Annotated in this window: 54 protein-coding genes and 1 pseudogene (1 of these 55 cut by a window edge); 22 read left to right on the forward strand and 33 right to left on the reverse strand. The window is 66.8% G+C overall.

Features of this window, described 5'->3' with window-relative positions:
* Positions 1–150: 150 nt before the first annotated feature.
* Genes AC50X6_RS13900 through AC50X6_RS13910 form a run of 3 tightly spaced genes read right to left on the reverse strand, consistent with a single transcriptional unit; the run spans position 151 to position 2,594 of the window.
* Complete coding sequence (locus AC50X6_RS13900) at positions 151–1,287, reverse strand: alpha/beta hydrolase (protein ID WP_494966795.1); 1,137 nt, start codon at positions 1,285–1,287, stop codon at positions 151–153.
* Positions 1,284–2,381, reverse strand: coding sequence for an alpha/beta hydrolase (locus AC50X6_RS13905; protein WP_494966796.1), 1,098 nt, complete (start codon positions 2,379–2,381; stop codon positions 1,284–1,286). The genes AC50X6_RS13900 and AC50X6_RS13905 overlap by 4 nt, the downstream gene beginning before the upstream one ends.
* A gap of 9 nt (positions 2,382–2,390) precedes the next feature.
* The gene (locus AC50X6_RS13910; protein ID WP_494966797.1) at positions 2,391–2,594 is read right to left on the reverse strand and encodes a hypothetical protein; all 204 of its coding nucleotides are present in this window, start codon (positions 2,592–2,594) and stop codon (positions 2,391–2,393) included.
* 67 nt (positions 2,595–2,661) lie between these two features.
* Here AC50X6_RS13910 and AC50X6_RS13915 point away from each other — a divergent pair, with 67 nt between their 5' ends.
* Complete coding sequence (locus AC50X6_RS13915; RefSeq protein ID WP_494966798.1) at positions 2,662–3,735, forward strand: quinone-dependent dihydroorotate dehydrogenase; 1,074 nt, start codon at positions 2,662–2,664, stop codon at positions 3,733–3,735.
* Positions 3,736–3,857: 122 nt separating this feature from the next.
* On the opposite strand, the gene AC50X6_RS13920 is transcribed toward AC50X6_RS13915, so the two are convergent.
* Positions 3,858–4,457 (reverse strand): DUF3043 domain-containing protein, encoded by a 600-nt coding sequence (locus AC50X6_RS13920; protein ID WP_494966799.1) that lies wholly within the window; start codon positions 4,455–4,457, stop codon positions 3,858–3,860.
* 106 nt (positions 4,458–4,563) lie between these two features.
* Here AC50X6_RS13920 and AC50X6_RS13925 point away from each other — a divergent pair, with 106 nt between their 5' ends.
* The 6 genes from AC50X6_RS13925 to AC50X6_RS13950 all read left to right on the forward strand — a co-directional run bounded on the left by AC50X6_RS13925 (position 4,564) and on the right by AC50X6_RS13950 (position 10,745).
* Positions 4,564–5,994, forward strand: a complete 1,431-nt coding sequence (locus tag AC50X6_RS13925) for a dipeptidase (protein WP_494966800.1) — start codon at positions 4,564–4,566, stop codon at positions 5,992–5,994.
* Between the two features lie 174 nt (positions 5,995–6,168).
* Positions 6,169–6,558: a HesB/IscA family protein gene (locus AC50X6_RS13930; RefSeq protein WP_326967696.1), complete on the forward strand. Its 390-nt coding sequence runs from the start codon at positions 6,169–6,171 to the stop codon at positions 6,556–6,558.
* 198 nt (positions 6,559–6,756) lie between these two features.
* Positions 6,757–7,629 (forward strand): aa3-type cytochrome oxidase subunit II, encoded by an 873-nt coding sequence (gene ctaC, locus AC50X6_RS13935; RefSeq protein WP_494966801.1) that lies wholly within the window; start codon positions 6,757–6,759, stop codon positions 7,627–7,629.
* 10 nt (positions 7,630–7,639) lie between these two features.
* The gene (ctaD, locus tag AC50X6_RS13940) at positions 7,640–9,364 is read left to right on the forward strand and encodes an aa3-type cytochrome oxidase subunit I (protein ID WP_326967694.1); all 1,725 of its coding nucleotides are present in this window, start codon (positions 7,640–7,642) and stop codon (positions 9,362–9,364) included.
* The gene (locus AC50X6_RS13945; RefSeq protein WP_326967693.1) at positions 9,361–9,762 is read left to right on the forward strand and encodes a cytochrome c oxidase subunit 4; all 402 of its coding nucleotides are present in this window, start codon (positions 9,361–9,363) and stop codon (positions 9,760–9,762) included. Before ctaD ends, AC50X6_RS13945 begins: the two co-directional genes overlap by 4 nt.
* A 194-nt stretch (positions 9,763–9,956) precedes the next feature.
* Positions 9,957–10,745, forward strand: coding sequence for a GntR family transcriptional regulator (locus AC50X6_RS13950; protein ID WP_494966802.1), 789 nt, complete (start codon positions 9,957–9,959; stop codon positions 10,743–10,745).
* A gap of 148 nt (positions 10,746–10,893) precedes the next feature.
* On the opposite strand, the gene qcrB is transcribed toward AC50X6_RS13950, so the two are convergent.
* The 4 genes from qcrB to ctaE all read right to left on the reverse strand — a co-directional run bounded on the left by qcrB (position 10,894) and on the right by ctaE (position 15,239).
* On the reverse strand, positions 10,894–12,573 hold the full coding sequence (gene qcrB, locus AC50X6_RS13955; RefSeq protein ID WP_494966803.1) for a cytochrome bc1 complex cytochrome b subunit: 1,680 nt from the start codon (positions 12,571–12,573) through the stop codon (positions 10,894–10,896).
* Positions 12,551–13,621, reverse strand: a complete 1,071-nt coding sequence (gene qcrA, locus AC50X6_RS13960) for a cytochrome bc1 complex Rieske iron-sulfur subunit (protein ID WP_326967690.1) — start codon at positions 13,619–13,621, stop codon at positions 12,551–12,553. The genes qcrB and qcrA overlap by 23 nt, the downstream gene beginning before the upstream one ends.
* 103 nt (positions 13,622–13,724) lie before the next feature.
* Complete coding sequence (gene qcrC, locus AC50X6_RS13965; RefSeq protein WP_326967689.1) at positions 13,725–14,513, reverse strand: cytochrome bc1 complex diheme cytochrome c subunit; 789 nt, start codon at positions 14,511–14,513, stop codon at positions 13,725–13,727.
* Between the two features lie 87 nt (positions 14,514–14,600).
* On the reverse strand, positions 14,601–15,239 hold the full coding sequence (gene ctaE / locus AC50X6_RS13970; protein WP_494966804.1) for an aa3-type cytochrome oxidase subunit III: 639 nt from the start codon (positions 15,237–15,239) through the stop codon (positions 14,601–14,603).
* 148 nt (positions 15,240–15,387) lie between these two features.
* On the opposite strand from ctaE, the gene trpD reads away from it, so the two are divergent.
* Positions 15,388–16,443 (forward strand): anthranilate phosphoribosyltransferase, encoded by a 1,056-nt coding sequence (trpD, locus tag AC50X6_RS13975; protein ID WP_494966805.1) that lies wholly within the window; start codon positions 15,388–15,390, stop codon positions 16,441–16,443.
* 51 nt (positions 16,444–16,494) lie between these two features.
* On the opposite strand, the gene AC50X6_RS13980 is transcribed toward trpD, so the two are convergent.
* A complete protein-coding gene (locus AC50X6_RS13980; protein ID WP_326967686.1) occupies positions 16,495–16,776 on the reverse strand; it encodes an Lrp/AsnC family transcriptional regulator in 282 nt (93 codons plus the stop codon).
* Positions 16,777–16,891: 115 nt separating this feature from the next.
* Positions 16,892–17,341, reverse strand: coding sequence for a DUF3054 domain-containing protein (locus tag AC50X6_RS13985; protein WP_494966806.1), 450 nt, complete (start codon positions 17,339–17,341; stop codon positions 16,892–16,894).
* Positions 17,342–17,582: 241 nt separating this feature from the next.
* Here AC50X6_RS13985 and AC50X6_RS13990 point away from each other — a divergent pair, with 241 nt between their 5' ends.
* Complete coding sequence (locus AC50X6_RS13990; protein ID WP_494966807.1) at positions 17,583–18,059, forward strand: VOC family protein; 477 nt, start codon at positions 17,583–17,585, stop codon at positions 18,057–18,059.
* A gap of 100 nt (positions 18,060–18,159) precedes the next feature.
* Positions 18,160–18,357 carry a hypothetical protein gene (locus tag AC50X6_RS13995; protein ID WP_494966808.1) on the forward strand — a complete coding sequence of 66 codons (198 nt, stop codon included), beginning with the start codon at positions 18,160–18,162 and terminating at the stop codon, positions 18,355–18,357.
* Positions 18,358–18,493: 136 nt separating this feature from the next.
* Here the strand turns inward: AC50X6_RS13995 and AC50X6_RS14000 are convergent, their stop codons facing one another.
* Positions 18,494–18,715: a hypothetical protein gene (locus AC50X6_RS14000; protein ID WP_494966809.1), complete on the reverse strand. Its 222-nt coding sequence runs from the start codon at positions 18,713–18,715 to the stop codon at positions 18,494–18,496.
* A gap of 375 nt (positions 18,716–19,090) precedes the next feature.
* Here AC50X6_RS14000 and AC50X6_RS14005 point away from each other — a divergent pair, with 375 nt between their 5' ends.
* From AC50X6_RS14005 to AC50X6_RS14020, 4 genes are all read left to right on the forward strand, one after another.
* Positions 19,091–19,303 (forward strand): hypothetical protein, encoded by a 213-nt coding sequence (locus AC50X6_RS14005; RefSeq protein WP_494966810.1) that lies wholly within the window; start codon positions 19,091–19,093, stop codon positions 19,301–19,303.
* A 322-nt stretch (positions 19,304–19,625) separates the two neighbouring features.
* Complete coding sequence (locus AC50X6_RS14010; protein WP_494966811.1) at positions 19,626–20,867, forward strand: type III polyketide synthase; 1,242 nt, start codon at positions 19,626–19,628, stop codon at positions 20,865–20,867.
* A gap of 18 nt (positions 20,868–20,885) precedes the next feature.
* On the forward strand, positions 20,886–21,599 hold the full coding sequence (locus AC50X6_RS14015) for a class I SAM-dependent methyltransferase (RefSeq protein ID WP_494966812.1): 714 nt from the start codon (positions 20,886–20,888) through the stop codon (positions 21,597–21,599).
* Positions 21,592–22,764 (forward strand): FAD-dependent oxidoreductase, encoded by a 1,173-nt coding sequence (locus tag AC50X6_RS14020; RefSeq protein WP_494966813.1) that lies wholly within the window; start codon positions 21,592–21,594, stop codon positions 22,762–22,764. Before AC50X6_RS14015 ends, AC50X6_RS14020 begins: the two co-directional genes overlap by 8 nt.
* A gap of 18 nt (positions 22,765–22,782) precedes the next feature.
* Here AC50X6_RS14020 and AC50X6_RS14025 read toward each other — a convergent pair whose 3' ends face one another.
* Positions 22,783–23,187, reverse strand: a complete 405-nt coding sequence (locus tag AC50X6_RS14025) for a nuclear transport factor 2 family protein (RefSeq protein WP_494966814.1) — start codon at positions 23,185–23,187, stop codon at positions 22,783–22,785.
* Positions 23,188–23,253: 66 nt separating this feature from the next.
* Between AC50X6_RS14025 and AC50X6_RS14030 the strand changes: the two genes are divergently transcribed.
* Entirely contained in the window at positions 23,254–24,237 is a 984-nt protein-coding gene (locus AC50X6_RS14030) for a hypothetical protein (protein WP_494966815.1), read from the forward strand.
* A gap of 9 nt (positions 24,238–24,246) precedes the next feature.
* Positions 24,247–24,918, forward strand: coding sequence for a peptide deformylase (locus AC50X6_RS14035; protein ID WP_494966816.1), 672 nt, complete (start codon positions 24,247–24,249; stop codon positions 24,916–24,918).
* Between the two features lie 19 nt (positions 24,919–24,937).
* On the opposite strand, the pseudogene AC50X6_RS14040 reads toward AC50X6_RS14035, so the two are convergent.
* A pseudogene (locus AC50X6_RS14040) lies at positions 24,938–27,034 on the reverse strand (S9 family peptidase).
* Between the two features lie 130 nt (positions 27,035–27,164).
* Between AC50X6_RS14040 and AC50X6_RS14045 the strand changes: the two are divergent.
* The 4 genes from AC50X6_RS14045 to AC50X6_RS14060 all read left to right on the forward strand — a co-directional run bounded on the left by AC50X6_RS14045 (position 27,165) and on the right by AC50X6_RS14060 (position 30,422).
* Entirely contained in the window at positions 27,165–28,028 is an 864-nt protein-coding gene (locus AC50X6_RS14045; RefSeq protein WP_494966817.1) for a methyltransferase domain-containing protein, read from the forward strand.
* 144 nt (positions 28,029–28,172) lie between these two features.
* Complete coding sequence (locus tag AC50X6_RS14050) at positions 28,173–28,634, forward strand: NfeD family protein (RefSeq protein WP_494966818.1); 462 nt, start codon at positions 28,173–28,175, stop codon at positions 28,632–28,634.
* 99 nt (positions 28,635–28,733) lie between these two features.
* Positions 28,734–29,750 (forward strand): SPFH domain-containing protein, encoded by a 1,017-nt coding sequence (locus AC50X6_RS14055; RefSeq protein ID WP_494966819.1) that lies wholly within the window; start codon positions 28,734–28,736, stop codon positions 29,748–29,750.
* 324 nt (positions 29,751–30,074) lie between these two features.
* Positions 30,075–30,422 (forward strand): RNA polymerase-binding protein RbpA, encoded by a 348-nt coding sequence (locus tag AC50X6_RS14060; RefSeq protein ID WP_326967673.1) that lies wholly within the window; start codon positions 30,075–30,077, stop codon positions 30,420–30,422.
* Positions 30,423–30,524: 102 nt separating this feature from the next.
* Here the strand turns inward: AC50X6_RS14060 and AC50X6_RS14065 are convergent, their stop codons facing one another.
* From AC50X6_RS14065 to AC50X6_RS14150, 18 genes are all read right to left on the reverse strand, one after another.
* A complete protein-coding gene (locus AC50X6_RS14065) occupies positions 30,525–31,283 on the reverse strand; it encodes a polyprenol monophosphomannose synthase (protein ID WP_494966820.1) in 759 nt (252 codons plus the stop codon).
* A gap of 425 nt (positions 31,284–31,708) precedes the next feature.
* Complete coding sequence (locus AC50X6_RS14070) at positions 31,709–33,352, reverse strand: amidohydrolase (protein ID WP_494966821.1); 1,644 nt, start codon at positions 33,350–33,352, stop codon at positions 31,709–31,711.
* Between the two features lie 155 nt (positions 33,353–33,507).
* Positions 33,508–36,390 carry a DEAD/DEAH box helicase gene (locus tag AC50X6_RS14075; RefSeq protein ID WP_494966822.1) on the reverse strand — a complete coding sequence of 961 codons (2,883 nt, stop codon included), beginning with the start codon at positions 36,388–36,390 and terminating at the stop codon, positions 33,508–33,510.
* Between the two features lie 24 nt (positions 36,391–36,414).
* Positions 36,415–37,209, reverse strand: coding sequence for a twin-arginine translocase subunit TatC (tatC, locus tag AC50X6_RS14080; protein ID WP_494966882.1), 795 nt, complete (start codon positions 37,207–37,209; stop codon positions 36,415–36,417).
* A gap of 48 nt (positions 37,210–37,257) precedes the next feature.
* Entirely contained in the window at positions 37,258–37,527 is a 270-nt protein-coding gene (gene tatA, locus AC50X6_RS14085) for a Sec-independent protein translocase subunit TatA (protein WP_326967669.1), read from the reverse strand.
* Between the two features lie 35 nt (positions 37,528–37,562).
* Positions 37,563–37,958 carry a hypothetical protein gene (locus AC50X6_RS14090; RefSeq protein ID WP_494966823.1) on the reverse strand — a complete coding sequence of 132 codons (396 nt, stop codon included), beginning with the start codon at positions 37,956–37,958 and terminating at the stop codon, positions 37,563–37,565.
* A gap of 26 nt (positions 37,959–37,984) precedes the next feature.
* On the reverse strand, positions 37,985–39,994 hold the full coding sequence (locus AC50X6_RS14095; protein WP_494966824.1) for a helix-turn-helix transcriptional regulator: 2,010 nt from the start codon (positions 39,992–39,994) through the stop codon (positions 37,985–37,987).
* Between the two features lie 129 nt (positions 39,995–40,123).
* A complete protein-coding gene (locus tag AC50X6_RS14100; protein ID WP_494966825.1) occupies positions 40,124–40,519 on the reverse strand; it encodes an FKBP-type peptidyl-prolyl cis-trans isomerase in 396 nt (131 codons plus the stop codon).
* Between the two features lie 60 nt (positions 40,520–40,579).
* Positions 40,580–41,512 (reverse strand): FKBP-type peptidyl-prolyl cis-trans isomerase, encoded by a 933-nt coding sequence (locus AC50X6_RS14105; RefSeq protein ID WP_494966826.1) that lies wholly within the window; start codon positions 41,510–41,512, stop codon positions 40,580–40,582.
* A gap of 109 nt (positions 41,513–41,621) precedes the next feature.
* On the reverse strand, positions 41,622–42,986 hold the full coding sequence (gene pafA / locus AC50X6_RS14110; RefSeq protein WP_494966827.1) for a Pup--protein ligase: 1,365 nt from the start codon (positions 42,984–42,986) through the stop codon (positions 41,622–41,624).
* Between the two features lies 1 nt (position 42,987).
* On the reverse strand, positions 42,988–43,695 hold the full coding sequence (gene prcA / locus AC50X6_RS14115; protein ID WP_494966828.1) for a proteasome subunit alpha: 708 nt from the start codon (positions 43,693–43,695) through the stop codon (positions 42,988–42,990).
* 1 nt (position 43,696) lies between these two features.
* The gene (gene prcB, locus AC50X6_RS14120) at positions 43,697–44,554 is read right to left on the reverse strand and encodes a proteasome subunit beta (protein WP_494966829.1); all 858 of its coding nucleotides are present in this window, start codon (positions 44,552–44,554) and stop codon (positions 43,697–43,699) included.
* Between the two features lie 89 nt (positions 44,555–44,643).
* On the reverse strand, positions 44,644–44,847 hold the full coding sequence (locus AC50X6_RS14125) for a ubiquitin-like protein Pup (protein ID WP_494966830.1): 204 nt from the start codon (positions 44,845–44,847) through the stop codon (positions 44,644–44,646).
* A gap of 90 nt (positions 44,848–44,937) precedes the next feature.
* Positions 44,938–46,548 carry a depupylase/deamidase Dop gene (gene dop / locus AC50X6_RS14130; RefSeq protein WP_494966831.1) on the reverse strand — a complete coding sequence of 537 codons (1,611 nt, stop codon included), beginning with the start codon at positions 46,546–46,548 and terminating at the stop codon, positions 44,938–44,940.
* A 71-nt stretch (positions 46,549–46,619) separates the two neighbouring features.
* Positions 46,620–48,464, reverse strand: a complete 1,845-nt coding sequence (gene arc, locus AC50X6_RS14135) for a proteasome ATPase (protein WP_494966832.1) — start codon at positions 48,462–48,464, stop codon at positions 46,620–46,622.
* A gap of 82 nt (positions 48,465–48,546) precedes the next feature.
* Positions 48,547–49,629 carry a tRNA (adenine-N1)-methyltransferase gene (locus AC50X6_RS14140; RefSeq protein WP_494966833.1) on the reverse strand — a complete coding sequence of 361 codons (1,083 nt, stop codon included), beginning with the start codon at positions 49,627–49,629 and terminating at the stop codon, positions 48,547–48,549.
* Positions 49,630–49,740: 111 nt separating this feature from the next.
* Positions 49,741–50,934 carry a site-2 protease family protein gene (locus AC50X6_RS14145; protein ID WP_494966834.1) on the reverse strand — a complete coding sequence of 398 codons (1,194 nt, stop codon included), beginning with the start codon at positions 50,932–50,934 and terminating at the stop codon, positions 49,741–49,743.
* Positions 50,927–51,712 (reverse strand): HAD family hydrolase, encoded by a 786-nt coding sequence (locus AC50X6_RS14150; RefSeq protein ID WP_494966835.1) that lies wholly within the window; start codon positions 51,710–51,712, stop codon positions 50,927–50,929. Before AC50X6_RS14150 ends, AC50X6_RS14145 begins: the two co-directional genes overlap by 8 nt.
* A 129-nt stretch (positions 51,713–51,841) precedes the next feature.
* Between AC50X6_RS14150 and AC50X6_RS14155 the strand changes: the two genes are divergently transcribed.
* Positions 51,842–52,747, forward strand: coding sequence for a PAC2 family protein (locus tag AC50X6_RS14155; protein ID WP_494966836.1), 906 nt, complete (start codon positions 51,842–51,844; stop codon positions 52,745–52,747).
* Here the strand turns inward: AC50X6_RS14155 and mshC are convergent.
* On the reverse strand, positions 52,744–54,024 hold the full coding sequence (gene mshC, locus AC50X6_RS14160; RefSeq protein WP_494966837.1) for a cysteine--1-D-myo-inosityl 2-amino-2-deoxy-alpha-D-glucopyranoside ligase: 1,281 nt from the start codon (positions 54,022–54,024) through the stop codon (positions 52,744–52,746). The two genes, AC50X6_RS14155 and mshC, sit on opposite strands and share 4 nt — an antisense overlap.
* A gap of 322 nt (positions 54,025–54,346) precedes the next feature.
* On the reverse strand, positions 54,347–55,180 hold the full coding sequence (locus AC50X6_RS14165) for an undecaprenyl-diphosphate phosphatase (RefSeq protein WP_494966883.1): 834 nt from the start codon (positions 55,178–55,180) through the stop codon (positions 54,347–54,349).
* A gap of 52 nt (positions 55,181–55,232) precedes the next feature.
* Here AC50X6_RS14165 and AC50X6_RS14170 point away from each other — a divergent pair, with 52 nt between their 5' ends.
* Positions 55,233–55,993: the 5' portion of an aldo/keto reductase gene (locus AC50X6_RS14170; protein WP_494966838.1), read on the forward strand. 175 nt of this gene lie beyond the right edge of the window; the window shows 761 of its 936 coding nt (coding positions 1–761); it begins with the start codon at positions 55,233–55,235; its stop codon lies beyond the right edge, outside the window.

Raw genomic sequence — 55,993 nt, forward strand, 5'->3', positions numbered from 1 at the left:
ACAACGCCGCCGTCATCTGCCTGGCACGCCGCCGCTGCGACGTCATCCACGCCATGCTACGCAACGACACACTCTACGAGGAAAAAGCTCCCCAAACCGCTTGACAAAAAACATAGGGACACCCCCCTGGGGAATGTCAGCTCCACGGAGTCAGCCGGGGTACAGGCGCAGCCAGAGCACAAGATCGTCGTAGGCCTCCTGGCGCACCGCACGGCGGGACAGGAAGACATCGTGGAGGGCCTGCGGGTAACGGAAGACGGCCGCGCGGCGGCCCAGTCCAAGCGCCCGGCGCGCCGTCTCCTCAACGTCGATTACGGCGTCAACCCCGGTGAGTCCTTCGGACCATTCGGCCTGGATCCGGGTGCGCCCGGACAACATCACCAGCACCGGTGACGTGATGTCGAGCCGCCGCTCCACGGCCGCGTGGCCAGCCATCACCGCCTTCGTCCAGCCTGGCCTGATGGGGAAAGACGTCTTTGGCCGCCACCCCGGATTCACGGCCCATTCACCGTGCGCCGTGTCGCTGACGCACTCCCAGTAGCCCGGCATGCTGGGCAGCAGGAACGGCCGCCGGGGGTCGGCCCGCGCCAGCGGTTCCACCAGATGCATGGCGATGTTCCGGATCAGGCTGCTGCCCTGTAGTTCCAACCAGGGGGCGTTCAGGATCAGGGTGCCCAGCCGGCCGGGGTGGCGGTCAGCCCACAGTGCCGCCACCAGGCCGCCGAGGGAATGCGCCAGCAGATGCACCGTCGGCGGGCGGGAGCGGCCGGTGCGGAGGGCTATGTCAGCACCGATGGCGGCCAGCGCGGCGGCGATTTCCTCGTCGTAGACGGCCAGATCGGTCATGTAGCCGGGGGTCTGCCAGCCGCGGAGGCTGCGCCCGAACTTTCGCAGGTCCAGGGCATAGAAGTGGAAGCCGCAGGCAACCAGATGGTCGGCGAGTTCGGCCTGCAGGAAATAGTCAGCCCAGCCGTGCAGGTACAGGACCACCTTTTCCGGCGCCCCGAGCTCAGATGCCCGCCGGCCGTTGCCCGGTGCCGGCGGGCGCCGGCCCTCCGGGCCGAAGAAGCGGTGCAGGGCCGAGAGGATCCTGTCCCCGGGACTCGCTGCCGCCGTGACCGGCGTCCGTTCCGCTCCCGCGTCCCCGGCTCCGCCCGAGGCGGCATGCCGCACCAGAGTGGCGACCACGGGCCCCTCGTCGTCGGGAATCAGGGGTAGCTCCAAGGACTCGAACCGGCTGCCCAGCACGTCTTCTTGCCACCGGGGAGCGGTCGACGGAACGGTCATGGGGTCCCGCCGTCGGACGGTACATAGGCCCGAAGCCACCGGGCCAGCCGGGCGTAGGCATCCGCGCGGACTCGCGGTGCGGACAGGAACACGTCGTGCAGGGCGCCGTCGATCCGTTCCAGGGTCACCGTGCGGCCCAGGCCCAGGGCCCGCAGCGCAATCGTGTTCACATCCAGGACCGCGTCGGTGCGCCGCATGGAGTCCTTCCAGAACATTCCGTTGGCGCTTGCCCCGGAGATCAGGACGAGGATCGGGACGTCGATATTCAGCCCGCGGGCCACCCTGGCCTGGCCGGTGAGCACGGCACTGAGCCAGCCGGCCCGGACGGGAAAGGCGCGCGGCGGACGGTAGCTGTCGTCGAGGGTCCACTCGCCCTCGGCCGCGCTGCTGATGCTGCGCCAGTAGAACCCGCGTTCCGGGAGGCGGATGACGGATTCAGGCCGGAAGCGGGCGAGGGGTTCCACCATGGTCCGGGCCGCGCGGCGGACGGCCGGGCTGCCGTGCATTTCGAGCCAAGGGCTGTCGAGGACCAGCTGCGACACCATGCCGGGATGCCGGCTGGCCCACAGCGCGGCAATCAATCCGCCGGTGGAATGCCCCATAAGCGTCACCGACGTAGGGACGGCGGCCGGGTGGAGCGAACGGATGATGCCGATCGCGGCGGTGATCTCGGCGTCGTAGTCGGCCAGATCCGCCACATAGCCGCCGTGGGTTCCCGGCCGCAGGCTCCGCCCGTGATCGTGCATGTCCAGGGCGAAGAACTCGAAGCCCTGCCCGGCCCAGAACTCCGCGAGTTCCACGTTAAAGAAGTAGTCGCTCCAGCCGTGCAGGAACAACACGGACCGCACCGGCCCGGGCCTGCCCGGCCCGGTGCCTGTCCCGTTGCCGGGCTGCACCGGTCCGGGCCCGTCCGGCCCGGTGCCTGTCCCGTTGCCGGGCTGCACCGGCCCGGGCCCGGTGCTACTGGCGGTGCTACTGCCGGTGTCCGGGAGACGACGCACCAGGGTGGCGGTCCGCTCAAGGCCGTCGGGGCCCGCCGCCCGGAAGGCGCACGCCTCGAAGTCGTTCCCGAGGATGTCGGGTTCCCATTTCATCGCCGAAACCTAGATCGCCGCCGCCGCGGCACGGCCGGCAGCAAAGAGTCCGGGCATCTGGTCCAGTACCGCGGCGCGCGGGCCGGCAGCATGGGCCCGGGCCGCGGACACCGGATCGGCTAGTCCTGCGCCGGCAGCAGTGGCACCGGCCTCGATCAGGGTGTTACCGGGCCCCCGGGGGGCCGCGTCCGGGGATGAAGCGTCGCTGGTCATGGCTTCATGCTAGCGCCCGGCGGGGCGCGGGTTTGGTCTGGACCGCCGGAACCGCAAAACTGGGACCATGCGCGTATATCCGACTTTCTTCCGGCTGGCCTTCTCATGGATGGACGCCGAACGCGCCCACAAAATCGGGTTCAGGGCCATTCGCCTCGTCCATGGCTGCGGCGCCGGGCGCATGCTGCAAAAATTTGCGGCCCCGGCAGTTTCGCTGCAGACCCAGGCCTTCGGCCTGACCTTCCCCTCGCCGTTCGGGCTGGCCGCAGGGTTTGACAAGGAGGGCCTCGGCATCGAGGCCCTCACCGACCTCGGCTTCGGGCACGTGGAAGTCGGCACCATCACCGGCCAGGCACAACCCGGCAACCCGGGCCCCAGGCTCTTCCGCCTCATGGAAGACCGGGCCGTCATTAACCGGATGGGCTTCAACAACGACGGCGCCGCCGCAGTGGCGCCCCGGCTGAAATCAGCCCGGGCCGCCCTGCAGCGGCACTATCCCGGCGTCCGCCCGGTCATCGGGGTCAACATCGGCAAAAGCAAGGTCGTGGAGCTCGACGACGCAGCGGCGGACTACCTCATCAGCGCCCGGAGCCTGGCCCCCGCCGCCGACTACCTCGTCGTTAATGTCAGCTCCCCCAACACGCCCGGGCTCCGGCTGCTGCAGGATGTTCAGGCGCTGCGCCCGCTGCTTGCGGCGGTAGGGGAGGAGGCGGACAAAGCCGCCGGCCGGCACGTGCCGCTGCTCGTCAAAATCGCGCCGGATCTCAGCGACGAGGACCTCGACGACGTCGCTCGCCTGGCGCTGGACCTGAACCTGGATGGCATCATCGCCACCAACACGACGACCGCCCGCACGGGGCTCGTCTCCAGCCCCGGGAAGGTCGGGGCGTGCGGGGCCGGCGGACTCTCCGGGGCGCCGCTGAAGAAGCGATCACTCGAGGTGCTGGCCCGTCTCAGGGCAGCAACCGACGGCGCACTGACCCTGGTCTCCGTGGGCGGCGTCGAGACGGCGCAGGACGTCCAGCAACGGCTTGAGGCCGGCGCCACCCTGGTTCAGGGCTACACGGCTTTCCTTTACGAGGGACCCTTCTGGGCCGCCCGCATTAACCGCCAACTCGCAAAGCACCCGTCACGGCGCTAGGCGCGTCCACCTTCCCTCGACGCGCAGCTTTCCCTGCGACGCGCGAAATGCCTGACGACACGGGAATTCCCGCGTCGCCAGGCATTATGCGCGTCGCGGGGCGATCTGCGTAGCGCGAGGCGTCAGGCGGGGTACTCGCCGCGCTTGACCTGGGGCTTGGGGAGGCGCAGGCGGCGGAACTGCAGGGAGCGCATGGAGCCGTACCAGACGGTACCCCGCTCGATTTCGCCGAACTTCCCGGCCAGCCGCTTCTTGAGTTTGCGGGACAGGATAAAGACGTCGACGAACACGGCCAGGAACATCACCCAGAATCCGCCCAGCACATAGATCATCTGGTTGCTGGAGGCCGGCACGAGCAGGGAGACCACGACGAAGATCAGCGCACCGAACATGAGGTATTCGCCGAGGCTGAAGCGGGCATCCACGTAGTCGCGGGCGAAGCGCTTCTGCGGGCCCTTGTCCCGCAGCGGCAGGAACTTCTCGTCCCCGGTGTCCATGGCCTTACGCATCTTGACCCGCTGGTCCTGGACGGCGGCGCGCTCGGCAGCCTTGGATGCCTTGCGGTCCTCCGGCACGAGGGGCCGCCTGCGGGCGGCCACCTGGGCGCTGCGCTTGGGCGTGGGCGCGCCCTTGCCAATGGCGGCGGTGCGGGCCGAAGCCTCGGCCGTCTGCTGGTCAACTACATCCTGCGCCGAGGGCGCTGCTTTATTTCGTCCAAACACCCTTACAGAATACCCCGCGGCGGCGGGCGCGGGACCCGGCCCGCAGGCCGCCGGATCCGCTGGCGGGCTGTTTGTGCTGATCCTTCGCCCGGGTAGTGTCGTGGCCATGACTTCATCACCCGCGGGGAACCCGCAGACCTCCACCGGTTACGCCGGAAACTTCGACGCCGAAGCCCTCCGCCGCGCCGTCAGCGAATCGTTCGACACCACGATCACCCAGCTGAAGGAGCTCGTCGCCATCCCGGGCATCGCCTGGCCCAGCTTCGACCCGGCCCCGTTGAACGCCAGCGCCGACGCCGTCGCCGCGCTGGTCCGCGCCGGCGGCTTCGATGACGTCCGGATCCTGCGGTGCGAAAAGGAGGACGGCACGCCCGGCGGCCCTGCGGTCGTAGCCCGACGTCCTGCCGCTAAAGGCAAGCCGACCGTCCTGCTCTACGCCCACCACGATGTGCAGCCAACCGGCGATCTGGCGCTGTGGGAAACAGAGCCGTTCACCGCCGTCGAACGCGACGGCCGGCTCTACGGCCGCGGCGCGGCAGATGACAAGGCCGGCATTCTGGCCCACATCGCCGCCTACGCCGCCGTGACGCGGGTGCTGGGCGACGACCTCGGCCTTGGCGTGACCTTCTTCTTCGAAGGCGAGGAGGAAGCCGGGTCCCCGACCTTCCGCTCCTTCCTGGAAGCCAATCGGGAGCTGCTGCGCGCAGATGTGATCGTCGTCGCCGACTCGTCCAACTGGAAGGTGGGCATCCCGGCCCTCACCACCAGCCTGCGCGGCCTCGTGGACGGCACCATCGAGGTCAGGGTCCTGGACCACGCCGTCCACTCCGGTATGTTCGGCGGGCCGGTATTGGACGCCCCGACGCTGCTGTCCCGCCTGATCGCCACCTTGCACGACGACGACGGCAGCGTCGCGATCGCCGGCCTGGTCAGCGGCGACGACGTCGAGGTGGACCTCACCGAAGAGGAGTACCGTGCCGACGCCTCGGTGCTTGACGGCGTCCGGCTGGCCGGCACCGGCTCCATCGCCTCGCGGATGTGGACCAAGCCGGCGCTGTCCATCATCGGTTTCGATGCGCCGGCCGTGGACGTCGCCTCCAACACCCTGCTCCCGCGGGCGCGCGCCAAATTCAGCCTGCGGCTCGCCCCCGGCCAGGATCCGGCCGAGGCCATGGAGGCCGTGCGCAGACATGTCGAAGCCAACGCCCCCTTCGGTGCCCGGGTGGTCTTCACCCCGGGGGAGAGCGGCAACGCCTTCCGCACGGACACGTCATCGAAGGCCGCCGGCGCCGCAATGTGGGCCCTCGGGGAGGCCTGGGGCGTTCCGGCCGTTGAGATGGGAATAGGCGGCTCGATCCCCTTCATTGCGGACCTGACCGAGCTCTACCCGGACGTGCAGATCCTGGTGACCGGTGTGGAGGATCCGGATTCCCGCGCACACAGCGCGAACGAGTCCCTGCACCTGGGGGACTTCCGGAACGCAATCGTTGCCGAAGCGCTTCTGCTGGCCCGGCTGAACGAGGACGGGCTGGCCTAGGCTGATTCTCCGCCCGGCCGGGTTCCCGGGAACATCCAGCCTGCCGGAAGGGTTACGCCAGAAGTTAGAGCTGCACCCCTGATCGACGTAGCATGTAGCTATAGCCAAAACCGTTTAAGTAGAGGCGCGCACCGTGTGAGCGGTGCAGCCACCACCGTCGTCAGAAGGTAGGCCATGAGCACTACAACCAATGAAAACAGCGCCGACACCACCGCCGCAGCGGGCGGGGAACTAGCCGCCCACGAGGTCAAGCTGACCGACGTCGCTGCCGGCAAGGTCCGTAGCCTGCTCGAGCAGGAGGGCCGCACCGATCTGCGCCTCCGCGTCGCCGTGCAGCCCGGCGGCTGCTCCGGCCTGATCTACCAGCTCTACTTCGACGAGAGGGTCCTCGACGGCGACGCCGTCCGGGACTACGACGGCGTCGAGGTTGTAGTCGACAAGATGAGCGTCCCCTACCTCAGCGGGGCCAGCATCGATTTCGAGGACACCATCTCCAAGCAGGGCTTCACTATCGACAACCCGAACGCCGGCGGCTCCTGCGCCTGCGGCGATTCCTTCCACTAGGGCCGGGAAATCGCCCGGCCCTACGGCCACAGGAACCACAACGAGCGGGCGCCATAAAAAGGTCCCGACGCACGGCGCGGACTTGTGGGCGAAAACTCGCGGGGAGCGGTAAGCTCTACATCGAGTAGTAAAACTTTTCGTGTGTCCTGACCGCCACTTCGCGGCCCGGGCGACAGCAACAAGTAGGAAGGTCCGTCTGTGAGTTCGCAGAACCGAACCGGCAGCCGACGCAAACAGATCACTACGATCACTGGCTTGGCACTCGCCGGCGCGTTGGCTTTGACTGGATGTTCACCAGAGGTACAGAAAGGGTGGCTGCCCACTGAACGTGGCACCACCAGCAACACTGACCGCATCATGGACCTCTGGGTCAACTCATGGATTGCCGCGCTGGTGGTCGGGATCATTACCTGGGGTCTGATGATCTGGTGCATCGTCGCTTACCGGCGGCGTAAGGGCACCGTCGGGTTCCCCCGGCAGAACAGCTTCAACCTGCCCCTCGAGGTCTTCTACCTCACGATCCCGCTGTTTATGGTCCTGGTGTTCTTCTACTTCACCGACCGCGACCAGCAGGCGATCGACAACCGCGCCCAGCCCGCCGACGTCGTCGTGGACGTCCGAGGCAAGCAGTGGGCCTGGGACTTCAACTACAAAAAGGGCGACGTCATCCGCGAGGATGTCTACTCGGCAGGCGTCCAGACAAATCTCACCGGGGAGGCTGTGGACAAGGAAAAGCTGCCCACCCTGTTCCTTCCGGTGAACAAGTCTGTTGACCTTGAGCTGAACGCCCGAGATGTCATCCACTCCTTCTGGGTCCCCGCCTTCCTGCAGAAGCGCGACATGATCCCCGGGAAGACCAACTACATGAGGTTCACCCCCACCAAAGAGGGAACCTACGACGGCAAGTGCGCCGAACTCTGTGGCGAGTACCACTCCGAAATGCTGTTCCGCGTAAAAATCGTCTCCGACGCCGAGTTCCAGGCACATCTGGAGAAGCTGCGCCAGGACGGCAACACCGGCGCGCTCGGCGAAGAGTACGACCGCAACCCGGCCCCGACCGAAACCAAGTAAGGGGAGCGACGTGGCAACCACCTATTCTCAGCCCTCCGGGACCCTTGAGGCTCCCGTAGTACCCAAATCCAAGGGACGCATCGTCGTCAACTGGATCACCTCAACCGACCACAAGACCATCGGGTACATGTACCTGATTGCGTCTTTTGTGTTCTTCTGCTTCGGCGGAGTGATGGCACTGCTGATCCGCGCCGAGCTGTTCGAGCCGGGCATGCAGATACTGCAGACCAAAGAGCAGTACAACCAGCTCTTCACCATGCACGGCACCGTTATGCTGCTGATGTTCGCCACCCCGCTCTTTGCCGGCTTCGCCAACGTCATCATGCCGCTCCAGATCGGTGCCCCGGACGTTGCCTTTCCGCGGCTGAACGCTCTGGCCTTCTGGTTCTTCCTCTTCGGCTCCACGATCGCCGTGTCCGGCTTCGTCACCCCGCAGGGTGCAGCGTCGTTTGGCTGGTTCGCCTACGCGCCGCTGTCCAACACGACGTTCAGCCCGGGCGTGGGTGGTGACCTCTGGGTCTTCGGCCTGGCGCTCACCGGCTTCGGCACCATCCTCGGTGCAGTCAACTTCATCACCACCGTCATCTGCATGCGTGCCCCGGGCATGACCATGTGGCGGATGCCGATCTTCACCTGGAACATCCTCGTCACGTCCATCCTGGTCCTGATGGCTTTCCCGCCGCTGGCCGCGGCCCTCTTCGCCCTCGGCGCTGACCGACGCTTCGGTGCCCACATCTTCGACCCGGAGAACGGCGGCGCCGTCCTCTGGCAGCACCTCTTCTGGTTCTTCGGACACCCCGAGGTCTACATCATCGCGCTACCGTTCTTCGGCATTGTTTCGGAGATTTTCCCGGTCTTCAGCCGCAAGCCGATCTTCGGCTACAAGGGCCTGGTCTACGCAACGATTTCCATCGCGGCCCTCTCCGTGACCGTGTGGGCTCACCACATGTACGTCACCGGCTCGGTCCTGCTGCCGTTCTTCTCCTTTATGACGATGCTGATCGCCGTTCCCACCGGGGTGAAGTTCTTCAACTGGATCGGCACCATGTGGCGGGGATCAATCACCTTCGAAACCCCCATGCTCTGGAGCATCGGCTTCCTGGCGACGTTCCTCTTCGGTGGCCTGACTGGCATCATCCTGGCATCCCCGCCGCTGGACTTCCACGTTTCGGATTCCTACTTCGTCGTCGCCCACTTCCACTACGTGGTGTTCGGCACCGTGGTGTTCGCGATGTTCGCCGGCTTCTACTTCTGGTGGCCCAAGTTCACCGGCAAGATGCTCAACGAACGCCTCGGCAAAATCCACTTCTGGATGCTGTTCCTGGGCTTCCATGGCACCTTCCTTATCCAGCACTGGCTCGGCGTCGAGGGCATGCCCCGCCGCTACGCGGACTACATGCCGCAGGACAACTTCACCTGGATGAACCAGTTCTCCACCTACGCCTCCTTCCTGCTCGGTGCCTCGCTGATCCCGTTCTTCTGGAACGTCTACATCACCTGGCGCAGCAACGAACGGGTCACGGTGGATGACCCCTGGGGCTTCGGCGCCTCCCTCGAATGGGCCACCTCCTGCCCGCCCCCGCGCCACAACTTCACCTCGCTGCCGCGGATCCGCTCGGAGCGTCCTGCACTGGACCTCCACCACCCCGAGCTGTCCCAGTCGTACACCGTAGAATCGCCCGGCCCGGCAGCGGCAGCGCTCGGTAACGCCGATCAGAAGGACACCGCCCAGTGAAGATTGAATCCAGGATTTTTGGCTACGGAGCTTTCTTCTTCGTCCCCGTTGCGGTTATTTACGGATTCCTGACCGACTGGACCGAATGGGTTGGATCCCTTGGCATACTGTTGCTCGGCGGCCTCTCTGGAATGGTCGGCGCCTACCTCGCCTTCACTGGCAAGCGTGTCGGCATGCGGCCCGAGGACCGCAGCGACGCCGAGATCCACGAAGGCGCCGGTGAACAGGGTCACTTCAGCCCCTGGAGCTGGTGGCCGCTGGTCCTCGGACTGGCCTGCGCCGGCGGATTCCTCGGCATGGCCGTTGGATTCTGGATTGTCTACATTGCGGCCGGTCTTGCACTCGTCGGATTGGTCGGCTGGGTCTACGAATACAGCCGCGGAGACCACGCGCACTGACGTCCCGTAGGTATTCTTAACGCACACGACAGCGGGCCCCACCACAATGGTGGGGCCCGCCGTCGTCGGCGCTGGGTGCGGAGTGCGTTTTCTGGGATCGGGGCGGCACTTTCCCGGGCCGGGCCGGCGGTGGTCTAGACCGGCCCCCGGGTTGTTCTACGCTTAGTGCATGAACGTACGCACCAGGCGGGGCCATGGGGTCTAACGCGGCAGCGATGACCGGCGAGATCGACCGGCAGAGCGGCACACCCATCTATGTCCAGCTCCGGGAAATCCTCCGGGCCCATATTGTGAGCGCCTGCCCGCCGGGTTCGGCACTGCCGTCCGAGCGGGATCTGGCCGGGCGGTTCGGTCTCGCCCGGATGACGGTCCGCCAGGCCATCGACGCCCTAGTGGGCGAGGAGGTGATCGAGCGCGTGGTGGGCCTGGGCACTTTCGTCCGCAAACCCAAACTCGACCTTCAGGTCAAGCTGACCTCGTACAGCGAGGAAATGCAGCGCCGCGGCATGGTCCCGGCAGCCAAGGTCCTCAGCTTCGAACAAATTGGCGCCAGTGCCTTCCTGGCCCGCGAGCTGCAGCTGGAGGAGGGGACGCCGCTGGTACGGTTCCGGCGCCTTCTGCTGGCAGACAACGAGCCGATGAGCGTCGACGAAAACTTCATCCCGGCGCACAGAGTGCCGGGACTGCTCGACGGCGAACCGCCCAGCTCGCTCTACAACGTGCTGAGCGAACGCTACGGCCTCGTGATGGAGTGGGGCGAGGATATGATCGAGGCGACGGCCGCCTCGCCGTCCACCGCGCGGCTGCTCAACGTCGAGGTGGGATCCCCGCTGCTGAAAATTCAGCGCCACGCCTTTGTGGCCAGGGCGATGGTCGACTACTCGGTGTCCTACTACCGGGCCGACCGGTACAAGCTGTGGGTGCCGCTGCAGCGGCCCGGTGTCCGCCCGACGCGCAATTACGCCTCGGGCTACCGCCAGTAAGCAACGCGGGGTCACTTAGCGCCCATGATCCGATGCGGCATGGGCGCTAAGTGACCCCGCGTTGTGGTTTGTGGCGGGTACGCCGGAAGGCCCGGTCCTGGTGGGCCGGGCCTTCCTGTTCTGCCGTGGAGTCTGCTCTGCCGTGGAGCTAGCGGCTGAGGGTCTTTTGGGACTCTTCGGCCGCAATCGCCTCGTGTCCGCCGTGGTGGCCATGAGCCGCATCAAGCTCGGCGGGCGTTGCCGGTGCCACGCGGTCTTCGAAGAACAACTGGGAGAGCTTCGCGCGGCGCTTCTCTTTCCTGTCCACGATCCCGTGAGCGTTCGGTTCAGCCGGGAGCGGCGAGGGGGACTCGAAGCCGACCAGCTTGTAGCGCTTGTACTCGTCCAACGGGGCGTGGACCTCGATGAACTCACCGTGCGGCAGGCGTACGATACGGCCCGTTTCGCGGCCGTGGAGCGCAATTTCGCGGTCCTTGCGCTGTAGGGCCAGTGCAACGCGCTTCGTCACGACGAAGGCGATGACCGGGCCGATGAAGAACAGTGCGCGGAGCCAGTAGGTTACGTCGTTCAGCGACACGTGGAAATGCGTGGCGATGAGGTCCGAGCCGGCCGCTGCCCACATGACGCAGTACCACACAAAGCCTGCCATGCCGATGGCGGTCCTGGTGGGGGCATTGCGCGGACGGTCCAGGACGTGGTGTTCGCGGTTGTCCTTGGTGATCCAGCGTTCGATCCACGGGTAGGTGAACAGGACGGTGAAGATGATCCCTGCCGGCACGAGGGCCGGGAGGAGAACATTCAGGGTCAGCACCTGGCCGAAGATCACGTACTCCAGGGGGAAGCTCCCGATGACGCCCGGCATCAGGCGCAGGGCCCCATCAACGAACCCGATGTACCAGTCAGGCTGTGTGCCTGCGGATACGGGGGAGGGGTCGTAAGGGCCGTAGTTCCAGATCGGGTTGATGGTGAAGAAGCCCGCCATGAGGGCCACGACACCGAAGACGATGAAGAAGAAGCCGCCGGCCTTCGCCGCATAAACCGGGCCGAGGGGGTAACCGACGACGTTGCCGTCGTTACGTCCCGGACCGGGGTACTGGGTGTGCTTGTGCACCACCACCATGAACAGGTGCATCACGATCATCAGGAGGATGAGCGCCGGAACGAGCAGGATGTGGAGCATGTACAGCCGGCCGATGATGACCGTGCCGGGGAATTCCCCGCCGAAAAGGAAGAATGAAATGTACGTGCCGACCACAGGGATGGCCTTGATGACGCCGTCAATGATGCGCAGTCCGTTTCCGGAGAGCAGGTCATCGGGGAGGGAGTAACCGGTAAAGCCAGCGGCCATCGAGAGGATGAGCAGGACGCCGCCCACCACCCAGTTCATTTCGCGGGGTTTGCGGAAGGCACCGGTGAAGAACACGCGCAGCATGTGCACGGACACCGAGGCCACGAACAGCAGTGCGGACCAGTGGTGGACCTGGCGCATGAACAGACCGCCGCGGACATCGAAGGAGATGTCCAGCGAGGAGCTGTAGGCCACTGACATCTCGACGTTCTTCAGCGGGGTGTAGGAGCCCGTGTAGTGCGTCTCCGCCATGGACGGATCGAAGAAGAAGGTCAGGAACGTGCCGGAGAGCAACAGGATGACGAAGGAATACAACGCCACTTCACCGAACATAAAGGACCAGTGGTCCGGGAAGACCTTGCGGCCGAATTCGCGGAGGATACCGGATCCGCCGACACGCTCGTCAACATAGTCAGTAATGCGGCCGCCCTTGGTCTTGGCGACGAAGGTGGGGGCATTAGCTGGTGATGTTGCGCTCATGCTCATCACGCTCCCAATAGCTAGGTCCAACAGGTTCTTTGAAGTCGCTGGTAGCGACCAGGTAGCCCTCGGAGTCAACTGCGATCGGCAGCTGCGGGAGTGGCCGGCTGGCCGGGCCAAAGATAACCTTGCATTCCTGGGTCAGGTCGAAGGTTGACTGGTGGCACGGGCACAGCAGGTGGTGGGTCTGCTGCTCGTATAGAGCGACAGGGCAACCAACGTGGGTGCAGATTTTTGAATAGGCGACGATCCCGTTGTAGCTCCAGTCCTCGCGGCCTGCGGAAGGCTTGAGGGACTCGGGGTTCAGCCGGATCAGCAGAACGACGGCCTTGGCCTTCTCATTCAGTTTGCCTTCAACTAACTTGTTGAGGCCGTCCGGAATGACGTGGAAAGCGGAGCCGATGGTGACATCCGAGGCCTTGATGGGGGTCCCATCGGGATCGCGGGTCAGGCGTTTGAACTTGCCCTCCTCCGGAGCCCACATGGTGTGAGCAAGTTTGTCGTCCGGGCGCGGTCCTAGGTCACCGAAGACGGCGAGGGCCGGCAGGGGTGCCAGCGCGACGGCGCCTAAGAGGGTGTTGCGGATGAGCGGCCGGCGCTTGATGCCGGTTTCCTCCACGATGTCGTCAACGATGCGGACCGCGGCCAGGCGGTCTTCCTCGGTGCGGATCGGATGGCGCTCTTCCGAGACTTCATGGTCCGGCATCAGGGCCTTCGCCCAGTGCACGATACCGGTACCGATGCCGAGCATGGCAAAGGCGGTGCCGAGGCCCAAAAGGGCGTTCTGCAGCCGGATGGTGGCGATCGTGGAGTCATCTCCCAGATCGATTGCAAAGTAGGCCACCAGAAATATCAGGGTGCCAACGACCGATGCCCCGAAAAGTAGGGCTACCTGCCGCTCTGCTCGCTTTGCGGCCCTCGGGTCCGTGTCAGCCAGGCGCAAACGGTGCGGGGGAATTCCAGGATCCTGGAACTTCGCCACCTCATTCTGACCAGCCGTAGCTACGGTGCCCGAGTGGTTCGGACTGCCGTCACTATGGTTGCCCATAATTCGCCTCATCCCTCTCTTGTCCCGGCGGTTGCCGAGTTAGCTTTCAGTTCAAACTGCTGACGTGTCAGCAGAAAAATTCATACGGGTGTTGCTGATCCGGTCAGGATGCCCGGGACGTGAGCCAGATAGTGAAGGCGACAATCACGCCGAGACCTGCGATCCAGACAAACAGACCTTCGGATACCGGTCCCAAAGCACCGAGATCGGCGCCGCCGGGGGACCCGCTGGCTTCAATCTGCTTCAGGAAGGTGATGATGTCGCGCTTGCCTTCGGGGGTAACGTTCGCGTCGGAAAAGACCGGCATGTTCTGCGGGCCGGTAACCATGGCTTCGTAGATGTGCTTGCCGGAGACGTCCGCGAGGGCCGGGGCGAATTTGCCCCTGGTCAGCGCGCCGCCGGCGGCGGCAGCGTTATGGCACATGGCGCAATTGACGCGGAACAGCTCACCTCCAGCGGCGGCGTCGCCCTTTCCGTCGAGGAGACCTTCCTCGGGGATGGACGGGCCGGGGCCGAGCGAGGCCACATATGCGGACAGCTGATGGGTTTGCTCGTCATTGAACTGGACGGGCTTCTTTTGGGCCTGCGGGCCGTTCATCTGCATGGGCATACGGCCGGTGCCGACCTGGAAGTCAACCGCAGCGGCGCCGACGCCGACGAGCGACGGTCCCGCCTGCGACCCGCTGGCACCTGTCCCGTGGCAGGTGGCGCAGTTGGCGGCGAAGAGTTTGCCGCCTTCTTCCGCATCATTTGCGGTGAAGCTGGTAGTGGCGGCTTTGGCCTGGTTGACGGTGGTGGCGACGGCGTACAGCCCACCAGTGACCAGGAGGCCCATCAGCAGCAGTGCAATTGCTGCCAGTGGGTGACGTCGCTTCTGCGAGAGTGCCTTCACGTGGTGGTTCCTTTTTTCGATCCTGCGGTGGCTCGGGGAGCCGCTTCTGTAAATTCTACCTCTTGTAGAAAGAGAACCAGTTCCTGGCTACTTGAGGACGTAGATGACCAGGAAGAGGCCGATCCACACAACGTCGACGAAGTGCCAGTAGTACGAGGTGACGATCGCGGAGGTCGCTTCGAAGTGGCCGAACTTCTTAGCGGCGAAGGAGCGGCCGATGATGAGGAGGAAAGCAACCAGGCCGCCGATAACGTGCAGTCCGTGGAAGCCGGTGGTGATGTAGAAAGCTGAACCGTAGGCATTGGAGGAGAGCGAGACGTGCTCGGAAACGAGCAGTGCGTACTCGGTCGCCTGGCCGGCCACGAAGATTGCTCCCATGATGAATGTCAGGGTGAACCATTCGTTCATGCCCCAGCGGGTGAAGCTGAGGGCGCCGCCGCTTCGACGCGGCTGGAGCCGCTCAGCGGCAAAGACACCCATCTGGCAGGTAAACGAACTTGCCACGAGGATGATCGTGTTGACGAGCGCAAAAGGGAAGTTGAGCTTTGCCGTCTCTTCGGCCCACATCTGTCCCGACGTGGAACGGAGTGTGAAGTACATGGCGAAGAGACCGGCGAAGAACATCAACTCGCTGGAGAGCCAGACGACGGTTCCAACAGAAACCATGTTCGGGCGGTTCAGCGTCGGGTGCGCCGGGGTACTGGGGGCTTGGGTCGCAGATGTCACATAGACATTATGTCCGTAAAAGTTCCTCCTGCCCAACGCAAACCGCGTTTTCGGAGGACTTTTTCTACAAAGACGCGAATTCGCGCGGAAAAGTTCCCGGGCCCGTTCATATTGGTCATAGTCAGGGGCACCTCGGTAGCATCAGGAGGTGACTTCTCAGGCATCCCCACAAGCGGCCGGCAACTGGCCGCGGCTCATCAACGCACTCATCGGCGGGACGGACCTAACGGCGGGCAATACGGAGTGGGCGATGAACTCGATCATGTCCGGGGAGGCCACACCCGCGCAGGTGGCCGGTTTTCTGGTGGCGCTGCGCTCCAAGGGGGAGACGGTGGATGAGCTGGCCGGTCTGGTCGAGGCGATGATCACAAACGCCAATCCCATAGCCATCGCCGGCGAGAAGCTGGACATTGTGGGCACCGGCGGAGACCAGCAGAACACCGTCAATATCTCCACGATGGCAGCCCTTATTTGCGCAGGCGCGGGTGCGAAAGTGGTCAAGCACGGCAACCGTGCGTCGTCGTCCACGGCCGGCTCCGCCGACGTCCTCGAAGCCCTCGGCGTCCGGCTGGACCTGCCGATTCCGCGGGTAGCCCTCAACGCCGAGGAAGCCGGCATCACCTTCTGCTTCGCCCAGGTGTTCCACCCCTCCATGCGGCACGCCGCCGTCGCCCGCCGGGAGCTGGGGGTGCCCACTGCCTTCAACTTTCTCGGCCCCATGGTCAACCCGGCGAATGTCCAGGCCTCCGCGGTGGGTGTCGCCAACGAGCGGATGGCCCCGCTGGTGGCCGGGGTGCTGGCCAGGCGCGGCAGCCGGGGGCTGGTGTTCCGCGGCAATGACGGCCTGGATGAGCTGACCACCACCGGCCCTTCCCACGTCTGGGAAATGCGGAGCGGTGCGGTTACGGAAAGTGTGTTCGATCCCCGCGAGCTGGGGATCCGTCAGGCGACGCTGGAGGAGTTGCGCGGCGGAGATGCCGCGGCCAATGCCGCCGTCGTGCGGTCGGTACTCGCCGGCGGGCATGGCCCTGCCCGCGATGCCGCACTGCTCAATGCTGCAGCCGGTCTGGTGGCTTTCGACCTGGCCGCGACGGGCCCGCTGGCGGAGCGGATGGCCGCCGCCATGAAGCGCGCCGAGGACTCCGTCGGATCGGGTGCGGCGGCGGCCGTGCTGGACCGGTGGGTTGCGCTGTCACGCAGCTGAACTGCCGCAAGCGTTGATCCGGCACTAATTTGTTCTCAGTGCTCGGTGTGCCTACTGTTCGAAGCCCAGGGCGAAGGCGGCGTCGAGGTCGTGCTGCGAGTAGGCGCGGAAAGCAATGTGGGTGGTCGTGTGCACAACGGCGGGTACCTTGGAGAGCTTGTCGGCGATAACGTCCGCGAGGTCCTCGTGCTTGGCGACCCTGGCAATGGCGATCAGATCCCATTCACCGGTGACGGAATAGACCTCGCTGATACCGTGGATCGCGGAGATTTCTTCCGCCGTCTCGGGGATGCGGGAGGCGTCTGTCTTTATCAGGACAAATGCGGTGACCACGTATGAACCTTTCCGGATCTGTTGCGCCGTTGCTGTCCAGCTGACCCCCCCCTGGCTGATTGCCGCCGGTTAATAGGTGCAGGTGGGTCGGCCGTTTCCTTGCAAGCCTAGTGCATCAGTCCCTGGGTCGGCGGGCCCTGAACCGCCGAACACCGGCGGCGAGCAGACGGTAGCCGAGCAGGAAAAGACCCACGGCGAGCAGCGCGACGATCACAAACGGCAGGACCACCGTCTGCCCGGTGGCGGCGCGCAGCAGCATGCCGATGGTCACCGTCCCGAGCCAGACGCCGACGCCGGCCGGCCAGGGGGAGAGCGGAGCGCGCCAGACGCGCAGGGCAAGCCAGGAAACGGCAGCGCCGGTGAGGAACGGCCAGGCGGTGGTGAGGACTCCCGCGATGATCTCGCCGCGCTGGTGCGCGTCCCGGCCGATCGCGGCAAAAGTAAGGATCAGCGCTGCGTCGGCTATCGCGGCCAGAACAACTGCCCGCCCTCCGGCTACCGGGCCGGACCCTGCTACGGAGCCATTTGCGGGCGGGCGGGGGAGTGGCGGTGAAGACGAAAGCATACTTCCAAGCGTAGCCGCGCCGGCTGGCTGCGGCGGGTCAGGCGGTCGTCGTCGCCGTCTTGCGCGGTGAAGCCGGTCAGAACGACGGCGGCAACGCGGTCGGCCCCGCGCCCCGGCGCCCATTCCCGGGACTGTGCGCCTAGCCGTTGTGCCGCCAAGCGCGCACGACTAGGCTCGCCTCAATCCCGGATGGCCGCCAGCTGTCGGCTTGCGGGACCGGCCGAACGGAAGACGGTGTGCTGTGAGCGAAAAGATCACCACTTGCCTGTGGTTCGATCATCAGGCGGAGGATGCTGCCGGGTTCTATGTGTCTGTCTTCGACGGCGCCAGGGTGCTCGACGTCGCCCGCTATGGCGAGGGCGGTCCCGGACCAGCCGGCCAGGCCATCACCGTCCGCTTTGAAATTGACGGCAGGACGTTTACGGCGTTGAACGGGGGACCGGCGTTCACATTCAACGAGTCGGTCTCGTTCGTGATCGACTGCTCCTCGCAGGAGGAAGTGGACCGTTACTGGTCGGCACTGAGCGACGGCGGATCAGAAAGCCAATGCGGCTGGCTGAAGGACAGGTACGGCGTGTCCTGGCAGGTCGTTCCGTCCGTGCTGGGCCAACTGATTGGCGGCCCCGATCCTTTGGGTTCCCAGCGCGCCATGCAGGCGATGCTGGGGATGCGGAAGCTGGACATCGCAGCCCTGCAGAACGCCTACGAAGGGCGCTAAGCCGGAAGCGGACCGGATCTGCAACGCTTCCGCTGACGGGAACGCTGTCGGGAACGCTGACGACGTCGGACGGGGCCTCTTTGGAGCCGCCCGGAACGCAGTGACCGAAGGAATCATCGCCGAGAGCGGGGTCGAGGCGCTGATGGACCGCTGCCTGGGCGGCGCGACATCGCGCTCACTGTTCTGGTCAGCGGTCTGCAATCCGCCGTCGCGCAGGGGGCATTCCTCCGGTGCTGCCGGCGTCGGGGGAATTTGCGTCAGTCTGGCCGAACTGCCAGAAGTGATGCCTGTCGCCTGACCGATCGGCTGCCATGCAGCCAGGGTTTCGCCGAGTTGACTGATGCGACAGACAGCAAAGGTCCGGCCGGGTTCAGGGCCGGCCGGACCTTTCCTGCAGCGGGCGTTCCGCCTAAATTCCGCCTAATACGGACCGATCATCCGGCCTTGCCGGCGAGGGCTACCAGCACACCGGCGGTAGCGAAAAACTTGTTGCTCCCAAGGTCACGGAGGGTTTTGATACCCATGCCGGCCAGCAGTTCATCGTGCTTTTCGGTGAGTCCGGCCAGGGCTGAAGGCGGTGCAGCGAGAACTTCCTCCAGGGTCGAGTTCTCGAAGGCTTTGTCAAGTGCTTTGCCCAATTCAACAGATACAGCCATATTCATGTCCTTTCATCGGTCCGCAAAAGTAACACACCCGATTCGGCGCCCACAGGGCTAGGAATGGGTATGGACGGATGCTTCGAATCGCTCCGGGTCCCTGCCGGATCTGCAGTTGCGGGGACTCCAACAATATACATATCCAGAGTGAGATTTGCAGCACTGCATGCCTCGAGCACAAGCTGTCCCGTTCGGCCGTCGAAACTTCGGCCCGTCATTGCGAAGCAAAGAATGGCAGTCCTGCAAGGGGCCGGGGCGGCAGGTGCCGGCACAGCGTCGTGCCGAAGGCCGGCGGTGTCGACGGCGAAGTGATCGGCCAGCATCCGAAGGCCCACGCACCGTACAGGGCACCGACACGTCGCCATTCGATAGCGCATGACCGGGCAGCACACAGGCCGGTTCCTGGGTGCGGCCGCCATCTGGCGGGAGATCTCGTTCTTGGGCACCGACATCATCCGGATCGAGGAAGCAGGGGAGGCGCTCTGTCCGCACAAGGGAAAGTTCTGCGCCGGCGGATGGGCTGAGGTTTCGCCGCTGCCGACGGCGTCACGGAGCACCGCCGTGAAGCTGACCCTATTCCGTTGTTGACGTAGATGACCTGGCCGTTGACCCAATGGGAGGCAATTTAACCGACCACGGCCTGGGCGATATCCTTCGGTGATGCCGCGGCCGCGGAGTCCACGGGCAAGGATCAGGGTCAGTGCCCATACGGCCTTTGTAAGTTCAATGAAACCAAGGCGGGCTTTGTGTCCGAAGTTGTTACTTTACATAATGTCGATTATCGGCGTTTTGGGCAGGCGCGCCGGGAGGGCTGCGAAACCCGGGGTCGCCAGCGCGGTTCACCGCCGTGGCGCAGCTATTGTGCCGGTTGGTCCATTGTCTTATCCGGCAGCCTCACTGAGAATGAACCATGACGGTCTACCTGAGGTCCCTGGAAACTGCTGTTCCGCCAACTGTCCTGATCCAAACCGAAGCCCGTGATGTGTTTGCTGCCCAGCCGGGCCTGACCAGGCTGGGAACGCGCCTCGTTGCCACCTGCTTTGACTCGGCTGCCATCGACACCCGGTACACGGCCGTCGAGGAACTGACCAGAGACAGCCGGGCGGAGAATCCGCGGTTTTTCGATTCCGGCACCGGCCTGCTGCTCAGCCCCAGCACGAAGGTCCGCAACGAAATTTTCGCCACCGAGGCAACAAAGCTCTTCATCGAAGCCGCCCGGAAGGCACTGGACGCCTGCCCCGGCATCGACTTACTTGACATAACTCACCTCGTGACGGTCTCCTGCACCGGATTCTTCAACCCCGGTCCTGACTACAAAATTGTCCGGGCCCTGGGCCTGAACCCCGCCGTCCAGCGCTACCACCTGGGGTTTATGGGCTGCTACGCCGCGTTCCCTGCCTTGCGCGCCGCCAAGTCCTTCTGCGAGGCGGACCCGAACGCCGTCGTCCTTGTGGTCTGCGCGGAGCTCTGCTCCCTCCACGTCAGGACCTCGAACGATCCGGACACCATCATGGGATCGGCCTTGTTCGCCGACGGCGCCGCTGCGGCCGTGATCACGGCGAGGAACGTCCCGAACGAACCGGCGCTCATGCAGCTGGACCATTTCGAGACGGTCCTCACCCCGGTGGGTGAGGAATCCATGGCGTGGAATATCGGCGACGAAGGTTTCGAGATGGTCCTCGGAAACTATGTCCCGCACATCATCGATGACCACATTATCGGCGCCCTGGAACCCCTGCTCGCCCGGGAAGTTTCCCTCCTCGGACTCCCCTATCGCAATATCCGGCACTGGGCCATCCATCCCGGCGGCCGCAGCATCCTCGACAAGGTGCAGTCCAGGCTGGATCTGAGCGACGAGCAATTGGTCCCGGCCCGGGAAACTCTCCGCAACTTCGGGAACATGAGCAGCGCCACCGTCCTGTTCGTGCTCCGGCATATCCTGGATCTGCCGCCCGCGGATGGCGACGACGGCGGGGATGAGCGGATCTGTTCCATGGCCTTCGGGCCAGGACTGACCGTGGAAACGGCCCTGTTTACCAAGATCAGGAGTCCGCGCCGCGCCGACGACGGACAACTCGACGACGGGCAACGGGACGACGGTTCTGTTCCTGCAGCGGAGGCCGCTGCCCAGCCGGAATCCGCGCTGGCCTAGGACGCTGGCCTGAAGACCATGGAACTCCTGCGGGAACGTGCGGCATTCGCCGTCGAGGAAATGGACCGGCCCGGCTGCGACCCGGTTCGGCTGGAGCGCACCTATGCGCAGTTCGCGCTGGTCAACCGGGCAGTGTCCGGCTGGCGGGGCATCTATCTGAGCCAGCTGCGGCCGCGGCTCCGCGACAGCTCCGCCACCACGCTGCTGGACATCGGCTGCGGCGGCGGGGATGTGCCGGTCATGCTGTCCCGCTGGGCCGCGCTGGATGGACTCCGGCTCCAGATCACTGCCATCGACCCGGACCCGCGTGCCAGCCGCTTCGCCGCGGAACGGAACTCCGCCGCAGGCGTGGACTTCCGGCAGGCGACATCGTCCCAGCTCGCCAGCGAAGGCCACAGCTATGACTTTGTTGTGTCAAACCATGTGCTGCACCACCTCGCCGCCGACGCGCTGCCGGCCTTCCTTGCCGAGTCGGCGGCGCTCTGCCACGGCCGCGTCATCCACAACGACCTCCGGCGCAGTCCGGTTGCCTATGCGCTGTTCTTCGCAGCATCATGGCCGTTCACCGGGTCCTACATCAGGCAGGATGGGCTCACCTCGATCCGGCGCAGCTACACCGCGGCCGAGCTGCGGACCGCCGCTCCCCCGGGCTGGCTGGTCGCCCGCACCTCCCCCTACCGGAACCTGCTGATCCTCGACAAGAGTCCCGACACAGGCGCTCCCGGTGGCTGAAGTACTGATCATCGGCGGCGGACCGGTGGGATTGTTCATGGCGGCCCTATTGCTGCAGAGCGGAGTGAGCGTCCGGGTGCTCGAACAGCGCACCGGGAGTGAGCGGCACTCCCGGGCCATAGGCATCCATCCGCCGGCGCTGGAGGCATTGGAGCGGATCGGCGTCGCCCGGGAACTGATCGGCCAGGGCGTCCCGATCCGACGCGGTGTCGCCGTCGGCGGTGGGGACCTGCTCGCCGAAATGACCTTCGACGGCGTGTCGGACAGCTTTCCGTTCGTCCTGTCCCTCCCCCAGACGCGCACCGAGGCGGTCCTCGAACAACGTGTCCGGGAGCTCGATTCCGGGGCCGTGCACCGCGGCGTCCGGTTCACCGGCATGCGTGAGGACAGCGGACGGGTCACGGTGGAAGGCACTTCAACCGCCGGTCCGGTCCGGTATTCGGCCGCGCTGGTGATCGCCGCCGACGGCGTCCGCTCAGCGGTGCGGACGCAGCAGGGTACGGCCGTGCGGGCCAAAGACTATCCGGACCGCTACCTGATGGGCGACTTCGCCGACAGCACCGGCTTCGGTACTGACGCGGCCCTGTTCCTGGCACCCGGCGGCATCGTGGAGTCGTTTCCACTGCCCGGTGGGCTGCGCCGCTGGGTGGTCCGGCTGGACGGTAGCCCTGACGGCGGCCCTGCCGACGTCGGCCACGCGGGCGGCGGATCCGGCATGGACGCGCGGTGGCTGACGGGGTGCGTCCGGGAACGGACGGGAATCGACGTCGAGCCGGGCAGCAACAGCATGCTCAGCGGCTTCGGTGCCCGTTCGCGGCTGGTCCGGCACATGGTCACCGGTCGCACCGTGCTGATCGGGGACGCCGCGCACGAGGTCAGCCCCATCGGCGGCCAGGGCATGAATTTGGGCTGGCTCGACGCCGTCGCTCTGGCGCCGCTCGTCTGCGACTGGCTGCAGGGTGCCGCCGTGGCCGCCGGGTTGCGGGACTTCGAGCGGAGCCGGCAACGCGCGGCCGCCAGGGCGGCAGGGCAGTCCGAGCTAAATATGGCGTTGGGCCGGCCCCTGGCGGGAGGACCGCTGCGGGTGCGGAACCGCGCCATTGCGGCGGCCGCCGCGCTTCCCGCAGTCAACGCCTTCGCGGCCCGCCGGTTCACCATGCACTGACCGGCCCGGCAGGCAGCCTCAAACCGTTGTGTAGTAGCAGTCGTAGCTGTCCTGGCTGATGATCCTGCTGTCCCGCACCTCAAAGACCGACGCGGTCCTGGCCCGGATTTCCTCGCCCGCGTCCCAGTGCGGAAGATCCATCAACAGCGTTGCAGACCACTCCGCCTCCACCACCACGCGGCCGCCGTCACAGCTTGTCCGCCGCACGTCAAAGCGCTGCCCGGAAACGACCTGCCCGCCCGTGTCCGCTCCCGCCAGGGCCTCCGCGCGGTTGCGGGTTGACCCTTGCGGGGCCAGCAGATGGGGAGCCTCGGTCAGGATGAAGTCGGCGGCGAGGAAGGCGCCGATTTTCTCCGCCCCGCCGCCCGTTTCGATGGCCCGCAACAGGCCCAGTACGCAGTCCAGAGGTGTCTGTGGCGTCATGGACTGAGACTAGCCGATGTCCCTTGGAACCGAGTCGGCGGGCTGAAGCAGGAATACACTGGCCGCATGCGCAGCTGCATCCACAATGTCCGACGGCGGATAGCAGGACGCCCGGCTCGCCGTCGCACGACGGTCGGGGCCACGGCACTCAGAACTGCCGCCGCCCTGGGTCTCCTTGCTGTGGCCGCCGCCTGCAGCGCGGGCAACGGTGAAGGTTCCGGAACCGGCAGCGCAGGTGCATCAGCGCCGGCGGCAGTTGCCGCCGTCAGCGCGGAGATCAACCAGCTCCGTGACAACTACGGCAAGCAAATCGTCGCAATCCAGCTCACCAACAACACACCCGGGGCACTGACAGTCCTGGGAGCGGAGCTGGGCAGCGCACTCTTCGCCGCAACCATCGCCTGGCAGCCTCCGGCTGGCGGAATCGACCTCCCGCCCGGCCAGACCAAGATCCTTGCGGCGCAGCTCCCCGCACCGGCGTGCGGAACCCGGACAGCCCAGTCGCCGGGCGGCGCAACGGTGACCCTCCACACGGCGGCGGCCCCGGGAACAGGACCCGCCACCACCCTGCCCGCCGCCGATCCGTACGGTGTGCTCGCCCGGAACAACGCGGAAATGTGCCTCGCACAGGCGGCGGCCGCAGTCGCCGCCATCCGGCTGGAACCGGAACTGGAGGTATCCGCCGATTCCCGCAGCGCCGTCGTACGTCTTGCCATCGCCCCCCGGAGCACCCCGGGCGCCGTAAACCCGGGCGCGGCCGGCACGCTGACGATCGACCGGATTGACGGCACCACCCTGCTCGAAGAAGACCCCGCCGCCCCGTGGCCGCGCTCTGTTTCGGTGGTCCCGGGCGGGAGGAGCCAGGAACTCCGGCTGGGGATCCGGCCCGCGCGCTGCGATCCGCATTCGGTCGCCGAGGACAAAGTAGGGACGCTGTTGCCGCTCCGGGTCCATGCCGGCGGGCGGGACGGCGTCCTGAAGATCGACGCGGGCGCACTGCTACGGGGACGCATTTACGAGTTTGTCAGCATGGCCTGCGGACGCCAGTAGTCTGATGCCATGTCAACAGAGGCCAAGCCCACGGACTTCAGCGCCGCCCGCATCCATGAAACTGTCCAGCAGATTCTCCAGGCCGGCGTGCTTCCGCCGGTTGTCCAGGCCGGCCATCCGGTCCTCCGGCACGTCGCCGTGCCGTTCGGCGGCCAGTTGAGCGACGCGGAACTGGGCCAGCTGATCGATCTGATGCGCAGGGTGATGCACAAGGCGCCGGGCGTCGGACTGGCCGCCCCGCAGCTCGGCATTCCGCTGCAGCTCGCTGTCCTGGAGGACCAGGTTGAGGTCGACGCCGACGTCGCGGCCACGCGGGGCAGGAAACCGCTCGACTTCTTCGCGATGCTGAACCCCGGCTATCAGCCCCTGGGCCTCTCGTCCGCGGCGTTCTACGAGGGATGTCTGTCCCTGAACGGCCTGCAGGCGGCAGTGTCCCGGCCCGAATCCGTCCGGCTTGATTACACCGCCGCCGACGGAACCCGGACGCAGCGCGACTTCACCGGCTGGCAGGCGCGGATCGTCCAGCACGAGACGGATCACCTGCACGGGATCCTCTACCTGGACCGGGCCGAGCTGCGCTCCATCAGCAGCAACGCCGAGTACTCCGCCCGCTGGGCCCAGCCGGATATCGAACTTGCCCGGGAGGGTCTCGGATTCCTGCCCGCCGTTCCGGGCGCGTAGCAGCGCAGAGGCCCGCGCCTCAAGCCTGCGGGGCAGGCGCCGGATTCGCCGCGGTCGGGAGATGGCGGGCCCACCACTGCAGGATGTGGTCGAATCGCTCCCGCCGGTGGTGCGGGGTTCCGGACCGTGAGAGCTCATGGTTTTCGCCCGGGAAGACGAGGAACGCGGCCTCGACACCGAGCTACTTGAGGGCGGTGAAGTAGCGCTGGCCCTGTTCCACCGGGCACCGCAGGTCCTCCTCGCTGTGGATGACCAGGGCCGGGGTGCGGACCTGATCCACCCGCGCCATCGGGCTCTGGGCTGTCATCTGCTCCGCGGTGCGTCCGGTGTACTCACCGCCGAAGAACCAGCCGATATCGGAGGAGCCGGTGAAGCTGACCGGGTCCAGGAAACCGCGCTCCACAATGGCCGCCCGGAAACGGTGGTCGTGGCTGATGGTCCAGGCGGTGAGGTAGCCGCCGTAGGAGCCGCCCATGATGCCCAGGGCGCCGGCGTCGAGCTCCCCGAACTTCCCGAGGGCGCCATCCAGGAAAGACAATGCGTCCTGCATATCCAGCGTACCCATCTGCTCCTTGATGGCCCGCCCGTGCGCCTGGCCGTAGCCGGCCGATCCGCGCGGATTGCACATCAGCACGGCGTAGCCCGCCCCGGCATAGACCTGCGCCTCGTCCAGGAGTGCCCCGGTGAATTGAGCGAAGGGTCCGCCATGGATGTTCAGCAGCACCGGATGCGGTCCCTGGCCGGCCGGCATCACGAGCCAGCCATGGACGGGATACCCGTCTGCGGAGGGGAGAGCCAGCTCCTGTGGTTCGATGATCCCGGCCTCGGAGCGCAGCGCTGCGGAGAAATCCGTCAGCAGGCGCAACCCGCCGCCGTCGAGCACCGCCACGTCCCCGGCGGTGGCAGAGTCACTGAAACTGAGCACCAGCGACCCGCCGCCCGAGGCCGCACCGGCGACCACGCGGTCTCCGTGCACCAGGACCTCATGGGTCCCGGTGGCGGCGAACTGGTGCAGCTCGACGGTCCCTTGCGCCGTGTTCATCAGCAGGGCGCCGTCCGGACCGTGCAGCTCAATGCGGCCGGTTGCGTTCAGGTCCATGGTTTCGATGTCGCTCAGCACCGTGGCATCCCCGCCCGCGGCCGGCATCACATACAGCCCGGTGTTTCGGGCCACGAAGTCCTGGCCGGACTCGCCGAGTTCCTGGGCGAGGAAGAACAGCCACTTCCCGTCCCGGGACTCGCGCGCCGCGGTGACGGTCTGCCGGCCGGCGTTGGCCGGGGAGACCGCCTGTGGTTCCCCTCCCCCGGCATCCTGCCCAACCGGGATGCGGTAGACGCCGCTGGCCAGATCGGAGTCGCTGCCCTCGTGCAGCGCGGCGGTGAAGTAAATGCTCTGCCCGTCCGCGCTGAAGCTGGCGCTGTTGTGGTCCGTTGCGGCGGTTGTCAGCTGAGCCGCGGCCGGCAGCAGATTCCCGCTGTCATCGTCCGCCGCTTCGCCGTGCGCCGCTTCGCCGAACGCTGCTTCGCCGACGGCCGGTGCGCTGCGTGACTTGAGCGCCCGGCCTGTGGGCGCGACCTTCGGTTCCGCGTCGAGGTCCGGGATTTGCACCAGAAAAAGCTGCAGCGGCTTGTCTGCGGTGTAGCCGACGCCGTTCATCCGGTATTGGTAGTCCGTGATCATCCGGGCATTCTCAGCGCCGGCAGAGACGCCGTCGATAGTGCCGTAACGGCCCTGCTCCGGGGTCCGGGCGCTGAACACAATGCTGTGCGATCCGGGTGACCACGCGAACGCTGAAACCCCCAGCCGGGCATGGGTCACCTGCTGCGGCTCGCCGCCGGCTGACTCGACGACGTACAGCTGGGGTTTGCCGCCCGCGGCGGCGCGCAGGAAGGCCAGCACCAGCCCGTCCGGCGAGAAGTCCGGCGCTGTGTCCCGGAATCCCCGCGTCAGGCGGCGCGGTCCGCTGCCCGGGGCCAGCGGGACATTCCATAGCTGGCCCACGTAGGCGTCGGCGTCGAAATCGGGGCGGGTCACGGACACCACGGCCCGGGACCCGTCCGGATGCACGGCGGGAGAAGAGACGGAATTCAGCAACGGCAGAAGTTCAGATTTCACGCTTGCGAGCCTAGCCCCTGATTCGTAGACAGTGAAATAGCTCACGTCGGGGGCCTGTCCCCGGCGGCCGCCCGTCCCTTCCCTCGACCGCCCCGGGAGCCGGCCCCGCGACCGCCCTAGGATGGACCCTATGCTCCCCGCTTCCGCTGCCTCCCTGCTGTGCCCGGTCTGCCGCGGGAGCCTCAGGCTCAGCGACGACGACGGCCGCAGGCTCCTCTGCCGGGCCGGCCACAGCTTCGATGCCGCCAGGCAGGGATACTTTAACTTCCTGGTCGGCAAGGGGACGGTCTTCGAAGCGGACGCGGCCGACATGGTCGCGGCACGCTTCGATTTCCTCTCCGCAGGCCACTACCGTCCCCTCGCCGAAGCCGTGGCGGCGCTAGCGGCGCCGGCCCTGGCCGGGCCCCGTTCGCTGGTGCTCGACGCCGGGACCGGCACCGGCCACTACCTCCGGGCGGTGCTGGACCGGATGGTGGCGGACGGCAGGCCGGCCACGGCCATCGGGCTGGATATTTCGAAATTCGCGCTTCGCCGGGCGGCCAGGTTGAACCCGGAGGCGGTGAATCTGGCCGCCGACGTCTGGCAGCCGCTGCCGGTAGCCGACGACGCCGTGGACGTGGCCATGGTGGTCTTCGCACCCCGCAATGCGGCGGAGTTCGCCCGAGTGCTCCGCCCCGGCGGACGCCTCATTGTCGTCACGCCCCGGCCCGGCCACCTTGCGGAGGTCGCCGGACAGACCGGCATGCTCGGGATCGAACCCGCCAAGGATGAGCGGCTCACCGCCGCACTCGAGGGTTCATTCTCCGCGCTGACCACCAATGAACTGGATCTGCAGCTTTCGTTGGGTCCGGACGACGTCGCCAGGCTTGCTCTGATGGGGCCGGCCGGGCACCATCTGGACCGCGGATCCCTGGCCTCCCTGACGGCGGGCCTGCCGCCGCTGACCCGCGTGTCAGCCCGCTTCCGGCTTAGCGTTTTCGAGCCGCGTCCCTGAATCTGCGTCGCCCGCGAGGTAACGACTTGGCCACAGTGGCCGCCAAATTTCCGCTGCCCTCGGCACGCCTTGCCCTTCGGCTTAGGATGGACTCACAGTAACTGAGGGTCTGCACCGCAGCTCCCGGGAGCGAAGGGGGAACAAATGTTTGAATGGCTGGCCGAAAATTTGTGGGCACTCTGGCTCGCTGTCTTCCTCACCTTTGCGGTGGTGGAGATGCTCACCCTCGACCTCTTCTTCATTATGCTCGGCGGCGGCGCCCTGGCCGGGCTCGTTGCCGACTTTGCCGGCGCGGACTTCTGGCTCCAGACTGTTGCTTTCTGCGTAGTGGCCCTGCTCATGATCGGTTTCGTCAGGCCCGTCGCGTTAAAACACCTCCACAAAGGACCGGCGGAACAACGCAGCAACATCGAACGGCTGATCGGTGAATCCGCCCTCGTCATGGAACCCGTCAGCGCAAGCGGCGGCCTGGTCAAAATCGGCGGCGACATCTGGAGTGCCCGCTCGGAAGCCGGCCTCCTTGCCCCCGGCCAGCGCGCCGTGGTCAGTGCGATCGACGGCGCCACCGCCGTTGTTGCCCCGCAGCCGGAGACGGCGGTCCAATAGCACGCGCAGAGTTTCCCGTGGCCGCGACCGGCACCGGGATCGCGGCGGGACATCGCCGCAAACCGTAGTTAGACCACATATCTGGGGAAAAGGTGATGTATGGATATCGCAGTCGCAATTGTGCTGCTGGTGCTCGTTGCGTTCGTAATAATCGTGCTGGTCCGCTCGGTGCGGATTGTCCCGCAGGCGCGGGCCGGCGTCGTCGAACGGCTGGGCAAGTACCAGCGCACGCTGAACCCCGGCCTCACAATCCTGATCCCGTTCGTGGACCGGCTGCTGCCCTTGCTGGACCTGCGTGAACAGGTGGTCTCCTTCCCGCCGCAGCCAGTGATTACCGAGGACAACCTGGTGGTCTCAATTGACACGGTGGTGTACTTCCAGGTCACCGATGCCCGGGCGGCCACCTACGAGATTGCCAACTACATCCAGGCGGTCGAACAGCTCACCACCACCACACTCCGCAACGTCGTCGGCGGACTAAACCTCGAAGAAGCCCTCACTTCCCGGGACCAGATCAACGGCCAGCTCCGCGGCGTGCTGGACGAGGCTACCGGCCGCTGGGGCATCCGTGTCTCCCGGGTGGAGCTCAAGGCCATTGATCCGCCCCACTCCATCCAGGACTCGATGGAGAAGCAGATGCGCGCCGAGCGTGACCGCCGCGCCGCCATCCTGACCGCGGAAGGCACCAAGCAGTCCGCCATTCTCACCGCTGAGGGCCAGCGGCAGTCTTCGATTTTGAAGGCCGAAGGTGACGCGAAGGCCGCGATCCTCCGGGCCGACGGCGAAGCCCAGGCAATCCAGAAGGTGTTCGACGCCATCCACAAGGGCAATCCGGACCAGAAGCTCCTCGCATACCAGTATCTTCAGGTACTGCCGAAGATCGCGGAGGGCACGTCCAACAAGCTCTGGATCATCCCGAGCGAGGTCGGCGAAGCACTCAAAGGAATCGGCAACGCCATTGGCGGGCACAAGCCCGGCCAGCCCGCGGATGGCTTATTCGGTCCGGACTCGGACGCCGCACAGCCAAAGGCCCCGGTGAGCCCGGCGGCTTCGCCGGCGCCGGGAGCCGCGCCAGCAGCCGGCGCTGCTGCTTTCCTTGCCAAGCCGGAGGCCTGATCCCGCAAGGAACCTGATCCCGCAGGAAAGGGGCGGCACCCGCACAGGCGGGCGCCGCCCCTTGTCCGTGCCCGGCAGCCGCCGGAAACGGCCTGGCAGGCTTTACCCGGGGGCACTGTTCCCGTATAGTTGAATATTTGTCCGGCTGGTTCAACCGGCCGGAACAATTAGGCCTCGCAAAGCGTTTAATCCAGTGATGATTCGTCGGTATCACTCCGGTTACTTCGAGCGATGCAGCGCGATGCAAACAGTAGTCCGGCGAGGCCTCACGGCGCCCGGCTAGCGCAGGGCATGACCCTGCGAACCGAATAGAGTGGAGAAAAGATGAGCGATCGCAGCCTGCGGGGTATGCGCCTTGGCGCACAGAGCATGGAGACCGAATCCGGTGTCGAGCCGGCTCCGCGCCAGCGCGTTGAGTACCGTTGCGCGGACGGCGAGCAGGTATTCGTGACCTTCTCCTCCGAAGCGGAGATCCCCCCGCTGTGGGTGTCGAAGACAGGCAGGGAAGCATTGCTGGTTGACGGCGAACGCCCCGTGAACAGCAACGAGAAAGCCGTCCGCACGCACTGGGACATGCTCCTGGAGCGGCGCTCCCTCCCTGAACTGGAGCAGATCCTCGAAGACCGTCTCACGATCCTGCGGGAACGCCGCGGCGAACGCCGCTCGGCTTAGGCAGCCGGCGCAGCCGCCGTATCAAGCAACGCGGGGTCACCTCCAGCCCATCCTGATGCACCGGATGGGCTGGAAGTGACCCCGCGTTGCTTTTTTTGGGCCTTACTTGCCGGCCGCACCGGTGTGCTTGCCGGGGAGCTTGCCGGCGAGGGTGTTCCAGCGGGCGGCGAGACCCCACTTGGTGACGTTGATCATGGCTTCGACCACGATATTTCCACTCATCTTGGAGTCGCCGAGTTCGCGCTCCACAAAGGTGATGGGGCGTTCCACGATGGTCAGTCCGAGCTTGGCGACACGCCAGACGAGGTCCACCTGGAAGCCGTAGCCGACCGAGTCGACGGCGTCGAGGTTCAGCTTCTCCAGGGTGCTCCGGCGGAACGCGCGGAAGCCTCCCGTGACGTCCTTGATCTGGAGGCCGAGCATCAGCCGGGCGTAGGTGCTGCCCACCCGCGAGATCGCCTGGCGGTACAGGGGCCAGTTGACCACGCTGCCGCCGGGAACCCAGCGCGAGCCCATGGCGAGGTCGGCGCCCTGCTCCACGGCCTTAATCAGCTGCGGGAGCTGTTCCGGCTGGTGCGAGCCGTCGGCGTCCATCTCGACGAGGATGTCGTACCCGGCGTCGAGGCCCCACCGGAAGCCGGCGATGTACGCGGCTCCGAGGCCGGCCTTGCCTTCACGGTGCAGGACGTGGACCTGGCTGTCCTCGGCGGCGATGCGGTCCGCGAGCTGCCCGGTGCCGTCGGGGCTGTTATCGTCGACCACCAGGACGTCGGAGCCAGGCACGGCCGCGCGCAGGCGCCCTAGAGTCTTGGGCAACGATTCCAGCTCGTTGTAGGTGGGGATGATCGTGAGGACACGCACAGCGAGGCCTTTCCTTGAAGGGAGCGGTCAGAGCGCAAGCCCGATAGCCGAGAGCAGGCGCAACTCCCCATTATAGGGAGTCGCCGGACCCTTCGGGCCCGCATTCGAGTCCGCATTCGGTTCCGTGGGCAGGTCCACCCGCCACGGGCCAGTTCCGGCAGGGCGCGAGAAGCGCCGCCGGGACCGTTTTCTGCTGCGAAGTGGACCCGCCCCCTGGGAACACCCATGGCCGCAACTTTTCCGGCTGCCGCGCGTGCGGCAACCTGGATATGGCCGGGGGACGTCCGGAGCCTGCGCTGTGCGCAACTCTCCGTGCCCCTCCATGGTACGGGCCCGCCATGATCTGTCAACCGGACCGTGACCTGCCGTTTCATCCGTCGCCGCAGGTCAGGACAGCCGTCGGGGCGGCGCAACTTTCCGTGCCGTCAGGCGCCGAGGGTACCGTTGGAAAACAGTTCGCGGCCGTCCCCGACGGTCAGCAGGCAGGCAGGGTCGGCACCCCTGTCCAGGGCCGGCAGCAGGGGCGTCCGGGCACGGGGGTCCGTGCTCCAGGACTGGACGCGGCCGTCGGCAACCTGGACCATGAGTTCCTCGACCTCCCAGACGGCGAAGCTGGCCGGTGCCCCGGGAACCAGCTGGCCGGCCATCGGGTTGCGGTAGCGCGCGGCTCGCCAGCCGGCCCGCGTGTGGCCCAGATAGGCGGCGCGGGCGGAGATCTGTTCGGAGGGGTTGTTGTGTTGCAGACAGGCGCGCACGCTGGACCACGGCCGGAGCGGCGTCACCGGGCTGTCGCTGCCGAAGCAGATCGGCACGCCGGCTGCGTAGAAGGAGCCGAAGGGATTCATGCCCGTGCGGCGGGAGCCGAGGCGCTGCTCGTAGAGCCCGCCCACGCCGCCCCAGGCGGAGTCGAAGCACGGCTGCGCGCTGACGGTCACCGAGTACCTGGCCAGCCGGCTGATGGCGTTCGCATCGGCCAGCTCGACGTGCTCGAAGCGGTGGCCCGCGGCGCGGACCTTCTGCTCGCCGACGGCGGCCGACGCCTGGTCCAGTGCGTCCAGCGCCGCGTCAAGGCCGGCGTCGCCGATGATGTGGAAGCCCGCCTGGATCCCCAGCAGCGAGCACGCCGCCAGGTGCGCGGCCGCTTCCGGAACGGAGAGGTACAGGCTGCCGCGCTCCCCCGGAGCATCGCTGTAGTCCGCCCGCAGGGCCGCTGTCCGCGAACCGATGGAGCCGTCGATGTTCAGGTCCCCGGCGAGGCCTAGCACAGACACGCCGAGACCGTCCAGGATGGACCGGGCCTGTTCCGCGGAGCCGGCCAGCTGGCCCCAATAGGGCAGAATCTCCGGAACCGCGTCCGGCCCCGCGTTCCAGGCCACGGCGAGCTGGAGGTCCTCGATGCTGCCGATGTGCGGAGCGGCCATCTCGGCCACCGCCACATAGCCGTTGGCGGCAGCTTCGGCCAGGGCCTGCTGCTGGTAGCCGCGGAGCGCCGCAGCAGGCAACCGCCGGGCCGCGAGCCGGGCGGCGGTGTGCGCGGCCCGCTTAACCTGGCTGTCCCCGCTGAAGCCGTTGAGGTCTTCGAGGCCGGCCGCCGCCGCCAGTGACGAAGATACGAGTGCCGAGTGGACGTCCACGCGGGAGAGGTAGACCAACCGGCCGCTGGCGGCGCGTTCCAGTTCTTCGCGGGTGGGCAGTGCCGGGTCCGGCCACAGGGTCTCGTCCCAGCCATGGCCCAGCACGGTGCCGGGCGCCGCGGAACCTGCGACGGCGTCGAGCAGTTCCCGGGCGGAGCGGACACCGCCGAGCTGCAATGAGTCCAGCGCGATCCCGGTCTCCGTCAGGTGCACATGGGAATCGACGAATCCGGGTGCCAGGAGTGCCCCGCGCAGGTCGACGACGTTCATGGAGGAATCGGCAATCGACGTGGCGGCCTGCTCGGAACCGACCCAGGCGACGGTGTCGCCGTCGACCAGCAGCGCGGTCGCAAAAGGGTCGGCAGCGGTGTAGACCGAACCGTTGCGGTAGAGCGTCACCTGGCGCGGTGCAGTGGTGGCCGGGGAATCGGTCATGGTGCGGGGGCTCCTTGTAGCTGGGGCCGGCGCAGCGCCGGCGGTGTTCGAAGCGGACGGATGGTTCCGGGCGGGCCGGCAGCGCCGGTAGTGCCCGGCGGCCGGTAGTGCCCGGCGGCCGGTAGTGCCCGGCGGACGTCAGTGCCCGGCGGACGTCAGGCCACCGAGGAATACGCGACGACGCCGCGCTTGACCAGCTTGATCGCGTCCCCGCAGAGCCTCGAGACGCGCGGGTCCGGGGACGGGATCTTGGCGAGCTGGTCCAGCAGATCGATGACCTGTTTCACCCAGCGGACAAAGTCACCCGCTGCAAGGTCCGTTCCGCTGAGGACCTCCTGGAGGTGCCGTCCCTTGGCCCACTTGAAGATCGGCCACACCAGGCCCAGTTCGGGCTCACCGGTGAGCGGCAGCTTGGCGGCTTCCTCGACGTCCTCAAGGATGGACCATTCCCGCACCACGGTATCGATCGCGGATTCCAGCGAGACGCTGGGCATCTTGGGCCGGAGTCCGCGGTCCTCGCGCTTGGCCTGGAACACCAGGATGCTGGCCAGCGCCGCAATTTCGGCGGCGTCGAGATCAGCGAAGGCGCCCATCCGCACGGACTGCGAAATGAGCAGGTCCTTCTCGCCGTAGATCCGGCGCAGCCGCTGCCCGTCCGGGCTGATGGTGAGCACACCGGCGTCGGAGGTCTCCAGGTAGCCGTAGTTGCCCAGCACCCCGCAAACCCGGTCGAAGGTCTTCGCGATGGTATTGGTGCGGCCCTGGATCTGGCGGACCAGTCCGTCCGTTTCCTGGCGGAGCTTCCACCAGCGTTCGGACCAGCGCGCGTGGTCTTCGCGTTCGCTGCAGCCGTGGCAAGGGTGAGCGCGGAGCTGGCGGCGCAGTTCGGCGATCTTCTTCTCCTGGTCCGGCAGCGCAGCGGCGCGGCCGAAGTCCTCGTCCCGGCCCGGCGGCGCGGGCGGGCGGTTGTCCCGGATGGCGTTCCGGACCGAGGATGCAAGGTCCCGCCGGGATTTGGGCACCTTGGCGTTGAAGGACTTCGGGATCCGGATCCGGGCTATCGGCGCGAGCGGGCCTTCGACGTCCTGGCTGCCGATCCGCCGCAGCTGGTTGTCCAAAGTCATCACGGCGGGCCGGGGCTCGCGGGAGTGGTGGTCGGAGCTGAGCACGACGGCGAGGCCGGGCGCCCGGCCGGTGGGCACATCCACCACATCGCCGGGCAGCAGCCGGCTCAGGGAATCCTCGGTGCGGGACTTTTTGGCCCGGGACGTGGTATTGGAGGCGCTCCTTTCGGCGTCGGAGAGCGCCCGCCGCAGCCGGGAGTAATCGGTGAAGTCACCCAGATGGCAGGTCATCGACCGGCTGAAGCCGGTAAGGGACTCCTCTCGGCCCTTCACCTGCCTGGCCAGTCCCACTACGGAGCGGTCCGCCTGGAACTGCGCGAAGGAGGACTCGAGGATCTCCCGCGCCCGGGAACGGCCGAACTGGGCCAGCAGGTTGATGGACATGTTGTACGTCGGACGGAAGCTCGAGTTCAGCGGGTAGGTCCGCCGGGAGGCAAGGCCAGCGACCGAGGCCGGGTCGGTGCCGGGCTGCCAGAGGACCACGGCGTGGCCCTCGACGTCGATCCCGCGGCGGCCGGCGCGGCCGGTCAGCTGGGTGTACTCCCCCGCTGTGATGTTCACGTGCGCCTCGCCGTTGAACTTGTCCAGCTTCTCCAGCACAACGGACCGGGCCGGCATGTTGACGCCAAGCGCCAGAGTCTCGGTTGCGAACACCGCCTTGACGAGGCCGCCGACGAAGAGCTTTTCCACGACTTCCTTGAAGGTGGGAAGCATACCGGCGTGGTGCGCGGCAAGGCCCCGGAGCAGGCCGTCGCGCCAGCTCCAGAAGCCGAGGACGTCCAGGTCGTCGGAAGGGATGTCCTGCACGGCCTCGTCGACGCGCCGGGCGATGTCAAGTTGTTCCTTCTCGGTGGTCAGCCACAGTCCGGCGGAGACGCATTGGGCGACGGCAGCGTCGCAGCCGGCGCGCGAGAAGATGAAGGTGATCGCAGGCAGGAGATCCTGCCGGTCAAGGCTCGCGATGACCTGGGGGCGGCTGGCCTTGCGGACCGGGCTGCGCGGTCCGTCCTGCGGTTCCTCGCGCTGGTGCTGCTGGCGCCGTTGGCTGCGCCCGCCGTGGCCGAAGCGCCCGCGGAAGCTCATCTGGCTTTCGGCCCGCGCCATTGAGAGCAGTTCCGGGTTGACCTCGAAGCCCGGGCGTGTGCCGGGGTCGGCGGTGGGCGCGGTCACCGCGAGTCCGGCGTTTCCGGCCGGGGCAATCTCATCGAAACTCGTGTCACCGGCGAAGAGGTCCACGATTTTCCGTCCCACCATAACGTGCTGCCAGAGCGGAACGGGGCGGTGTTCGGAGACGATCACATCGGTCTGTCCGCGCACGGTGTCAAGCCAGGCACCGAATTCCTCGGCGTTGGACACGGTGGCGCTCAGCGAGGCGACCTGGACTTCGCTGGGCAGGTGGATGATGACCTCTTCCCAGACGGCGCCGCGGAAGCGGTCGGCGAGGTAGTGGACCTCGTCCATCACGACGAAGCCGAGGTCGTCCAGGGTATCGGACTCCGCGTAGAGCATGTTCCGGAGCACCTCGGTGGTCATCACGACGACGGGCGCGTCGCCGTTGATGCTGGTGTCACCGGTCAACAGCCCCACCTGGGCGGCGCCGTACTTTTCGGCCAGTTCGGCGTACTTCTGGTTACTCAGGGCCTTGATGGGGGTGGTGTAGAAGGCCTTGAGCCCGCGCTGGAGGGCCAGGTAGATGGCGAACTCCCCGACGATCGTTTTGCCCGCCCCGGTGGGGGCGGCCACGAGGACTCCGCGGCCGGCCTGCAGCGAGAGGCAGGCCTCGCGCTGGAAGTCATCGAGGTCGAATGCAAGAGTACTGATGAATCCGCCCAGGTAAGTCCTGGCTTCGGCGGCCCGCTCGGCACTGGCACGGTAGCGTTCGGACGGGGATTCCGGCCCGGGTAGTGAAGACATGCTTCCAGCCTAATGCGCGAACGGCTAGAGGTTCTCCAGCTCGGAGCTGGGAGTTGGCTGGTCCGCGGTGGCCTCGGTTTCCGCGGCACGCTTGACGGCTCGGCGTTCCCGCCGCCGGTCGTTCAGCAGGCACAGGCCGATGGCGGCGAAGAAAAGGATCAGCATGGGGCCGGCAAGGTAGAACATGCTCATGGCGTCCGCACCCGGGGCGGCCATGGCGGCGAACAGGCAGACGAGGAAGACCGTGATCCGCCAGCTCTTGACGAGCTGCTTGCCCTTGATGATCCCGGCCAGGTTGAGCCCGACCAGCACCACCGGCAGCAGGAACGCAATGCCGAAGGCCAGCAGAAGCCTGAGCACGAACGACAGGTAGATCTGCGCGCTGATGAAGTTGGAGCCGCCCGAGGGCGTGAAGTCGGTCAGGACCCGCACCGCGTTGGGCAGCACGAGCCAGGCGAGGAGTACGCCGCCGATGAAGAGCGGTACGGCCGCGGCGACAAAGGACAGCGCGAGCCGGCGTTCCTTCTTGTGCAGGCCGGGGACGATGAATGCCCAGAGCTGGTAGAGCCAGACCGGGCTGGCCACGATCAGGCCCAGGAACACGGAGACCTGGATCATCAGGTCGAAAGAACTGGCGACGCCGTCGAAGTTCAGCGACGCCTGCCGGCCTTCATGTTGGTTCAGGTCACGGATCGGTTTGATCAGTGCGGCCAGCATCGGCTGGTACACGAAGAAGCCGGCCGCGGTTCCCACAATGACGGCGATCGCCGATTTGAAGAGGCGGTTCCGCAGCTCTTTCAGGTGGTCAAGGAGCGCCATCCTCCCCTCGGGGTTCGATCGGCGGCTCATGGATACTGCCATGTGGTCCTAGGCGCGGTTCGGAGGCGGAACGTCGGTTCCGTCGGCCGTGCGGGATTCCGTGCCGGCGGACTTCGGGTGGTTTACGACCCGGCCCTCGACGGGGTCGGAGTCATCTTTGGCGTCGGTGGCGCCGTCCTTCTTCATTTCGCGGACTTCCGATTTGAAAATGCGCATTGACTGGCCAAGGCTTCGAGCCATGCCGGGCAGCTTCGGCGCCGCGAAAAGCACCAATGCCAGAACGATGATGATGATCAAATGCCAGCCTTCAAGCCTCATGTCAGGAGGTCCTTTCGTTTGATTACATCCTATGTCTAACTGAATTCGATGTCGCGCAACGCCTGGGGCTGGCCCCGGTCCTTCTTGCGCCGGATGCGCCGCAGCCGCCGGTCATCCTGCCGGGCCAGCTTCGACGCATGGTATTCCTGCCGCAGCCGGGCGGGTTCGGCAAAAACGGCCGCGCCGGGTTCCAGCAGCGGCCCGGGTACGCTTTCGGCGGCGGCCCCCGGCGGCCCGGCGGGTGCGGAATCCGGGGCCCCCGGCGGCCCGGCGGGTGCGGACGGGAAGCTGGAGAACCGTTCTCCCGCCGCGCCAAGTTCCTTCACCGTCGTCATGAACTGCCGGAACAAACGTACGCCGAGCACGACGAAGAACAGCAGTGACAGCGCGACGAGCGCTATCCAGATTACGATCCAGGACCACCAAGGCATGCTGCACAGTCTATCCGGGGTGCCGGTCAGTCGTCGTATTGGGCCAGGGCCGCCGCCAGCCAGACCCGGGAGGCCTCCGCGAGGGCTTCCGGCTGCACGATCCGGGCGGTCCCGCCGTGCTGGGCCACAAACATCGGCAGCCAGTCCGTGCTGCCGAAACGGATTTCGGCCAGCATCCCGCCGCCGGGGAGCGGCGCGGTGTGTTCGGCGTAGTAATCGTTGGCGAGCCCGGCGCCGCGGCGGGTCAGTTCGACCACGACGACAGTGTCGTCGTCGTTCGGGGTGAAAAGCTTCACCGGGAAGCTGTCCGCAGGCCTGGCGTCCGCGGAGACCGGCAGACCGGTGGGCTGCAGCTCCTCGATCCGGTCCAGCCGGAAGTTGCGCAGCCCCTGTGCCGAATGGCAGTACGCCTCGAGGTACCAGGTGTTGTCCAGTGAGTAGAGCCGAAGAGGGTCCACATCGCGCTCGGACACGGTATCCCGTTGCGGCGAGAAGTAACGGAGGCGCAGCTGGGCACCGCTGGTGATGGCGTCGCGGGCCGTTTCCAGCGTGGCCGAGTTGCCGGGAGCCACTGCGGGGCCGGAGAGCTGCGCGGCCTGGCGGCCCTCCTCCCCCGCCGCGGCCATGAGTTTGAGCGTCACCGACTCCAGCGCGTTCCCCTCGGCCAGCTCCGGCAGGCCGTTCAGGGTCTCCAGCCCGGTCAACAGGGCGCAGGCCTCGTCCACCGCAAAACGCACGGGCCGGTTCAGCTCGAGGTCCTGGATGATGTAGACGTGGTCGTCGTCCCACCGGATGTCCAGCAGGTCATCAGGGTAGCCCCCCGGCAGCCCGGAGCAGATCAGGATGCGCAGGTCATCCTCAAGTTCCTTGCGGGTGATGCCGAACTTTGCTGCGACGTCGCGGATGTGCAGGCCCTGGTTGTGGACCAGGAACGGGACCAGCTGGAGCATCCGTTTGAGCTGGTCCTCGGAGGTACGTTTCCGGCCGCGCTTGGCGTGACCGCTACCGGCAGCCGGGAAGGCGACCGGCGGGGCGGGCGTGGCGGCGAGGGCCGCGGCGGCGGCCAGCCGGCGCCGCACAGCGGTCACGAGCTCCGGTGGGGCCGCCACAGTCACGTGCGGGCCGTAGGAGGCCAGTTCCTCGCCGAGGGCCTCCGCATCGCGGTACGGCACGCCGAGGCGGTCCCGGCCGGCGTCAGGCCGCGCGGCCCCGGGCGCCATGCCCGGTTCGGTGTTTGGGGCCGCCAGTGCGCGTTTGCGCAGTCCCAGAAGCTTCCCTTGCACAACGTCGACGACGGCGGTCCGGACCGGCAGTTCCGCCAGACCCGCGAGCTCGGCGCGGACGTCGAACGCGGTGGGCGCGGTGATGCCCTGCTTCTCCAATACGGTCACGGCGGAGGTGATGCGGGAGAGCCGGAAGAAACGCCGGTCGCCGCGGGTCCGGTCATGGCCCACTAGATACCACTGGCCGAAGCGGCTGCCCAGGCCCCACGGCTCCACCAGGCGTTCCTCCTCCTTGCCGGTGCTCCCGGCGAGGTAGCCGAAGCTGACCGGGTGCCGGGCGTGCATGGCGGCTACGAGGTCCTCGAAGGCCTGCCCGGCGGGCCGGATGCGCGGCTGGACCCCCGCGGGGAGTTCGGCGTCGACCAGGCCGCCGGCCGCCTGCAGTTTGCGCATCGCGTTCACGGCTGCGGAACCGAGGGCGGCATGTTCCCAGAGCTGGGCCGCCAGGATGAGGACAGTGCACTCCTCGGCAGTGAGATTGACGTCGGGCAGCCGGTTGGATTCCTTGCCGATGCGGTACCGGCTGGTGGCCGGATCGTCCGAGCCCCAGCCCGTGTCCATCACCGTCTCGATCTCGAAGCCGAAGTGGCGCAGCTCGCCCTTGTCGCGTTCGAACATCCGGCCGAAGGCGACGTCGGAGCTGGTGGTGTCGTGGTAGACCTTGTCGCGCAGCTCGCTGCGGCGCAGCCCGTACTTCGTGTTCAGCAGGGCGATGAGCAGGTTCAGGAGGCGTTCTGTACGTGAGGCGGACACCCCGCAAGGCTACTAAAGTCCGGGCACGAAAATGACGAAAGCGCGGTAACAGCCGGAAGAACTTCTCCGATTGTTACCGCGCCCGGTCGTTCAGTCCCGCTGCTGGGCGGGCGGGCGGGTGGGTGGGGACTAGCGGACGCCGACGAGGTCGACGACGAAGATCAGGGCCTCGTTCGGGCCGATCGCTCCGCCGGCCCCGCGGGAACCGTAGGCGAGCTCGGAGGGGATTTCCAGCCGGCGTCGGCCGCCGACCTTCATGCCCAGCAGGCCCTGGTCCCAGCCCTGGATGACCTGGCCGACGCCGACCCGGAAGTCAAGAGGTGCGCCGCGGCCCCAGGAGGCGTCGAATTCTTCGCCGGTGGACCAGGCCACTCCGACGTAGTGGGTGGAGACGGTGTCGCCGGCCTTGGCCTCGGCGCCGTCGCCGTCGATCAGTTCGGTGATGACGAGTTCGGTGGGAACGTCGCCCTGCGGGAAGTCAATTTCCGGCTTCTGGCGGTCAAGATCGCGCTGTCCAAATGACATGGTTACTCCTCTTTGCGTGGCTGGGTTGGCGTGAATGGGGGGTGCGGTACGGCGGGTGGGTTACTTGACGCCGAGGATGTCGACGACGAAGACGAGGTCGCCCTTGGCCTCGCCCTTGCCTTCCTCACCGTAGGCGAGGTCCTTGGGGACCACCAGGAGGACGCGGGAGCCGACGGTCTTACCGCTCAGGCCCTGGGTCCAGCCCTTGATGACGCCGGTGAGCGGGAAGGAAGCCTTCTCGCCGTTTTCGAAGCTGGAATCGAAAACCTTGCCGCCGGCCAGCGCCACACCGACGTAGTTCACGGTGAGCGTGTCGGTTTCCTTGACCTCGGGGCCCTTGCCCTTGATCAGTTCCTGGGAAATGAGGGCGGTCGGGGCGGCGACACCCTCGACGGAGATCTCGGGAACGCCCTTGTCGTTTTCTTTCACGGTGGGCAGACCCGCCGGCGGAGTGACGGCGTCGCCCTCGGGCTTGTCGAGGACCTTGGGAGCGTCCTTGGCTGCGAGCAGTTTCACCACGAGGAGCTGGGACGGCTGCGCTTCGGCGCCTTCGGCTGCCGCCTGACCGGGAACGGCCAGGGCAATGTGGGAGCCGATCTTGGCGCCGATGAAGGCGTTGTAGATAGCGCCGCTGCTGGTCTTGAGTTCCTCGTTCAGCTCAAGCTGTTCCGGATCCTTCGGGAAAGTGTCTTCCAGGGTGGAACCGTCCTTGCCGTTGAAGGCAATGATCGAGATCGACGCGATCTGGTTGGCCTTGACCCGGTCGCCGCCGCCCTCCTTGATCACCTTGATGGTGGGTTCCTTGACCTCAAGGGGCTGGGTGAACTTCACGCCGGGCGCTGTCTTGTCGCCGTTCTCGGTGAGTTCGAGGGAGTCCAGTTTGGCGGTCTCGCCCGCGGACTGGCTGCTGGGCTCGGGGGCGGCAGGCTCGCCACCGCCGCAAGCGGTCAGCAGCAGCAGCCCGGGAAGAAGAATTGCTAATAGTCGGCGCACGTAAAAACTTTCGTCGAGGCTGGGTGGACGCAATGCGCACGGTTTCCCGCGGCAAAGAAATCGGCGGCCGCACGGCGGCCTCTACCAGACTAACGCGGAAAGCTGGGTATCAGCCCATAGACTCCAGCAGAGCATCCACCCGCTCGTCAACGCAGCGGAACGGGTCCTTGCACAGCAAAGTCTGGTGCGCGCGGTCGTTGAGCTTCAGGTGCACCCAGTCCACGGTGTAATCGCGGCCGAGTTCCTGGGCCCGCCGGACGAAGTCTCCGCGGAGTTTGGCCCGGGTGGTCTGCGGCGGGGCGTCCACCGCGTCCTTGATCGCCGTGTCATCCACCAGCCGGCGGACCGCACCGCGGTTCTGCAGCAGGTAGTACAGCCCGCGGGTACGCGAAATATCGTGGTACGTCAGGTCCAGCTGCGCGATCCGCGGGGCATCGAGACCCAGCCCGTGGCGTTCGCGGTAGCTGTCCATCAGCTTCTTCTTAATCGCCCAGTCCACTTCGGTATCGATCGTGCTGGTATCCCCGCTTTCGATCGCGTCAAGGGTGCGCTCCCACAGGTCCAGGATCAGTGGAACGTGGGCGTTGTGGGCGCCGTTCTCGGCCACGAACGCCGTGACCTTGGCCAGATACTCGCGCTGGATCTCCAGCGCGGTGAGCTGCCGGCCGTTGGCGAGCCGGACCAGGGCGCGGCCGGTGAGGTCGTGGGAAATTTCGCGGATGCTGCGGATGGGGTTTTCCATCCGCATATCGCGCATGATCACGCCGGCTTCGATCATCCGCAGGATCAGGTCCACGGTTCCCACCTTGAGCAGGGCCGTGGTTTCGGACATGTTGGAGTCGCCGACAATCACGTGCAGCCTCCGGTAGAACTCGGCGTCCGCGTGCGGCTCATCGCGGGTGTTGATGATGGGCCGCGACCGTGTCGTGGCGGAGGAGACGCCCTCCCAGATATGGTCCGCCCGCTGGGAGAACGCGAAGGTGGCGCCGTGCGGGGTCTTCAGGATCTTGCCCGCGCCGGCGATGAGCTGGCGCGTCACGAGGAACGGGATCAGGATTTCGGCGAGCCGGGAAAATTCCCCGCGCCGCGGGATCAAATAGTTCTCGTGGCTGCCGTAGGAGTTGCCGGCGGAGTCGGTGTTGTTTTTGAAGAGGTACACCGTACCGTTGAAGCCCTCGGCCGCGAGCCGTTCCTGCGCCTCGTCCACGAGATCGTCCAGGATCAGCTCCCCGGCCTTGTCGTGCGCGATCAGCTGGCTGAGGTCGTCGCATTCGGCCGTGGCGTACTCCGGGTGTGAGCCGACGTCGAGGTAGAGGCGTGAGCCGTTCGTCAGGAACACATTGGAGGACCGGCCCCAGCTGACGACCTTGCGGAAGAGGTAGCGGGCCACCTCTTCGGGGGCCAGCGGCCGGGACTCCGGACTCGAATAGGAAATCCCGAACTCGGTTTCGATGCCGAAAATGCGCTTGTCCATCTCAGTTCTCCTCAGCCAGCAATGCCACGATGTCTGGGTCCTCGAGCCGGCGGAAGGCCCGTCGTGCACCGCGGCTGCTTTCCGAACCGCGGTCCAGCACAGCGATTTCCACGGCCGACGGCGGCAGTGTGGCGGTTTCCTTGTCCGCCACCAGCCCGGCCAGGGCGAGCCGGACGGCGCCGGCGAAGTCGAGTTCGACCTGCCAGCCCGCTGCGACGGCTTCGGACACCTTGTCCGCCTGGCCGCCCATCACAATGAAGCCTTGCTCGTCGGCGATGGATCCGTCGAAGGTCAGCCGGTAGAGGTGGTCCGCGTCGGGGGCCGGGCCGACCTCGGCCACGGCCAGTTCCACTTCGAAGGGTTTCTGCTCCGCGGTGAACACGGCGCCCAGGCTTTGCGCATAGACGCTGGCAAGTCCCCGGGCCGTGACGTCCTCGCGGTCGTAGGAGTAGCCGCGCACATCCGCGTAGCGCACGCCGGCCTGGCGCAGGCTCTCGAACTCGTTGTACTTGCCGACGGCCGCGAAGGCGATCTTGTCGTAAATCTCGCCGATCTTGTGCAGCGACGGCGACGCGTTTTCCGCCACGAGGGCGATCCCCTCCCGGCAGCTGATGACTACCACCGAGCGCCCCCGCGCAATGCCTTTCCGAGCGAAATCCGCACGGTCCTTCATCAGCTGTTCGGGTGAAACATAAAACTGCTGGGTCATCTCAGGCCTCCCGCCGGGCCACGGCCCTGGATTCTATGATGGTGCCGGCTACCGCCGCGAGCTCGCGTTCCGGGACCCGGAAGGCGCCGGTCCGGTTTACGAGGTAGACCACCGGCCAGAGCTGCCGGACGGGATCAGGGCCGCCGGTGGCGGAATCGTCGTCGGCGGCGTCATAGAGCGCTTCGACGGCGACGGCGACGGCATCCTGTTCGGAAAGGTTGGGCCGCCAGAGTTTCTTGAGCGCCCCGCGGGCGAACACGGAGCCGGATCCCACCGTGTGGTGTTCCTGTTCCTCGTAGCGGCCGCCGGTGACGTCGTAGGAGAACAGCCGGCCAAGCCCTGCGGGGCGGTCGAAGCCGGCGAACAGCGGAACGACGGCAAGGCCCTGCATGGCCATCGGCAGGTTGCCGCGGATCATGGCACCGAGCCGGTTGGCTTTGCCGTCCAGGCTCAGCAGGGTGCCCTCGATTTTTTCGTAGTGTTCGAGTTCAACCTGGAACAGCCTCGTGATGTCGAGGGCGATGCCGGCTGTTCCGGCGATGCCGAGCAGGGAATACTGGTCGGCGGGGAACACCTTTTCGATGTGGCGGCTGGCAATGACGTTGCCCATGGTGGCGCGGCGGTCCCCCGCCATCAGTACTCCCCCGGCGTAGGTCAGCGCCACGATCGTGGTCCCGTGGGGCACCTGCAGGGGCGCGCCGGCAGGCCCGGTGAGCGCGGCGGGCGGCATCTGGCCGAAGGGCAGGTGGCCGGGCGGCTGTTGGCCGAACGGCAGGAGGTCCGGGCGTTCCCGCTGCAGGTGCGCGGTGAAGGAGGACGTGGCGTTCGCCGCTACCTGGTTGGCCGTGGTTTCCTGCACTGGTGCACTCCCTCAACTAAAGTGGATCAACGACTTTCGGAACCTCAGCCCCGGTCCCGGGCCCGGGACGCCTCCGACCGGCGGCGGGCCTACTGTCCGCCCTTCTGGACGAACGCCCGCACGAATTCTTCGGCGTTGGATTCGAGGACGCCGTCAATCTCATCGAGCAGGTCATCGACGCCCTGGGTGGCGGCCGACGCCTGTCCCCCGGCGGGTGCGGGCGGGGCGGCGGGGACGTCCTCGTCAACCTCGGTGCCGCGTGACTGCGGCTGCTGCTGCTCCTGGCCTGCCATTGTTGTCTCCTTCTGTCCGTCCCCTGTTTGCGAAGGGACATCCTGTAAGCAATATTGCCACGCCGGCGGCGCTGCCGGGGTGCTTTGTCCTTAGGAACCGGGGCTGGGACCCAGGAGTTCCGAGAGGAACGTTCCAGCCACACGGTGCCGGGAAAACAGGGCGCCGGTAAGGGCCTCGGTTCCGCGCAGCGGCTCCCGGGTGGGGACCCGCTGCAGCTTGCCGCGCCCCGGCACATCGAAGATCACGGAGTCCCAGCTCGCACCGACCACGTCGGTGCCGAAGCGGCTGACGCAGCGGCCGCGGAAGTAGGCCCTGGTGTCCGACGGCGGTTCGGTAACAGCCCGGGCGATGACGGCGTCGTCGACGATCCGCTGCATCCGCTCCCGGGCCAGCAGCCGGTGGTAGAGGCCCTTTTCCGGCCGGATGTCCGCCCATTGCAGGTCAACGAGGCCCAGCCGCGCGTGGCCCCAGTCCAGTCCGTCGCGTTCCCGGTACCCCTCAAGCAGGGACAGCTTGGCCAGCCATTCCACCGAGGAGGCGGCCCCGGCACGGTCGCCGCCGAGCTCTGTCAGCGTCGCGGACCAGTGCGCCAGCACGGCGTGGGTGTGCCCGTCGCCGTCCACTGCGTCGGCGACGCCGGTGTCCTGGGCGTGCTTCGCGGCTGCCTCGAAGTAGATCCACTGCAGGTCCAGGGCGGTGATCCGGCGTCCGTCCAGCAACCGCAGGGTGGCGGTGAGGGAGGTGTCATGGCTGACCGCCTGCAGCGCCGCTACCGGTTCGTGGACCTCGAGCCTGGGCGCCAGTCCGGCCTCGACCAGGCTGAGCACCATCGCGGTGGTGCCGAACTTGAGGTAGTTGGAGGCCTGGCTGAGATTCGCGTCGCCGATGATGACATGGAGGCGGCGGTACTTGTCCGCGGTGGCATGGGGCTCGTCGCGGGTGTTGATGATGGGACGGCGGATGGTGGTTTCCAGGCCCACCTCCGTCTCGAAGAAATCCGCGCGCTGGCTGATCTGGTAACCCGGACGGGAGGCGTCCTGGCCCATGCCCACCCTCCCGGAGCCGCAGATGATCTGGCGGGTGACGAAGAACGGGGTCAGGCCGCGGACAATATCGCCGAACGGCACGGCGCGGGGCATGAGGTAGTTTTCATGGGAACCGTAGGAGACCGATTTGTTGTCCGTGTTGTTCTTGTACAGGTTGATCGGCGGCAGGTCCGGATCGGCGGCAATCCGTCGGACTGCGGCGAGGGCCACGAGGTCACCGGCAGCGTCCCAGGTGACCACGTCGCGGGGGTTCGTGATTTCCGGGCTGGAGTACTCCGGGTGGGCATGGTCGACGTAGAGCCGCGCCCCGTTGCCCAGCACCATGTTCATCAGCAGGGTGCCGGACTCGTCCCCGCCGTCGTGCTCCAGCTCTTCGCGCCCGTAGGCGAGGGCTACCGCCTCCGCGTCGAGAACCGGCGGCTGGTCGGTCAGCTGTTCGGGATCCGCCGCGCCGCGCTCCAGGGTCCAGCCGCGGGCGTCGTGCAGCGGCTCCTCATCGGTATAGTCCCACCGCGTTTCGGCACCACCCGCGGCGCGTTGCCGTGTCACCTGGGCATAGGCCTGGATCACCCGCGCGGACATCATGGTGGCGTTGGCCCCCGGTGCCGACGGCGCGTGGATGCCGTACTCAGTTTCGGAACCCATCACCCGCATGGCACCCCCCACGGGCAGGCCGCCGGAAACACCGGCCGGCCGGCCGGACTCAGGCCGTGCAGCGGGCCCTGTCACAGGTACTGGCCCGTGCTGGGCATCGTCTCAATCGACTTGCCGGGCTCCTGGCCCGCCTTGCCCTGGACAATGGTGCGGATATACGTGATGCGCTCGCCCTTCTTGCCCGAGATGCGTGCCCAGTCATCCGGATTGGTGGTGTTCGGCATGTCCTCGTGCTCACGGAACTCGTCGATGACGGCACGCAGCAGATGGTCGATCCGGATACCCCTCTGGCCGACGGTCAGCAGGTCCTTGATGGCATACTTCTTGGCCCGGTCCACCACATTCTGCACGACGGCGCCGGAGTTGAAGTCCTTGAAGTAGAGCATCTCGGTGTCGCCGTTGGCATACGTCACCTCGAGGTATTCGTTGGACTTGGCGGTCGAGTACATCGCCTCGACCGTGCGCTGGACCATGGCATCCACGGTGGCCTGGACGTCGCCGCCGTGCTCCGCGAGGTCCGACTCATGGAACGGCAGGTCAGTGGTGATGTATTTGTTGAAGATGTCCGCAGCGGCCTCCGCGTCGGGGCGCTGGATCTTGACCTTGACGTCGAGGCGGCCCGGCCGCAGGATGGCCGGGTCGATCATGTCTTCGCGGTTGGAGGCGCCGATCACGATCACGTTGTCGAGCCGTTCCACGCCGTCGATCTCGCTGAGCAGCTGCGGCACGATGGTGGTTTCGACGTCGGAGGAGATGCCGGTGCCGCGGGTGCGGAACAGCGAGTCCATCTCGTCGAAGAACACCACCACGGGGCTGCCCTCGGAGGCCTTTTCCCGGGCGCGGGCGAAAATCAGCCGGATGTGCCGCTCGGTCTCGCCGACGTACTTGTCGAGGAGCTCCGGGCCCTTGATGTTCAGGAAGTAGCTCTTCATGTCCGACTTGCCGGTGCGCTCGGCGGCGCGGGCCGCAAGGGAATTCGCGACGGCCTTGGCGATGAGCGTCTTGCCGCAGCCGGGCGGGCCGTAGAGCAGGATGCCCTTGGGCGCCTTGAGCCCGTGCTCCCGGTACAGATCCGGGTGCAGGAAAGGCAGTTCGACGGCGTCGCGGATCTGCTCGATCTGCGGGCCGAGCCCGCCGATGTCCTGGTAGGTGATGTCCGGCACTTCTTCGAGAACGAGGTTTTCCACTTCGGAGCGCGGAATCTTCTCCAGCGCGTAGCCGGTGCGGGAGTCGATGGAAAGGGCGTCACCGACCCGGAGCTTCTGCGCGAGCAGGGCACCGGAGAGCCGGATGACGCGTTCCTCGTCGGCGCGGCCCACCACGAGGGCACGGTCCGGTCCCAGCATTTCCTTGAGTGTAACGAGGTCACCGGCCCGTTCGTAGCCGAGACCGGCGACCACCAGCAGCCCCTCGTTGAGGAGTACCTCCTGACCGACCGCGAGCTGGTTCAGATTCACCAGCGGGCTGACCCCCACCCGCATCTTGCGGCCGGCGTTGAAGATGTCCACGGATTCCTCGGTGGCGGCCTGCCCGCTGTTGCCCGGGGCGGGCTGGCGTTTCGGATTCAGCTGCAGGACGGTGCCGAAGCTGTACGGCGGCTGGCCCTCCTGATCGAGGGCGTTCTTGAGCCGGAGGATTTCGGCCTTGGCTGCCTCCAGCATGGACACCAGCCGGGAATTGCCCTGCGTCGCTGCGGCGAGTTGACGGTCAATGTGCCGGAGCTTGTCCCGGAGAATGTTGACCTGCCGTTCGGCGACGGACAGTTCGTTGGCGGCGTGACGGACACCGTCGGCGGCCGCCCCCGTTTCCGCGGCCAGTTCCGCCCCTGGTTCCACGGCCGTTTCCGCGGCCAGTGCCGCACGTGCTGCTGCGTCGTCTGCCGGGGTACGGCCCGGGTCAGTCTTCGGAGTGTCCATCGTGCATCAGCCCCTTCCTGCGCTTCTGTTAAGACACTAGCCCCAAGAAGCGGGGTGCCGCTGAAGACTTCCGAAATGCGGACTAGTTCTTAATATCCGGATCGTCCTTAACATTGGTTCCCGCGATGGCGTCCCGGGCCGCGCGGCGCAGCTTCTTGTCCGAGACGGCGCGCTCCCCCACGGCGCCCGGCGTCCAGGCATTGACATCCTCTGCGTTGAAATCCGTCTTGGACGGGCGGCGCTTCACGGAGATGCCGGTGACGCCGTCGGCCAGCCGCCGGGTGACCAGCAGGAAACCGGTGTGGGCCACCATCCGGTGGTCCGGGCGCACCGCGAGGCCTTCCAGGTGCCAGCCGCGGACCATGGATTCCCAGGCGTCGGGTTCGGTGAAGCGTCCGTCGGCGCGGATGGCCTCGGCGGTCCGGGACAGCTGCGTCACCGTGGCGACGTAGCTGATCCAGACGCCGCCCGGGGCCAGGACGGTGGCGACGGCGTCGAGGCACTCCCAGGGTGCCAGCATGTCCAGGACAACGCGGTCCACGGAGCCGGGCGCCTCGGTGCGGACCACTTCCGCCTGGAAATCGCCGAGCGAAATCTGCCAGGCCGGATGCGGTCCACCGAAGATGGTCTCGACGTTGCCGCGCGCAATATCCGCAAACTCTTCCCGGCGTTCGAAGGAATGCAGGTAGCCGTTGTCCCCCACCGCGCGCAACAGCGAGATGGACAATGCACCCGAGCCGACGCCTGCTTCGACGACGCGTGCGCCCGGGAAAATGTCAGCCATGGTGACGATCTGGCCGGCATCCTTGGGATAGACCACCGCCGCGCCGCGGGGCATCGAGAGCACGAAGTCCGACAGTAAGGGGCGGAGCGTCTGGTACTGCTGGCCGACGTTGTTGACCACCACGGAGCCATCCGGCTTGCCAATGATCTCGTCATGATTCAGGAAGCCGCGGTGCGTGTGGAACGCCCCGCCGATTTCGAGGCTGATGGTGTTCATGCGGCCGCGCTCATCGGTGAGCTGCACGCGCTCCCCTTCACGGAACGGCCCGCGGCGGCGGGCGGCGCCGACCGGCGTCGGGGTGGCACCGGCGGGGCTGGCAGACGTGCCGCTGCCCTCCGTAACATCGGCCGGGCTGGTGTTGGCGGCGGTGTCGCTGCTCATAAAAATATTCCTCGCTCCTGTAAAGCTGTGTGGCCGCGGAGTTGCCGGCGGTCCGGCTGCTTGTGCCCGGGGCAGCACCCCGGACCGGCGATGTACGGCCGGCAGGTAACTCTACCGGCTTCGGCCGGGCATCCGCCTGCCGCCGCCGGGATTCTTGCCGGTCAGGGCCTTCAACACGGCTGATTGCCGGAGCAGCCCGGTGACGGCTCCGTCACGGTCGACGACGGCGTATTCCTCGCCTTCCAGCCGGGACAGGTACTGGATCAGTTCATGCCCGGTGGACCATTCGGGTACATAAGCGCCGGCGCCGAGGGCGTACGAGACGGCGGTGACCGGCGTGGTCGCGGCCGCGTGCCCCGGCACGGAGGCGACGGCGCCGGCGTCGACCACTGCGACCGGATGCCCGTCCGTGCGGCACAGCACAACGGCGGGGCTTGCGCCGGTGGCGGCGTCCCGTGGAATGCGCAGCACCTCGGCCACCGTGGCGGATTCCGGCAGGCCGACGGCGGGTTCGGCGAGGGTGCCGGCGTTGACCAGGTGCAGGCGGCCCCGGACCCGCGCCTGCTGGATCGATGCCGTCGCCCCCATCCAGAGGAAACCGCAGACCAGGAGGGTGATGATCATCAGGGAGAAGTCCGGGCGGCCGCCGCCGAGCAGGGGCAGGGCCACGAACCAGCCAACGAGCGCGATCACGATGATCCGGCCGCTCCAGCCGGCCGCGATGGTGCCCTTTTCCTGGCTGCCGGTGGCTTTCCACACCGCGGATTCCACCAGCCGCCCGCCGTCGAGCGGCAGGCCTGGCAGCACATTGAAGATGCCGATCAGCAGGTTGGCCCAGACGAAGATGTTGGCAAGGATCCCGGCGACTCCGGTCAGATCGGCCCCAGTCAGCAGGAGCCAGCCGGCCGCTGCCAGGATGAAGTTGGCGGCAGGACCGGCCAGGGCGACCAGGACGGAACGGCCCGGGGACGAGGTGAAACTCTCAAACTGGGTGTGGCCGCCCCAAAGGTTGAGCACGATCTTCTGGGTGGGCCAGTGGAAGATCTTGGCCGTCAGGGCGTGGGCGAGCTCGTGCACCAGCACCGAGATCAGCAGCAGGACCGCGTAGGTGAATGCCACGACGTAGGCGGTGATGCCCAGCTCGGGATTCCTGGATTCGAGCACCGGTCCGTAGACGACGACGGTGAACGCCGCGATGATGAACCACGAGTATGCGAGGACTACCGGGATGCCAATGATGCGTCCGAGCGGGATGCCTTCTTTGCGGGTCTGGGCCGTGGTGCCCTGGGTGTCGGTGTCAGCCAAGGGCCAGACTCCTCACGGCGGCGGTTTCCGGCCGGGCTACCGGCCCGCTGTCCGGACTGGTTTCCGTCCAGGAGGCCGCATCCCGGAGCTCATGCCGCAGAGCCACAAGCTCCTCAAGATCGGCCACGGTGCGTCCGGCCAGGGTCTCCCAGGTGGTCCGGCGCGGATCGTGCGGCAGCGGCATAAGGTGCGGGATGGCGACTGTCACCACGCCGGAGGCCATCGCGGCGGCCACCCCCGGGACGGAGTCTTCCAGTGCCACGCAGTGCCGGACGCCCAGCTCCGGATCCTGCTGCCGGAGCAGTTCCACGGCCGTCAGGTAGGCCTCGGGGTGCGGCTTGCCGTGCGTGACGGTGTCACCGGTCACGAGGAAATCGAAGTAGGGCTTCGGCAGGCTGGCCACGATCTCGCGGGCCAGCGGGGCCTCGGACATGGTCACGAGGGCGCAGCGGATGCCCGCGGTGTGAAGCTCATCCAGTAGTTCGCGCGCGCCGGGCCGCCACGGCACGGAGGTCCGGACCAGGCTGATGACGTGGCCCGTGAGGATATCGATGATTTCCCGGCGCTCCAGCCCGACGCCGGCCTCCTGCAGGATCCCGGCCGAGAAGACGAGGGACTGGCCCACGAGCTGCATGGCCTTTTCGTGCGACCATTCTCCGCCGTGGGCGGCCACCAGGGTGTGTTCGGCGTCGATCCAGTACGGCTCGGTGTCGACGATGGTGCCATCCATGTCCCATAACGCGGCCTTGAGCAGTGGTCGGGAGGCTGTGGATTGCATGCCTACCAGTCTACGGGGAGCCCCGTTACGGCGCCCGAGAGTACGCCGACGGCGAATATCGCGCCCGCATGGTCCGTTCCGGCGCTTCATTCCATGCCTGGGCCGGGTGCTTGGACGTAGGGTGAAGAGATGAATAGCTTCGAGGGAGACCCCACGGAAACGGGCGCTTCGCCCGAGCCGGAACGGCTGCTGCAGCCCGTGCCCGCGGGCCAGCGCGTCACCGTGATGCTCGCCGCCTTCGAGGGCTGGAACGATGCCGGGGAGGCCGCGAGCGATTCCCTGCGCTACCTGAACAAGCTTTGGGGCGGCAAGAAGGTCGGTTCGGTCGACGCCGACGAGTACTACGATTTCCAGTTCACCCGGCCCACGATCCGCCGCAACTCCGCCGGTGAACGGAAGATCAAGTGGCCGTCCACCCGCATTTTCATGGCTAGCGTGCCCGGTTCGAATGTGGACGTCATTTTCGTCCAGGGCACGGAGCCGTCCTACAAATGGCGCGCCTACACCGCCGAACTGCTGGTCCATGCGGAGGCGCTGAACGTTGATTATGTGATTCTGGTCGGTGCCCTGCTCGCTGATGTTCCGCACAGCAGGCCGATTCCGGTGAGTGCATCCACGGACGACCCTGCCCTGCGGGAGCGGATGGAGCTGGAGGTCTCGCAGTACGAGGGCCCGGTGGGAATAGTCGGCGTTCTCGCGGAAGTTGCCATGCTGGCCGGTCTGCCGACTGTGTCGCTCTGGGCCGCCGTGCCGCACTACGTGGCGCAGGCTCCCTCCCCCAAGGCCCAGCTGGCGCTGCTGCACCGGATCGAAGAGCTGCTGCAGGTACCGCTGAATACCCAGGATCTGGTCGAGGAGTCCGATGCGTGGGGGCGCGGCGTCGACGAGCTCGCCACTGACGACCCTGAAATCGCGGCGTACGTGCGCCAGCTGGAGGAAGCGAAGGACACCGCGGACCTCCCCGAGGCCAGCGGCGAGTCGATCGCGCGGGAGTTTGAGCGCTACCTCAAGCGCAGGGGCAAGGAAAAGCCCTAAAGCTCGACGCCGAGGATCGCGTCGACGGCGTCGCTCACCAGCGCCGCGTCAGCGGCACTGGTGGGGCCGCCGGCGTCGAGCGCGGCCCGGGCCCAGCCGTCCACGGAGGCGAGGGCGCCGGGGGCATCCAGATCATTGCAGAGTTCGGCACGCAGCCGGGCTACCAGCGGAGCGGCCGAGCCGGCCGGCGCGACCGCGAGGGCCGCACGCCAGGAGAGCAGCCGGTCCTTGGCTTCGGCGAAGCCGGCGTCGGTCCAGGACCAGTCGGTGCGGTAGTGGTGGGCCAGGATGGCCAGCCGGATCGCCACCGGGTCCTCGCCGGCGGCCCGGAGCCTGGACACCAGGACCAGGTTGCCCTTGGACTTGCTCATCTTCTCGCCGTCCAGCCCCACCATGCCTGCGTGGGCGAAATGACGGGCCAGCGGCACACCGGCCAGCGAATAGGCATGGCCGGCGCCCATCTCGTGATGCGGGAAGATCAGGTCCGAGCCGCCGCCCTGCACGGTAAACGGCGTCGGCAGGTACTTCTGGGCGATAACGGTGCATTCAATGTGCCAGCCGGGCCGGCCCTCCCCCAGATCGCCGCCGGGCCAGCTGGGCTCACCTTGCCGGGCAACGCGCCACAGCAGCGGATCCAGCGCCTGGCGTTTGCCCGCACGGCCCGGATCACCGCCGCGCTCGGCAAAGAGTTCAAGCATTTCGGCGTCGGACAGGCCGGAAACGGCACCCAGGGTCCAGGCGCCGGGTGCCGCGGCGGAGTGCTTGCCGGCGGCCTCGACGTCGTAGTACACATCGCCGTCGGGCTCCCCGTCGGCGCCGGCCACGCGGTAGGCAAGGCCCCTGAGCAGCAGCTGCTCGATCGCGGGCACGATCATCGGGATGGTTTCGACGGCGCCCACGTAGTGGTCCGGAGCCAGCACACTGAGGGCTTCCATATCGGTCCTAAAGAGCGTGATCTGGCTGGCGGCCAGTTCGCGCCAGTCCACGCCGGTCGCCGTCGCCCGCTCCAGCAGGGGATCGTCGACGTCGGTCACGTTCTGCACGTAGGCGACCTGCTGTCTGCCGTCCCGCCAGGCGCGGTTGAGGAGGTCGAAGGCGACGTAGCTGGCCGCATGGCCCATGTGGGTTGCGTCATAGGGGGTGATTCCGCAGACATACATGGACTGTTGGCCCGTGGCTTCCAACGTCACGACGGCGCCCTTGACGGTGTCGAAGAGGCGCAGGGCAGGCATGCTGCCGGGGAGCTGGGGAACGGGGCGGGAGATCCAGGATTTCACAGCCCCAGCCTAGTGCCAGTGGTCATTTTCGCTAATTCGTCGGGGGTTTCGGCGGGGTCCGTACCATAGTCGCGCCGGGGGGACATGCTCATTCTTTGCACCCGGGACCGGGCACAATGCCACCATGTCCGCCCGCTGGCCCCGGCGCGGGGCATGTCCCTTTGGGTGGGTGTCCAGTCCAGCGGGACATGTCCATTCTTCGCACCCGGAACTGGGCATAATGCCACTATGTCCACCCGCTGACCCCGGCGCGGGGCATGTCCCTGAGCCCTGCCATCCCGCCACTGGATCCGGACCCCCGACGGACTAGCGAAAATGCCCGCTAGGCGCTGATGACATTGAAACCGAGCAGCAGGTACAGGGCGAGGCCCAGGAAGATCCGGTACCAGACGAACAGGCTGTAGCCGCGGGTGGAAACGTACTTCAGGAACCACCCGATGATGATGTAGCCCACCACGAAGGCGATGGCTGTGGCGAGGGCCGTTTCCGGCAGGCCGTAGGGGCCCGTGATGCCGTCCTTGGAGAGCACCTTGTAGAGCTGGTACAGCCCGCTGCCGAAGACTGCGGGGATGGCCAGCAGGAAGGAGTAGCGGGCGGCCGCTTCCCTGGTGTAGCCCATGAGCAGCCCGGCCGTGATCGTGCCGCCGGAGCGGGATACCCCGGGGATGAGGGCCATGGCCTGGGCCAGCCCGTAGTAGATGCCGTGTTTGTACGTGAGCTGGGTGAGGTCGCGCTCCTGGCGCCCGACGGCGTCGGCGACGGCCAGGATCATGCCGAAGACGATCAGGGTGGTGGCGACGATCCAGAGGTTGCGGAGCACGGACTCGATCTGGTCCTGGAAGAGGAGGCCGAGGACAATGATCGGAAGGCTGCCGAGGATCACGAGCCAGCCCATCCGGGCGTCCGGATCCTGCCGGGAGACCTTGCCGGTGAGCGAACCGGCCCACGCCCTGACGATCCGCACGATGTCGTGCCGGAAGTACACGATCACCGCGGTTTCGGTGCCCAGTTGCGTGATAGCAGTGAAGGCCGCTCCGGGGTCGGCTGCGTTCGGCAGGAAGGAGCCGACGATCCGCAGATGGGCGCTTGAGGAAATAGGGAGGAATTCGGTCAGTCCCTGCACAAGGCCCAGCAGGGCCGCTTCGAACCAGTTCACGTTCATAGACCCTACGTCATGAAGCCAACAGAATCCCCGTAAGCTGGCTGACATGCAGCAGCGTTATCTCGGCAACAGTGGGTTGCGTGTGTCCGCCCTTTCCCTTGGCACCATGTCCTGGGCACGGGAAACAGATGAGCAGGATGCCTCCGGGCTGCTCCGCGTCTTCGTGGATGGCGGCGGGACCCTGATCGATACCGCGGCGTCCTACGCCGACGGCCAGGCCGAGGCGATGCTGGGCGGAATGCTCGGCGACGTCGTCGCCCGCTCCGAAGTGGTGATTTCCACCAAAGCCGGGCTGACGACGTCGGAGGGCCGCCGCAGTGTGGACACCTCGCGGAACGGGATGCTCTCCGGCCTCGATGCTAGCCTGGCCAGGCTCGGTACCGACTACGTGGACCTTTGGCTCGCCCACGCCTGGGACCCCAACGTACCGTTGGAGGAAACCCTGTCCGCGCTTGAGTACGCGGTCCGCTCCGGCCGGGCACGGTACGCGGGCGTCTCCAACTTCAACGGCTGGCAGACCGCCAAGGCCGCCGCGACCGCGGGCTTCCCTCTGATCGCGAACCAGTCCGAGTACTCCTTGGTGAACCGAACGGCCGAAGCCGAGCTGATTCCGGCGATCGAGGACGCCGGACTGGGCCTGATGGCGTGGGCGCCGGTGGGCCGCGGGGTGCTGAGCGGAAAGTACCGCGGGCACATCCCGGCGGATTCCCGGGCCGCTCATTCGCGGCTGGCCAGCTACGTGGAGCCGTACCTTGAGGGTGCCGCATCGAGTGTTGTCGAGGCCGTGGCGATGGCGGCGAAGGGGCT

The organism is Pseudarthrobacter sp. HLT1-7 (genome assembly GCF_059383435.1).

Excerpts from the sequence above, each read along its gene's own strand:
- AC50X6_RS14015 (WP_494966812.1), top strand. The coding sequence starts at position 20,886 with ATGGAACTCCTGCGGGAACGTGCGGCATTCGCCGTCGAGGAAATGGAC.
- AC50X6_RS14025 (WP_494966814.1), bottom strand. The coding sequence starts at position 23,187 with ATGACGCCACAGACACCTCTGGACTGCGTACTGGGCCTGTTGCGGGCC.
- AC50X6_RS14070 (WP_494966821.1), bottom strand. The coding sequence starts at position 33,352 with ATGACCGATTCCCCGGCCACCACTGCACCGCGCCAGGTGACGCTCTAC.
- AC50X6_RS13985 (WP_494966806.1), bottom strand. The coding sequence starts at position 17,341 with ATGCTTTCGTCTTCACCGCCACTCCCCCGCCCGCCCGCAAATGGCTCC.
- qcrB (WP_494966803.1), bottom strand. The coding sequence starts at position 12,573 with ATGAGCGCAACATCACCAGCTAATGCCCCCACCTTCGTCGCCAAGACC.
- AC50X6_RS13905 (WP_494966796.1), bottom strand. The coding sequence starts at position 2,381 with ATGAAATGGGAACCCGACATCCTCGGGAACGACTTCGAGGCGTGCGCC.
- pafA (WP_494966827.1), bottom strand. The coding sequence starts at position 42,986 with ATGGACAAGCGCATTTTCGGCATCGAAACCGAGTTCGGGATTTCCTAT.
- tatA (WP_326967669.1), bottom strand. The coding sequence starts at position 37,527 with ATGAGGCTTGAAGGCTGGCATTTGATCATCATCATCGTTCTGGCATTG.
- AC50X6_RS14045 (WP_494966817.1), top strand. The coding sequence starts at position 27,165 with ATGCTCCCCGCTTCCGCTGCCTCCCTGCTGTGCCCGGTCTGCCGCGGG.
- arc (WP_494966832.1), bottom strand. The coding sequence starts at position 48,464 with ATGGACACTCCGAAGACTGACCCGGGCCGTACCCCGGCAGACGACGCA.
- AC50X6_RS14100 (WP_494966825.1), bottom strand. The coding sequence starts at position 40,519 with ATGTCATTTGGACAGCGCGATCTTGACCGCCAGAAGCCGGAAATTGAC.
- AC50X6_RS14155 (WP_494966836.1), top strand. The coding sequence starts at position 51,842 with ATGAATAGCTTCGAGGGAGACCCCACGGAAACGGGCGCTTCGCCCGAG.
- dop (WP_494966831.1), bottom strand. The coding sequence starts at position 46,548 with ATGCGGGTGATGGGTTCCGAAACTGAGTACGGCATCCACGCGCCGTCG.
- AC50X6_RS13950 (WP_494966802.1), top strand. The coding sequence starts at position 9,957 with ATGGGGTCTAACGCGGCAGCGATGACCGGCGAGATCGACCGGCAGAGC.
- AC50X6_RS14140 (WP_494966833.1), bottom strand. The coding sequence starts at position 49,629 with ATGAGCAGCGACACCGCCGCCAACACCAGCCCGGCCGATGTTACGGAG.
- AC50X6_RS13930 (WP_326967696.1), top strand. The coding sequence starts at position 6,169 with ATGAGCACTACAACCAATGAAAACAGCGCCGACACCACCGCCGCAGCG.
- AC50X6_RS13910 (WP_494966797.1), bottom strand. The coding sequence starts at position 2,594 with ATGACCAGCGACGCTTCATCCCCGGACGCGGCCCCCCGGGGGCCCGGT.
- AC50X6_RS14125 (WP_494966830.1), bottom strand. The coding sequence starts at position 44,847 with ATGGCAGGCCAGGAGCAGCAGCAGCCGCAGTCACGCGGCACCGAGGTT.
- tatC (WP_494966882.1), bottom strand. The coding sequence starts at position 37,209 with ATGGCGCTCCTTGACCACCTGAAAGAGCTGCGGAACCGCCTCTTCAAA.
- AC50X6_RS14050 (WP_494966818.1), top strand. The coding sequence starts at position 28,173 with ATGTTTGAATGGCTGGCCGAAAATTTGTGGGCACTCTGGCTCGCTGTC.
- AC50X6_RS13925 (WP_494966800.1), top strand. The coding sequence starts at position 4,564 with ATGACTTCATCACCCGCGGGGAACCCGCAGACCTCCACCGGTTACGCC.
- AC50X6_RS13915 (WP_494966798.1), top strand. The coding sequence starts at position 2,662 with ATGCGCGTATATCCGACTTTCTTCCGGCTGGCCTTCTCATGGATGGAC.
- AC50X6_RS14055 (WP_494966819.1), top strand. The coding sequence starts at position 28,734 with ATGGATATCGCAGTCGCAATTGTGCTGCTGGTGCTCGTTGCGTTCGTA.
- AC50X6_RS14000 (WP_494966809.1), bottom strand. The coding sequence starts at position 18,715 with ATGGCTGTATCTGTTGAATTGGGCAAAGCACTTGACAAAGCCTTCGAG.
- AC50X6_RS14035 (WP_494966816.1), top strand. The coding sequence starts at position 24,247 with ATGTCAACAGAGGCCAAGCCCACGGACTTCAGCGCCGCCCGCATCCAT.
- AC50X6_RS14030 (WP_494966815.1), top strand. The coding sequence starts at position 23,254 with ATGCGCAGCTGCATCCACAATGTCCGACGGCGGATAGCAGGACGCCCG.
- AC50X6_RS14075 (WP_494966822.1), bottom strand. The coding sequence starts at position 36,390 with ATGTCTTCACTACCCGGGCCGGAATCCCCGTCCGAACGCTACCGTGCC.
- AC50X6_RS13900 (WP_494966795.1), bottom strand. The coding sequence starts at position 1,287 with ATGACCGTTCCGTCGACCGCTCCCCGGTGGCAAGAAGACGTGCTGGGC.
- AC50X6_RS14090 (WP_494966823.1), bottom strand. The coding sequence starts at position 37,958 with ATGCCTTGGTGGTCCTGGATCGTAATCTGGATAGCGCTCGTCGCGCTG.
- AC50X6_RS14150 (WP_494966835.1), bottom strand. The coding sequence starts at position 51,712 with ATGCAATCCACAGCCTCCCGACCACTGCTCAAGGCCGCGTTATGGGAC.
- AC50X6_RS14005 (WP_494966810.1), top strand. The coding sequence starts at position 19,091 with ATGACCGGGCAGCACACAGGCCGGTTCCTGGGTGCGGCCGCCATCTGG.
- qcrA (WP_326967690.1), bottom strand. The coding sequence starts at position 13,621 with ATGGGCAACCATAGTGACGGCAGTCCGAACCACTCGGGCACCGTAGCT.
- AC50X6_RS14060 (WP_326967673.1), top strand. The coding sequence starts at position 30,075 with ATGAGCGATCGCAGCCTGCGGGGTATGCGCCTTGGCGCACAGAGCATG.
- AC50X6_RS14010 (WP_494966811.1), top strand. The coding sequence starts at position 19,626 with ATGACGGTCTACCTGAGGTCCCTGGAAACTGCTGTTCCGCCAACTGTC.
- prcA (WP_494966828.1), bottom strand. The coding sequence starts at position 43,695 with ATGACCCAGCAGTTTTATGTTTCACCCGAACAGCTGATGAAGGACCGT.